The sequence below is a fragment of the Myroides sp. N17-2 genome (assembly GCF_002286775.1).
Classification (GTDB): Bacteria; Bacteroidota; Bacteroidia; order Flavobacteriales; family Flavobacteriaceae; genus Flavobacterium.
The window spans coordinates 1-57671 of record NZ_NSGJ01000018.1; the positions used below are offsets into that span (position 1 = coordinate 1).

At 34.2% G+C, this 57671-nt stretch carries 52 protein-coding genes and 1 tRNA gene (1 of these 53 running past the window's edge); 19 read left to right on the forward strand and 34 right to left on the reverse strand.

Annotated features, from left to right (window positions below; genetic code table 11):
• Nucleotides 1–371: 371 nt before the first annotated feature.
• Together CF599_RS19640 and CF599_RS08990 are read right to left on the reverse strand one after the other, a co-directional pair.
• Nucleotides 372–509: a hypothetical protein gene (locus CF599_RS19640; protein ID WP_173835528.1), complete on the reverse strand. Its 138-nt coding sequence runs from the start codon at nt 507–509 to the stop codon at nt 372–374.
• An 82-nt stretch (nt 510–591) separates the two neighbouring features.
• Complete coding sequence (locus tag CF599_RS08990) at nt 592–1410, reverse strand: GLPGLI family protein (protein ID WP_121965704.1); 819 nt, start codon at nt 1408–1410, stop codon at nt 592–594.
• 117 nt (nt 1411–1527) lie between these two features.
• Between CF599_RS08990 and CF599_RS08995 the strand changes: the two genes are divergently transcribed.
• Nucleotides 1528–2400, forward strand: coding sequence for an aspartyl protease family protein (locus CF599_RS08995; protein WP_121965705.1), 873 nt, complete (start codon nt 1528–1530; stop codon nt 2398–2400).
• A gap of 207 nt (nt 2401–2607) precedes the next feature.
• Here the strand turns inward: CF599_RS08995 and CF599_RS09005 are convergent, their stop codons facing one another.
• The 5 genes from CF599_RS09005 to CF599_RS09025 form a co-directional block, all read right to left on the reverse strand.
• Nucleotides 2608–3078 carry a lipocalin family protein gene (locus CF599_RS09005; RefSeq protein ID WP_121965706.1) on the reverse strand — a complete coding sequence of 157 codons (471 nt, stop codon included), beginning with the start codon at nt 3076–3078 and terminating at the stop codon, nt 2608–2610.
• A gap of 109 nt (nt 3079–3187) precedes the next feature.
• Nucleotides 3188–4237 (reverse strand): serine hydrolase, encoded by a 1050-nt coding sequence (locus CF599_RS09010; protein WP_121965707.1) that lies wholly within the window; start codon nt 4235–4237, stop codon nt 3188–3190.
• Nucleotides 4238–4391: 154 nt separating this feature from the next.
• Nucleotides 4392–5609, reverse strand: coding sequence for a TCR/Tet family MFS transporter (locus tag CF599_RS09015; protein WP_121965708.1), 1218 nt, complete (start codon nt 5607–5609; stop codon nt 4392–4394).
• Nucleotides 5610–5703: 94 nt separating this feature from the next.
• Complete coding sequence (locus CF599_RS09020; RefSeq protein ID WP_121965709.1) at nt 5704–6579, reverse strand: AraC family transcriptional regulator; 876 nt, start codon at nt 6577–6579, stop codon at nt 5704–5706.
• Between the two features lie 215 nt (nt 6580–6794).
• Nucleotides 6795–7334, reverse strand: coding sequence for a hypothetical protein (locus tag CF599_RS09025; protein WP_121965710.1), 540 nt, complete (start codon nt 7332–7334; stop codon nt 6795–6797).
• A gap of 462 nt (nt 7335–7796) precedes the next feature.
• Between CF599_RS09025 and CF599_RS09030 the strand changes: the two genes are divergently transcribed.
• Both CF599_RS09030 and CF599_RS09035 read left to right on the forward strand, forming a co-directional pair.
• Complete coding sequence (locus tag CF599_RS09030; RefSeq protein WP_121965711.1) at nt 7797–9068, forward strand: site-specific integrase; 1272 nt, start codon at nt 7797–7799, stop codon at nt 9066–9068.
• Nucleotides 9065–9946, forward strand: coding sequence for a hypothetical protein (locus tag CF599_RS09035; protein ID WP_121965712.1), 882 nt, complete (start codon nt 9065–9067; stop codon nt 9944–9946). The genes CF599_RS09030 and CF599_RS09035 overlap by 4 nt, the downstream gene beginning before the upstream one ends.
• Before the next feature lie 27 nt (nt 9947–9973).
• Here the strand turns inward: CF599_RS09035 and CF599_RS09040 are convergent, their stop codons facing one another.
• Both CF599_RS09040 and CF599_RS09045 read right to left on the reverse strand, forming a co-directional pair.
• Complete coding sequence (locus CF599_RS09040) at nt 9974–11497, reverse strand: RNA-directed DNA polymerase (protein ID WP_143824809.1); 1524 nt, start codon at nt 11495–11497, stop codon at nt 9974–9976.
• 16 nt (nt 11498–11513) lie between these two features.
• Nucleotides 11514–12023 carry a hypothetical protein gene (locus CF599_RS09045; RefSeq protein WP_121965714.1) on the reverse strand — a complete coding sequence of 170 codons (510 nt, stop codon included), beginning with the start codon at nt 12021–12023 and terminating at the stop codon, nt 11514–11516.
• Between the two features lie 345 nt (nt 12024–12368).
• Between CF599_RS09045 and CF599_RS09050 the strand changes: the two genes are divergently transcribed.
• From CF599_RS09050 to CF599_RS09085, 8 genes are all read left to right on the forward strand, one after another.
• A complete protein-coding gene (locus CF599_RS09050; RefSeq protein ID WP_121965715.1) occupies nt 12369–12665 on the forward strand; it encodes a DUF3853 family protein in 297 nt (98 codons plus the stop codon).
• 66 nt (nt 12666–12731) lie between these two features.
• Nucleotides 12732–13964 (forward strand): primase-helicase family protein, encoded by a 1233-nt coding sequence (locus CF599_RS09055; RefSeq protein WP_121965716.1) that lies wholly within the window; start codon nt 12732–12734, stop codon nt 13962–13964.
• Nucleotides 13965–14180: 216 nt separating this feature from the next.
• Nucleotides 14181–15047 (forward strand): CHC2 zinc finger domain-containing protein, encoded by an 867-nt coding sequence (locus CF599_RS09060; RefSeq protein WP_121965717.1) that lies wholly within the window; start codon nt 14181–14183, stop codon nt 15045–15047.
• A gap of 178 nt (nt 15048–15225) precedes the next feature.
• A complete protein-coding gene (locus CF599_RS09065) occupies nt 15226–15525 on the forward strand; it encodes a mobilization protein (protein WP_121965718.1) in 300 nt (99 codons plus the stop codon).
• A gap of 1 nt (nt 15526) precedes the next feature.
• A complete protein-coding gene (locus CF599_RS09070) occupies nt 15527–16453 on the forward strand; it encodes a relaxase/mobilization nuclease domain-containing protein (RefSeq protein WP_121965719.1) in 927 nt (308 codons plus the stop codon).
• A 2-nt stretch (nt 16454–16455) separates the two neighbouring features.
• On the forward strand, nt 16456–16803 hold the full coding sequence (locus tag CF599_RS09075; protein WP_121965720.1) for a hypothetical protein: 348 nt from the start codon (nt 16456–16458) through the stop codon (nt 16801–16803).
• 114 nt (nt 16804–16917) lie between these two features.
• Nucleotides 16918–17316 (forward strand): helix-turn-helix domain-containing protein, encoded by a 399-nt coding sequence (locus tag CF599_RS09080; protein ID WP_121965721.1) that lies wholly within the window; start codon nt 16918–16920, stop codon nt 17314–17316.
• 303 nt (nt 17317–17619) lie between these two features.
• Nucleotides 17620–18090 (forward strand): JAB domain-containing protein, encoded by a 471-nt coding sequence (locus tag CF599_RS09085; protein ID WP_121965722.1) that lies wholly within the window; start codon nt 17620–17622, stop codon nt 18088–18090.
• 195 nt (nt 18091–18285) lie between these two features.
• On the opposite strand, the gene CF599_RS09090 is transcribed toward CF599_RS09085, so the two are convergent.
• The 5 genes from CF599_RS09090 to CF599_RS09110 all read right to left on the reverse strand — a co-directional run bounded on the left by CF599_RS09090 (nt 18286) and on the right by CF599_RS09110 (nt 22370).
• Nucleotides 18286–18948, reverse strand: coding sequence for a hypothetical protein (locus tag CF599_RS09090; RefSeq protein ID WP_121965723.1), 663 nt, complete (start codon nt 18946–18948; stop codon nt 18286–18288).
• Complete coding sequence (locus tag CF599_RS09095) at nt 18948–19424, reverse strand: hypothetical protein (protein ID WP_121965724.1); 477 nt, start codon at nt 19422–19424, stop codon at nt 18948–18950. The genes CF599_RS09090 and CF599_RS09095 overlap by 1 nt, the downstream gene beginning before the upstream one ends.
• A gap of 210 nt (nt 19425–19634) precedes the next feature.
• Nucleotides 19635–20396 carry a hypothetical protein gene (locus CF599_RS09100; RefSeq protein WP_121965725.1) on the reverse strand — a complete coding sequence of 254 codons (762 nt, stop codon included), beginning with the start codon at nt 20394–20396 and terminating at the stop codon, nt 19635–19637.
• Nucleotides 20397–20729: 333 nt separating this feature from the next.
• Nucleotides 20730–20814: transfer RNA gene (locus CF599_RS09105), tRNA-Ser, on the reverse strand.
• A 161-nt stretch (nt 20815–20975) separates the two neighbouring features.
• Nucleotides 20976–22370 carry a serine hydrolase gene (locus CF599_RS09110; protein WP_121965726.1) on the reverse strand — a complete coding sequence of 465 codons (1395 nt, stop codon included), beginning with the start codon at nt 22368–22370 and terminating at the stop codon, nt 20976–20978.
• Between the two features lie 1021 nt (nt 22371–23391).
• Here CF599_RS09110 and nth point away from each other — a divergent pair.
• A complete protein-coding gene (gene nth / locus CF599_RS09115) occupies nt 23392–24054 on the forward strand; it encodes an endonuclease III (RefSeq protein ID WP_121965784.1) in 663 nt (220 codons plus the stop codon).
• A gap of 82 nt (nt 24055–24136) precedes the next feature.
• Here the strand turns inward: nth and CF599_RS19645 are convergent, their stop codons facing one another.
• From CF599_RS19645 to CF599_RS09125, 3 genes are all read right to left on the reverse strand, one after another.
• On the reverse strand, nt 24137–24286 hold the full coding sequence (locus CF599_RS19645) for a hypothetical protein (protein WP_173835530.1): 150 nt from the start codon (nt 24284–24286) through the stop codon (nt 24137–24139).
• Between the two features lie 53 nt (nt 24287–24339).
• Entirely contained in the window at nt 24340–24927 is a 588-nt protein-coding gene (locus CF599_RS09120) for a sigma-70 family RNA polymerase sigma factor (protein WP_121965727.1), read from the reverse strand.
• Between the two features lie 479 nt (nt 24928–25406).
• The gene (locus CF599_RS09125; protein ID WP_121965728.1) at nt 25407–25841 is read right to left on the reverse strand and encodes a MauE/DoxX family redox-associated membrane protein; all 435 of its coding nucleotides are present in this window, start codon (nt 25839–25841) and stop codon (nt 25407–25409) included.
• 853 nt (nt 25842–26694) lie between these two features.
• On the opposite strand from CF599_RS09125, the gene uvrA reads away from it, so the two are divergent.
• The gene (gene uvrA, locus CF599_RS09130; RefSeq protein ID WP_121965729.1) at nt 26695–29508 is read left to right on the forward strand and encodes an excinuclease ABC subunit UvrA; all 2814 of its coding nucleotides are present in this window, start codon (nt 26695–26697) and stop codon (nt 29506–29508) included.
• Between the two features lie 140 nt (nt 29509–29648).
• On the opposite strand, the gene CF599_RS09135 is transcribed toward uvrA, so the two are convergent.
• The 4 genes from CF599_RS09135 to CF599_RS09150 all read right to left on the reverse strand — a co-directional run bounded on the left by CF599_RS09135 (nt 29649) and on the right by CF599_RS09150 (nt 34816).
• Nucleotides 29649–30938 (reverse strand): glycosyltransferase family 4 protein, encoded by a 1290-nt coding sequence (locus CF599_RS09135; RefSeq protein ID WP_121965730.1) that lies wholly within the window; start codon nt 30936–30938, stop codon nt 29649–29651.
• Between the two features lie 473 nt (nt 30939–31411).
• Nucleotides 31412–33850: a YfhO family protein gene (locus CF599_RS09140; RefSeq protein WP_121965731.1), complete on the reverse strand. Its 2439-nt coding sequence runs from the start codon at nt 33848–33850 to the stop codon at nt 31412–31414.
• A 133-nt stretch (nt 33851–33983) separates the two neighbouring features.
• On the reverse strand, nt 33984–34259 hold the full coding sequence (locus tag CF599_RS09145; RefSeq protein WP_121965732.1) for a DUF4834 family protein: 276 nt from the start codon (nt 34257–34259) through the stop codon (nt 33984–33986).
• 182 nt (nt 34260–34441) lie between these two features.
• Nucleotides 34442–34816 carry a rhodanese-like domain-containing protein gene (locus tag CF599_RS09150; RefSeq protein ID WP_121965733.1) on the reverse strand — a complete coding sequence of 125 codons (375 nt, stop codon included), beginning with the start codon at nt 34814–34816 and terminating at the stop codon, nt 34442–34444.
• Nucleotides 34817–34907: 91 nt separating this feature from the next.
• Between CF599_RS09150 and hemN the strand changes: the two genes are divergently transcribed.
• Together hemN and CF599_RS09160 are read left to right on the forward strand one after the other, a co-directional pair.
• Entirely contained in the window at nt 34908–36269 is a 1362-nt protein-coding gene (gene hemN, locus CF599_RS09155; protein ID WP_121965734.1) for an oxygen-independent coproporphyrinogen III oxidase, read from the forward strand.
• 13 nt (nt 36270–36282) lie between these two features.
• A complete protein-coding gene (locus tag CF599_RS09160; protein WP_121965735.1) occupies nt 36283–36480 on the forward strand; it encodes a hypothetical protein in 198 nt (65 codons plus the stop codon).
• Between the two features lie 248 nt (nt 36481–36728).
• Here CF599_RS09160 and acs read toward each other — a convergent pair whose 3' ends face one another.
• From acs to mnmA, 3 genes are all read right to left on the reverse strand, one after another.
• Nucleotides 36729–38639 carry an acetate--CoA ligase gene (acs, locus tag CF599_RS09165; RefSeq protein WP_121965736.1) on the reverse strand — a complete coding sequence of 637 codons (1911 nt, stop codon included), beginning with the start codon at nt 38637–38639 and terminating at the stop codon, nt 36729–36731.
• A 134-nt stretch (nt 38640–38773) separates the two neighbouring features.
• Nucleotides 38774–39715 carry a nitronate monooxygenase family protein gene (locus CF599_RS09170; RefSeq protein ID WP_121965737.1) on the reverse strand — a complete coding sequence of 314 codons (942 nt, stop codon included), beginning with the start codon at nt 39713–39715 and terminating at the stop codon, nt 38774–38776.
• A 14-nt stretch (nt 39716–39729) separates the two neighbouring features.
• A complete protein-coding gene (gene mnmA / locus CF599_RS09175; RefSeq protein ID WP_121965738.1) occupies nt 39730–40941 on the reverse strand; it encodes a tRNA 2-thiouridine(34) synthase MnmA in 1212 nt (403 codons plus the stop codon).
• A gap of 332 nt (nt 40942–41273) precedes the next feature.
• Between mnmA and CF599_RS09180 the strand changes: the two genes are divergently transcribed.
• Nucleotides 41274–42026 (forward strand): SIMPL domain-containing protein, encoded by a 753-nt coding sequence (locus CF599_RS09180; protein WP_121965739.1) that lies wholly within the window; start codon nt 41274–41276, stop codon nt 42024–42026.
• A 92-nt stretch (nt 42027–42118) separates the two neighbouring features.
• On the opposite strand, the gene CF599_RS09185 is transcribed toward CF599_RS09180, so the two are convergent.
• The 6 genes from CF599_RS09185 to CF599_RS09210 all read right to left on the reverse strand — a co-directional run bounded on the left by CF599_RS09185 (nt 42119) and on the right by CF599_RS09210 (nt 48152).
• Nucleotides 42119–43045 carry a HipA domain-containing protein gene (locus CF599_RS09185; RefSeq protein ID WP_121965740.1) on the reverse strand — a complete coding sequence of 309 codons (927 nt, stop codon included), beginning with the start codon at nt 43043–43045 and terminating at the stop codon, nt 42119–42121.
• Nucleotides 43038–43373 carry a HipA N-terminal domain-containing protein gene (locus CF599_RS09190; protein WP_121965741.1) on the reverse strand — a complete coding sequence of 112 codons (336 nt, stop codon included), beginning with the start codon at nt 43371–43373 and terminating at the stop codon, nt 43038–43040. The genes CF599_RS09185 and CF599_RS09190 overlap by 8 nt, the downstream gene beginning before the upstream one ends.
• Nucleotides 43373–43576, reverse strand: coding sequence for a type II toxin-antitoxin system Y4mF family antitoxin (locus CF599_RS09195; protein ID WP_121965785.1), 204 nt, complete (start codon nt 43574–43576; stop codon nt 43373–43375). The genes CF599_RS09190 and CF599_RS09195 overlap by 1 nt, the downstream gene beginning before the upstream one ends.
• A gap of 128 nt (nt 43577–43704) precedes the next feature.
• Nucleotides 43705–44514 carry a pyrroline-5-carboxylate reductase gene (proC, locus tag CF599_RS09200; protein ID WP_121965742.1) on the reverse strand — a complete coding sequence of 270 codons (810 nt, stop codon included), beginning with the start codon at nt 44512–44514 and terminating at the stop codon, nt 43705–43707.
• Between the two features lie 57 nt (nt 44515–44571).
• Nucleotides 44572–46476 (reverse strand): membrane protein insertase YidC, encoded by a 1905-nt coding sequence (gene yidC / locus CF599_RS09205; protein ID WP_121965743.1) that lies wholly within the window; start codon nt 46474–46476, stop codon nt 44572–44574.
• A 62-nt stretch (nt 46477–46538) separates the two neighbouring features.
• The gene (locus tag CF599_RS09210) at nt 46539–48152 is read right to left on the reverse strand and encodes a CTP synthase (protein WP_121965744.1); all 1614 of its coding nucleotides are present in this window, start codon (nt 48150–48152) and stop codon (nt 46539–46541) included.
• A gap of 484 nt (nt 48153–48636) precedes the next feature.
• On the opposite strand from CF599_RS09210, the gene CF599_RS09215 reads away from it, so the two are divergent.
• The 3 genes from CF599_RS09215 (at nt 48637) to CF599_RS09225 (ending at nt 52800) form a co-directional block, all read left to right on the forward strand.
• Nucleotides 48637–49206 carry a Crp/Fnr family transcriptional regulator gene (locus CF599_RS09215; protein WP_121965745.1) on the forward strand — a complete coding sequence of 190 codons (570 nt, stop codon included), beginning with the start codon at nt 48637–48639 and terminating at the stop codon, nt 49204–49206.
• 796 nt (nt 49207–50002) lie between these two features.
• The gene (locus tag CF599_RS09220; RefSeq protein WP_121965746.1) at nt 50003–51466 is read left to right on the forward strand and encodes an amino acid permease; all 1464 of its coding nucleotides are present in this window, start codon (nt 50003–50005) and stop codon (nt 51464–51466) included.
• Nucleotides 51467–51591: 125 nt separating this feature from the next.
• A complete protein-coding gene (locus CF599_RS09225; RefSeq protein WP_121965747.1) occupies nt 51592–52800 on the forward strand; it encodes an erythromycin esterase family protein in 1209 nt (402 codons plus the stop codon).
• Between the two features lie 486 nt (nt 52801–53286).
• On the opposite strand, the gene CF599_RS09230 is transcribed toward CF599_RS09225, so the two are convergent.
• The 4 genes from CF599_RS09230 to CF599_RS09245 form a co-directional block, all read right to left on the reverse strand.
• A complete protein-coding gene (locus CF599_RS09230; RefSeq protein ID WP_121965748.1) occupies nt 53287–54243 on the reverse strand; it encodes a ketopantoate reductase family protein in 957 nt (318 codons plus the stop codon).
• Between the two features lie 484 nt (nt 54244–54727).
• Nucleotides 54728–56065: an NCS2 family permease gene (locus CF599_RS09235; protein ID WP_121965749.1), complete on the reverse strand. Its 1338-nt coding sequence runs from the start codon at nt 56063–56065 to the stop codon at nt 54728–54730.
• A 316-nt stretch (nt 56066–56381) separates the two neighbouring features.
• Entirely contained in the window at nt 56382–57230 is an 849-nt protein-coding gene (locus CF599_RS09240; RefSeq protein WP_121965750.1) for a hypothetical protein, read from the reverse strand.
• 4 nt (nt 57231–57234) lie between these two features.
• Nucleotides 57235–57671 carry the 3' portion of a hypothetical protein gene (locus CF599_RS09245; protein WP_121965751.1) on the reverse strand. It continues 358 nt past the right edge of the window, so only the last 437 of its 795 coding nucleotides appear in the window; its start codon lies off the right edge, out of view; it ends in the stop codon at nt 57235–57237.

Consider the following 57671-nt stretch of genomic DNA (forward strand, 5'->3'; position numbering starts at 1 on the left):
AATTATCAAAAACAAAAGACGCTTTAAAAAAGGTTTGTTATAACCTCCTTTAAAAGCGTCTTTTTTTTGCATTATAGTGACTTGAAACCAAAAAAAAACCTTACTTTTTCAGTGCCCTCACCCATAAAGGAGACTTTTTTACTTTTAAAACTATACAGTGATGTCTAAAATCTATTTGATCCATAAGTCTATAATAAATATTGAAATATAAAGCCCCACTTTACTTCAAGGCTTTCTGCTTCACTAAATTATAAAATATATTCCTAAATAAATTATACTAATCAAAGCAAAAGCTAAATCATTAAAACATAAAAAAAAGCCTATACCAAGCTTCTTTACCTGATATAGACTCTCTGTCTTTTAAAATCAAACTACTTCTTATTAGCAGCTTGATTAACTATTTCCTTAAGAAGAGCTTTGCGTTTGGCTGCAGCCTCCTGTTCCTTCTGCTTCTTTTTATCTATCTTATCCTTTACTGCCTTTCTATTAGCAGGAGTATTTCTTCCCATTTATAGCTGTATTAATGATATACTATTCCGTTTCTGACAGCAAAGTTAAGATAAATACAACGCTATTTCTTCTGATGACCTATTAAAAATCCTTTTCAATAGGGTTACTCGTTAGAAGAATCTTCGTTTTCATTTCTGGAGGATACTGATCTATGTACTCTTTATTTTTAGGATTTAGATCAAGTAACAAATCAACAGCTGTCTTATTATAATGCACCTTATCTGCTTTCTTTGCTTGTTTTTTAGTTATCTCGGCATACTCCATTGGACCAACTAAAAAGTCTTTAGCAACTACCATATTCTGACTCTTAGTAAATTCAAAAACATACTCTTGTGCTCCATCCCAAGCTTTGACTACGAATCCAGGCAAGTTATTAAACTTATATGGGCCATTTAACACAGGGATGTCACTGGTAAATAACGCATACCATACGCGCCCGCCATAACTTGCTGTTGCCTCTTGTACATTATATCCCTCCCATTGTGTCACTTCCGGATCTATCCTCCACTGTATAGTGTTTTTAGGATCGCTATAAAAGTACTTTTGCCTAGCTAGCTCTTGATAAAGCTTGTTTTCTGTAGCATTACTATATATAGTCCAAGTAAAGCCTGCTTTAATCCTTTGTATTTTCATCACCTTATCCATTGAAGATAAAGTCTTATCGTCTTTTAACTTCTCTTTTAATTCATTTCGCTGCTGATTACCATAATCTGTAAATCGAGCATCAGCTTGATGAATATCTAATACAGCTACACCTTCTGTGATTTGTGCTAACTGTTGTGGATTAGTCACGATCTTCGTGTTATAAAAGAATCTACTGATCGATATCGAGTCCGTAGACTGCTGTGCAAAACTTGAGCTCACTAAAAGCAAAGAAAAAATAGCATATAGCTTTTTCATAGTAAATAATAAAGGGTTGGTTTAGTAAACATAAGAAAAACTTTTAGAAGCAGAGCATCTCATTACCAATTTACTTCCTAATTTGACTATCTTCGATACAACCGATAAACCAAACCAATGAAATACTTATTCACCTTACTTGTGTCAAGCTTTTGCTCTATACACACTTTTGCTCAGACAGAGTCTATTAGTGACACGATCCCCTTTGTTCTCAACAAATACAATACGATGTATATCAAGGCTGTTTTTAATCAAACAGATACGTTAAATCTAAATTTTGATACAGGAAGTAGTGCTTTGACCTTAACCAACGATGTCCTGAATAATAAGCTACAATCTAAAGTTAGCCTTTACCACACGCTTTATGAGCTAAAAATCGGCAACCAAGTCTACAAAACTGAAGCTTATGACGCTCAGCTCTCAGGCCACGATACAGATGGGAGATTTGGATGGGACTTATTTAAGAACCAAATAGTAGAGATGAATTATGAGGATAATATTATGGTTATCCACTCTCACCTACCTGATAGTATCGCTAAGGATAATGCATATACTAAGCTAGCAATCAATTATTTTGACAATGTCTTCTCGGTACAAAGCACCATAGTTCAAGATAAAATCGAAAACACAGATCTGTTTCTGTTTGATACCGGTTATAATAGAACAGTGATGTTAGACAATGATTTGATGAAGAGCCACAACTTCCCTTTTGAGCAAATGAAAGTGATTAAAACAATCATTATGAAAGGTGCAAAAGGAAACGAAATACCTGTCATCACTGCTAACTTACAACTACTCAAAATAGGTGATTACACCCTTAAAGACGTTCCTGCTCAACAGCTAACGACACATAAACCTCTAAGAGGAAAGAATATCCATATCCTAGGAAATGAAGTCTTAAAGAGATTCAATGCGTTTCTTGACTTTAAAGAGAATATCGTCTATCTAAAGCCTAGTAAATTGTATGATATAGCATATACAGACAAGTAAGAATATTTAAAGGGGATAAAGACACTGTCTCTATCCCCTTTAACCCAGAATCAGCATTAGCCAAATACTACAAAGAAATTCTACTTCATACCTCTTTCACTTCTTCTAAAACCATACTATTGTATGCTTTTTTCATAAGTTTAGAGTTATCTTGTATAATTACTTTTCGTTTATATGTCTATCGCTGATTCTGGGTTTAAAGCATATCTATTTCACTCTCTTATAAGTAAGCTCAGTATATTTAATAGAGTTCTCCTTGTCATTTTCCGGATTAGGTAATGTTGCCATAACTACTAATTCATCATTCGTTAAACTCGTTATTAACATCTCTTCTTCTATCCCCAACTCATCTAAAGTATGTATAGTATTCTTACGAAGAGAATAGGTTAAACTCGTTATCTCTTCAAGACACTTACCACTTTCGTCTTTACCGACATAATTAAGGATGTCTATTTTATCTGTAGTATACGTCCAAGTCATGTATCCACACCCATATTGATTCTTAGGGTTAGTATCTGATAGAAACTTCGCTTCCCTATCATAAATCTTCGCTGATGATAGTTGCCATATTCCTACTAAATTCTCTGCTTTAAACTCTTTAGCTACTTCTTGTTCTTTACAACTACTCACCCCCAATGTCAATAGAGACAACAGTAGAATAGATAACATCTTTCTCATATCCTTTTTTATGTAAAGATAAAACTTTCAAGAAGCTTCGCTACTAATTCAATTAAAAACACATTGATTTACCTTAGGAGTTTTACGTAAAAAAAACTACGCTAAAAGCCTACTTACTAATATCTTCAAACAACTTATCAACTACTTCTTCTAGAATATAACCTGTCCCATCAAAGCTAGTATTGGTCAATATAGATATTCCCATATTCTGTTTAGGATAAATTACAAACCAATTCTGCATTCCATATATACCTCCGTGATGTCTATAAATTAATTGGTTATCATTTTCTAATATATACCAGTGATAGCCTTCCCAAAAATCATTGCCTTCTTTATACAACCTCTTATGAGATTCATTTACAACTAGATTCGACTCATCAAGCTGTAATTTCATATATTTTATTAAGTCTGTAGTTGTAGAGTGTAATCCTGAAATCCCTCCCCATAAAGTCCTGCTGAAGTTGGGCATTAACTCATTTTTATCATTGTACCCCTTTACTAAGTTTGCTTTATCACTATCATTTAATGTGAACTTCGTTTGGTTCATCTCATTTGGTTTCAAAACAAAATCACTCACTAGTTCCTCAAAGCTTTTTTGATACACTTTCTCTAGTATATAAGCTGTTAGCTCCGGAGCTGTGTTTGAATAAGAATATACTTCTCCCGGCTTCGTTTCAATTTTAATTAGTTTTAATCCTTCAAAAAAAGCCTCTTTATTATCGCTTTTAAGAGGGAAATTAGGAAACCCACTTGTATGTGTAAGCAGGTCTTTTATCTTAATAGGCTCTCCTTTATATTCTAAATTGGGGTACGGTTCGTTTAGATATTTTCTAATATCATCATTTAAATCTATTTTTTTATCAAGTACAGATTTAGCAGCTACATAACCTGTAAAAGTCTTAGTTACAGAAGCTAACTCATAAAGCGTAGAATCATTTGGTTTATCACCTTTTCCAATAGATAATTCACCGAAATGCCTTACTATAGACTCTCCATCTTTCAGTACTGCTATTGAAACAGAATGAAATCTCTTATCCTCTAGTAATAGAAGAGCATTTTTTGTAATTGCATTTTCAATATTCTGTTTATTGACTTGCGCATTACTTTTAAAGCTAACTAAGGCAAAAATCAAAAAGGCTGCTAAACATCTTACTGTCATAATTTATAATTTGAGTGTCATATTATGTGGTTAAATTTAACTAAATAATAAATAGAAAAAACACAGTAAAGCTTTTTTGAAGTTGATAAAGCACTATGCCTGTCATTTCTAATCAAAAGATGAGTTTAAATGCATTGATAACATCCCTAAATACCTATTTTTTAGACCTTTTAAAACTATAATAAATAAACACTGCACTGATAAACATCAATATCGAAGCTAGTAAAAATGGAGCACCTGAAAACTCAAAAGGTGCACTCTCGTGTGTAAAGTAATAGAATAAATTAGTCATAACAGGTGGCCCTATAATAGAAGTAACACTTACTAAGCTTGTTAATGCTCCCTGTAATTCTCCCTGCTGATCAGAGGGTATGCTTTTACTAATTAACGCCTGAAGAGATGGCCCGCAAATTCCTCCTAAAGAATAGGGTATTAAAAAAACTAACATCATCCAACCCTGATTCGCAAAGGCAAATAATAAAAGTCCTAATGCATAAAATAACAACCCTAAATAAATACTTTTTTGCTCTCCTAATTTAGGTGCACTCCATCGAATTAATACCCCTTGTACCAATCCTATTAATAATCCCAATATTCCTAAAGAAATCCCCACTAGCCTTTCTGTCCAATTAAACTTGTACATCGTAAAGAAATGCCAATTACTTTGAACAGCGTGAAGCCCAATATAAACGAATACTAAAGCGAAAACTAGATTGGAAATCTTAGGATGCTTAAATAGAAATTTAAACGAACCTATCGGATTAGCACGTTTCCACTCAAACGATCTTCTCTTGCTTTTATCTAAACTCTCAGGAAGCATAAAATACCCATAAAGGAAATTCAAAAGACATAATGCTGCTGCTACATAAAAAGGTACCCTCGCTCCATAATGTCCTAATAAACCACCCAAAACAGGGCCTATTATAAATCCTAAGCCAAATGCAGCTCCTATTACTCCGAAATTCTTTGTTCTGTTTTCATCAGTAGAGATATCAGCTATATATGCACTTGCCGTAGAAATACTAGCGCCTGTTAGCCCTGCTATAATACGGCCTACAAATAGCCATCCGATACTCGGTGCAAGCGCTAATAAGATATAATCTATAGAAAAACCAAAAAGAGAAATCAATAAGATAGGACGTCTACCATACTTATCGCTAAGATTACCCACTATGGGTGAAAACACAAATTGTGTCATGGCATAGGCAAAACCAAGCCACCCTCCATATTTTGCTGCTTCGCTAATATCACCATGAATAAGTTCCCCTATCAGTTTAGGGACAACAGGAAGTATGATTCCCCACCCTATTATGTCAAGCAATAGTGTAATAAATATAAACCCTACTGCTGCTTTTTTATCTGTTTTTTTCATGGGGTAAAACTAAACAGAGTTGCTAAATGGGCTATTGACGATTTAATAGGTTTTAAGTACTATTTCTAAACCATTCTGAGGTTAACCTTAACTATTACTCTTCCTCTCTATATAATTTGGGAGACATACCTGTATTGCGTTTAAAGTATCTACAAAACACACTAGTATCTGTAAATTCTAATTCATTGCTGATTTCTTTTATAGATAAGCTTGAGGATTTCAACAATGTTTTAGTATGTAATATAAGTACATGATCAATCCACTGCAACGTAGATTTGCCTGTATTTTGTTTCAAAAAAGAAGAAAGATACTGTGTACTTAAATGTAGTTTATCTGCATAGAACTGTACATTTCTTTGCTTATGAGCATATTGAGAAACCAACGAATAAAAGTTATCTATGATTTCGTGTGTTCGAGTATTTGCTTGACTTTTATTATTAGGCATATCTTGATACTTTTCAGTAATCAAATTAATCAATACCATCACAAGATGCTTGAGCATTTCTATTTTATTACTGCTCTGTTTCTTGTTGTATATTTTCTCAATAAGCCTAATTAAATCTTCTTGTAAAAGGAGTTCTTCCTCATCTAACCTAATAATCGGCTGCCAACGAATCTGATCATTCATTACAAACTCTCTTAATATGGGAAATGTTGAAATAAAATCTAAAGAAAGACCAATAGTCACTATTTCTGCATCTTCACTTAAAGACTTTGTTTCTATCATCACCTGTGGAGGCACGACAGCTATATCTCCTTCTTTAACCTCATATTCTGAAAAGTGTATTTGAGTTTTCATTGAACCCTTTAATACAAAACCTAACAATAAACCTTCAAATAGACGACTATGTTTCTTATAGTTTTGATTTGGAGTACTGTGTTGATGAAAAACAACGATACCGTCTATCTTCCCTGAAGAATCAAGATCATATAGACTATAAACATTATCAAGGGTTATAAATAAAGCCATATTTACAAATACTAATGAGAAGTGTTTTTCTTCTATAGGATGTTATCTCACAACAATAATACCCATTTCTGTTTAAAGATGATTGCGCTTGTTTGTGTTGAATGTCTTCTTACAACGAACAACCCTTTTTCAATGTATGTAGTAATTTAGCGAGCAAATTCGATTTCTCATAGATTGAAATCGAGAACAATAATATGCTAAAATGTTGATCAAAGTTATTGATTGATTGTTTTGAATAGATTTGCTCTCCAATTAGTTACATTTAATTCTATTTCAAATAAGTTCCAGGTTTCTGATAATATTGTCAATCCAATAAATATTGGAGACGATTCAACAATATCTGGATTCTTTGATACATCTAGATTAAAACTTCTTAGAATATCTGAAGTTCCTTTACGAAGTTCCCCATCATCATCTTTATGTTTTATATAATTTGCAAGTCCAATAATTAATTCAATATGTGATTTTTCATAAATATCAAAGTTTGGTTCAAGTCTATAATACTTCACCTTTTCTGATGTACTATTAACCAAATCCTTTATGCTACCATTTATATAATTTTGAAATGCAATAAAAGCTAGTCCATAAATTGGTTCAGAATCTTCTCTAAACCAAATTCCATCATACCAATCCTGTTCATTGACTCTATATTCAAGTGATTTTATGGCATTGTCTAATCCTTGAATAATTTGATTTAAACCATTAGCTCTATAATCAACTTTCAAATAATTAGTATATAAGTTTTTATTTTTCATGAGTTCTAAGTAAATATTGAAGTCGTCTTGATTTTTGGAAAACAAAGAAAGGCAGCAGGAATTTATATGGTTAAACAAAACCTACAACCCCTTATATCAAATACTCTACAAAGATAGCATAGTATTAAATATGTCACCCTATTTAACTATCCAAAAAACAAGGATAAAAATATGAGCTTTCACTTTTTTAGATGGTCAGTACTATTTTTTATAAATTAAGATACAATCACTATTTCAGGTGCAAATTAGGTGCACATACCCCAAAAAAAAGCCCGATAACTAGTGTTATCGGGCTTTTCAGCGGAGAAAGAGGGAATAACACGTATAGGTTTACTAAATCCTTTAATGTGTTATTTTACTACATATCAATAAGTTAAAGTTTTGGTCGTTCGTGTAAATGTAGTTAAATAGTATATGATGGTATAAAAATTGGGTGTATATTTGGGTGTAATACTTTTAGCCATGACTATAAAAAGAAAAATAACTTTCGCTATTGAAAAAAGAAAAAAGGACAATATTCTTGTAGTTGAGAATGTCCCTATCCGTGCTCGTGTTGTTTATAACGGTGGACGAGTTGAACTCTTTACAGGTTATCGCATCGATGCTTCTAAGTGGGATGAAGATAAGGAAAAAGTACGCAACGGTTCTACTAACAAACTTAAGCAAAGTTCCTCAGAAATAAACACCGCTCTTAGTGAACTTACTACCATTGTGGATAGAATATTTAAAGAGTTTGAACTAAAGAATGAAATGCCTTCTTTCGAACTCTTCAAAGATGAAGTAAAACGCTACTCTGACAAAGAGATAAAGTCAGCAACAGAAAAGAATCTCTTCACTGCTTTTGACGAGTTTGTAAAAAGTAGTGGTAAACGCAACGATTGGACGGATGCTACTTACACCAAGTTTAAAACAGTTCGCTCGCACCTTAGTACTTTTAAGAGTGATTTTCAATTTGCGGATCTTAATGAAAAGACACTCTTAGATTATGTTACTTTTCTTAGAGAAAAGAAACAAATGCGCAATAGTACCATTGAAAAGCAAATCAGCTTTGTAAAGTGGTTTCTTAAATGGTGTAGAAGTAATAACTATACTATCCCCTATAGCTTTGAGAGTTTTAAGCCCAAGCTTAAAGAAACCTCTAAGCGTATTATCTTTTTGACTCAGGAGGAATTAGATAAAATCAAAGCAAAAGATTTAAGCGATAAGCCTTACCTTGATAGAGTGCGTGATGTACTTCTGTTTTGTTGTTATACAGGGCTTAGATACTCTGATGCTTATAACCTGACTAAACAAGATATCAATAACGAGGTTATTGAGTTTGTAACCAAGAAAACAAATGATTACTTACGTGTAGAGCTAAACAAACACAGTAGAGCTATTTTAGAGAAGTATAAAGAAGTTCCTTTTGAAGATGATAAAGCACTACCTGTTATCTCTAATCAAAAGATGAATGAGTTTCTTAAGACTCTTGGAGAAGTAACAGAAATCAATGAGCCTATTAGAGAAACATACTATCAAGGAAATAAGCGAATTGAAGAGGTTAAACCCAAGTATGAACATCTTAGTACTCACGTAGGGCGAAGAACGTTTATCTGTACTGCTTTATCGTTGGGAATACCTGTACAAGTGGTTATGAAATGGACAGGGCATTCTGATTATAAATCTATGAAACCCTACATTGATATAGCGGATTCAATCAAGGCTAATGCAATGACTAAATTTGATACGATATGAGCGATACCATTTCAACTACTTTAAAGCTGAGTCAGTATTCTAAGACATTAGACAAACTCTTAGATGAGTTTAAATCTGATGAGTTTACCTATGATATTTGGCAATGTTACAAGCAAGAGTCTTATGCTACAGTTTCTAAAGAACTTGACGCAATAGACCTTGAAGCCTTGCTGATTGAAATAAGAAATAGCAACTTTTCTAAGGGAGCTTTAAACAATATCGCTTTACTTCTTGAACAGCTAAGTTTGTTATTTGACCAGCATAATACTAAGATGCAAAACCTTGATTTCTATAAGCTGTACCACAGAGTATATATTGTGCACCTATTTAACGATAAGATTGCGCTTGCTACAGAGGATCTAAAGCACGTTAAAGAAAGAGAGCTTCCCTTAGAAGCACCAAAGGATCTAAATGATGCTGATATTGAGTATTTCAGAAAAGAACTTTCTGACCTTTATACCGAAAAGGAAGTCTTTGAAAAAGAGAATACTTACCTACTAACCAATTATTACAACTCATTTAAAACACATATCACCAAAGCGAAAGATTGGATTACAACTTATTTCCCTGAGGAACGGTTAAACTTAGACGATGATCTTTTTACAAGTATGCAAGTTAATCTTCTATACGAAGAGTGTATCTTGATGCAGTGTTTTAGTACTGAGGATATAAGCTTTGAGGATTTCTACCTGATTTTAAACAGGAGAAAGCCCAAAGCTAAATTTACACAGCCTTTTAAGCAAGTGACCAAGTTTGCTAAAGAACTAAAGCCTTATACTGATAAAGTTGACAAACAAATTAAAGACCAGTGGCGAGAATTTGTTTGTACTGAGCTGAATTTGAACGTGAATACGATTAAGTCTTATGGGCATAATTAATATCGTAAAAATCTGTTTTTAAGTTTTTTAAAGGAATTTATTTTTTATAAAAGTAACTTTCTTCTTTTTTAATGCTTTAAAATTTTCTGATAATTCAGTATGTGGTAATGTCTCATAGATAAATAACCAATACCTATCAAAATCATCTGTTTTCAAGGACTTAGAAAGATCTTTATATTCTTTTAGATATGCATTCTTGTTATGCTTCTTATCATATAAGTAAGCTATCATTAAATAGATACAATCTAAAGAATCAATAGCGTCATTTTTAATCGTTGGAATTTCAAGTTTAAAATCATATTTAATAGCCCAATAAATAGCATAGGAACAAGCCTCATATATTTTCTTTTTACTTCCATACAGGTATAGGTCGTGAGCCATATTCTTAATAATATCCTTACTTATATCGTGAGGTTCAAATACCTTACTTTCTAATATATGTACTAAATAAGGATACAATAAAACCAAATGATGAATTTGCTTTATGTAATAATTTTTTGCGTTTTTATCTAAATGTTTATTAGAAATAATCTTGATTGCATAATTTAAAATTGAAACATCAGAATCTTCATCTAGCATTAATTCAATCGCAAAATCAATGAATCCTTTTAGCTCTTTAACTCTAATCGCTTCGACACTATTAACTTGATAGGTATTAGTAAAATTAAAATGATTTAATTTAGTAACCCATTTTTTAACACTTGCTTGAGGAAGAGGGATTATTTTTGATTTTTTACTATTTAAAGCTAGCTCATACTTCTTCAACTCTTCAGATAAACAAAGAAAAAACCTATCAGCTTCTTCATATGAATTTACATAACAAGTATAGTCATCAATATTTCTAATATAGTTGAATTTTTGTTTACTAAGCTCATTGTCAACTGAGACAAGTAATATTTCAGATATCAAATTAGAGGAATGCGGACCTATTAAAACACCATTAGTTTCTCCGTGCTTTAAGTTACGTGTATTAAAATCAATTGTATTAAACCATTCACTTTGGTCACTTGGTTTTGACTTAGACTTAGCAATACTTTTTCCCACTAACGCCCAAGATATTGAATGGCTATATATGCTTGGAAAGCAATTTGATATATCTGCTAATGCAACATACTTACTTTTTATAACAATATCTTGTTCTGGATCACCATCTTTTGAGAAATTCTTATAATTCATTTCAAACAATTCTGATCTATTTTCTAATTTACGTAGATGAATACGACTAATTTTAAATGCATTATCTTTAGTTTTTTCAAAGAAATAGTCCTGTAATTTATTCCAATTATTGGCTAAATATTTAGCTTGATTAGCGTAAGCAAAGGGTTCTGGAATTGCCATAGGTCTAAGTATATTGATATTTCTCATGCTTGAATATCTAATAAAATCCTTAGGTTTATTGTTAATTGGAAAAGTCATTGAATTAGTAAAATCTAAAAATTCAATGCTAGTCAAGAAATCAGGTATCTTTTCTGCAAAAAGACCATATCCTACCAAACCTTCATATAAATCAATGTCGGAAATTTCTTCTATATAACTACTATAATCTCTCATTTTGATAAGCCTTAAATTAATTATCTTCAATTGTTTCAATTATAGTTTGTAAAAAACTATTTGCTGTTATAAAATTTTTTTCTTGTTGATCAATATGTTGAATGTTTTTTATTCCGTGAAAAAGATTATTACGAAACCTATATACAATTATTGATATCGCTAAAACTACTTCATATTGAGTGTTAGTTTCTGTATAATTAGATATGTCTTCTCTATTTAATAGCACCCTTGCGACAAAATCTTTTCTATCATTTGGTCTAAGTTGTAAAAAATTGAACCGTTCGTTAATCGTGTTATCTTCTTGATTAACATAGCGGTTCTTGAAATAATCTAAATATGGTAGAAAGCAATCAATATCAATAACAAAATCTACATCTGTTAATATTCTTTCTAGTTTAATAATGCTAAAACTTGTTCCAAAAAACTTACCTTCAAATAGATTCCATATTAATGAAAAGTCTTTAATGCTTTGTATATTATTTTCTGTAAAAGAAGTGCCATATCTCTTATTTAACCAATTTATCATCTATAACTATTTAAAAAATTATAATTACTTGATTTTTATTATTTCAAAATCAGGTGAATTTAATCATTTCCTAACTATTAAGAGAATAAAGAATCTCTAAAACCAAAGTTTGCTAATATTTGTACTTATTTCAACATGAATTATGACTTTACAGTTTATTTTGGTGCAATAAATTTATAATACAACTTTAATCACACATTAAAACGCTTAATTAAACACAAATCATTAATTATTAGTGTTTTATGTTTTAATATATTTCCATTTATCACATACTATCACAGAGTTTGATAGGTAGTTTTACAATGTTCGAACGAAGCAATTGTACAACCTAAAAAACTTTATAGTATGTATTTAAACGAATTAAAAGAAAAGCCTGTTTGGCAAATGACAGGACAAGAGCTATTAGACTTACTAAAGGAAATAGCGATGAATGAATCTACTCATTCAAAAAAGCAATCCAATGAATTACCTACCAAACGCTACGTGTATGGTATTGCTGGTATAGCCAAATTATTTAGTTGCAGTATATCTACTGCTAACAAAATAAAGAAAGACGGTAAAATCAAACGTGCTATTTTGCAGTATGGTAGAAAGATCATTGTCGATGCTGATTTAGCATTAGAACTCTTTGCAAAGAAGTAAAAGGATAACCACTACAAATCATCCTTTGTAAGAATCACATTCAATTAATTAAAATCAAAAAGTATTATGTCCTTAGATATACCTTATATCCGAGTAGGGACTTCCTATTTTAAAATTATCGAAAAACCCTTAATATCAGGTGATAAAGTTAAAGTAAGAGTTCGTTGGAATCGTGAAACCATTGTATCGGATCACGGAAAGTCCTACTTGGAAAACGTTTTAAAACTCGATGGGTTCTGCTGTATTCCAGATCATCTAAACTATCAGCTCTTGGTAGATAACTTTTACAATACCTACCACGAGCTCACGATAAGACCAAGTGAAGATAATCTGAGTTTACAACAGTTAGAGAACAACATACCCAATTCTTTACACTTTGTAAAGCACATCTTCGGTGAGCAGTATCTCTATGGTTTAGACTACCTAAAGCTGTTATATGAACAGCCAACACAGCCCTTGCCTATACTTTGTTTGGTCAGCAAAGAAAGGGCAACAGGGAAGAGCTCCTTTATCAAGTGGCTTAAAACAATCTTTGGGCTTAATATGACCTACATCAAAGGAGATTCCTTTAGCTCTCAGTTCAATGCCGATTGGGCAAATATGCTACTTGTAGCTATAGACGAGGTCTTCTTTGATAGAAAGGAAATCACAGAACGCCTAAAGTATCTCTCCACCACCGATAAAGACAAAGTGGAGGCCAAGGGAAAAGACAGACAAGAGATTGAGTTCTTTGCCAAGTTTATCCTGTGCTCAAACAACGAGGACAACTTTATTCAAATAGATGAAGAAGAAATCAGGTTTTGGATCCGAAAGATTAAGCCCATTGAATCCGAAGATGTCTTTTTTGTAAATAAGCTCAAAAAGGAGATACCACACTTCATTGCGTTTTTGCTTCTAAGACCTTTAGAGTCGAAGCAAAAAACACGAATGTGGTTTACACCCAAACAGATACTCACCGAGTCATTGTTAAAGCTAATCAGTAAAAACAAAGTTGAAGTAGCGATGATAGAGCTAATACACCTTTGTTTTGAGAAGATAGACGAACAATTACTTTGTATTGCCCCAAATGATATACTGCTTTTGCTTCGAAAAATAAACCCAAAGCTTTTTATCTCTGCTAGTGAAATAAGAAAGACTTTAAAAAAGTGGGATTTCACTCCAGAGGATAACACCAAATCTTATCAAGGGATAGAACTTCTATCACACGGAGAGTTTGTAAAAGTAGAACGCAGAGGACGGTATTATACCATAGAAAAACCTTTTTTCTATAAAACATTTGATGCTTTGATGCAAGAATAGATTAAACAACTGATAAACAATACCTTGGCTTGCATCAAACTCTGCATCAAACTTAAAAAAGACCTTATTTGATGCAAGAGTGATGCAGAAAACAAAATCAGTTTGATGCAGTGATGCAAGATTGATGCAGATTACTTAATTGAATTTCAGATACATACACTCTTTCTGCATCATTGCATCAAATAAAACACACTTTTAACCCTTTAATCAAAAACTATGAATTGCGATACAGCCAAACAAATAAGAATAATTGACCTACTTGAAAAGTTAGGTTATAGCCCCAAGAGAATAGCTAGTGAAAGTTGGTGGTATATCAGTCCGTTTAGACAGGAAAAAACACCTTCGTTTAAAGTCAACTTAGCCAAAAACCTCTATTATGATTTTGGAGAAGGTACTGGCGGAACAACGCTCGATTTTGTGATGCGTTATAATAATTGTAATCTAAAATCTGCTTTGAGCATTTTAGACAACAATGTTTTTTCATTTGTTCAGCCGACTGTTTTAAATATCACCGCTCAAAGTGAAAAGAATTATGAAATAACAACCGTTACAGAGATAGTTAACCTTCATCTTATACAATATGCCAAAAGCAGAAAACTATGCCTTAAAGCGGTTAAGAAGTATTGCAAACAGATACACTATACGCTGAATGATAAATCGTATTACGCCATTGGTTTTAAAAATGATGTGGACGGATATGAACTTAGAAATAAGTATGTAAAAATGTGTTTAGGCTCTAAAGCAGTTTCTTATATCTGTAATAATTCTAAGAAGGTAATCCTCTTAGAATCTTGGAGTGATTTTATAAGCTTTCTGACTCTTTATCCAAATGTAGAATACCGATTTGATTATATCATACTGAATTCTGTTACTACGCTAAATAGTACATTACTGAATGAGTTTAATAAAATTAAATATAAATCAATCGTTTGTCTTTTTGACAATGATAAGGCAGGTGATTTAGCCACCGAAAAAGTGCTTGATACTTATGGAAATAATGCTGTTGATGGACGCTTATTGTATCAAGAGTACAAAGATTTAAACGATTATTTAAGAACTATTAATCCAAACAATTCGGTGTGAGAAGTACAGGATGTTATTTGACTTGTGGACTCTTGCAAAGGTGATTTGACCTGTGGATTTTACACTGTGATTTGACGTCCTAATTATCGAGATGTGTCTTTGTCCTTACAAATTGAAAATTTGAATCGGAACAAAGACCACTCGTTTTTCTCCCGAAGGTCGCAAAATTGGTAAGACGATGAATAGAGAACACAAAATAGAATTTAGAGTTACCCTAACGGAATCTCTGCTTATAAAAAACAAAGCAGAGAAAATTGGCTGTAGCGTTTCTGAGTATTTACGCAGTACAGCTTTAGGATATTCTTTGAGTTATAAACTAACACAAGATGAGATTGAGGTTTACAAACTACTGAACAAGTTTGCTGATAACTTTAGAAGAATTGGCAACCTATTTAAACTTGGTGATACTACTGGAGTGAAAGAAACTACCGTTGAAACAGCAAACTTAATTCGAGCTCATCTTCAAAAACTAAAGTAATATGATAGCTAAAGCAAAAACGTGTATTGGAGGGACAGCACTTTTTAATTATGTGATTAACCCAAACAAGGGCTATGAGCTTGTTAGAAACAATCTTTCGGGGGAAACTCCGAAAGATATGTTTCAAACCATGCAGATACTGCAAAATCAAAACTCACGCTGTAAGAACAATACAATCTCCGTTGTTATTTCTCCTACTATCGCAGATAGCAAGAAGATGACTGATAAAGATTTAAACAATCTTGTCAATGATTTCTTAGTTAGTTTAAATTTAGATCCCCAAAGTGCGCAGTACATAGCTTACATCCATACAGAAAAAGAGCACAAGCACGTTCACATACTGGCTAACCGCATTGATGAAAATGGAAAAGCGTTAAAGGATAATTACATTGGATTTCAAGCCCAACGCATCGCTCATGAGGTAGCTTTAAAGTATGGCTGGACTTCTATACGTCAAGAGAATGAAAACAAGAAAGAGCAAATGAAGACTAATCAGAAACAAGTAGCTGAGATGATTAAAGAAGCACATTGCATTGTTTTAAAAGAGCATCCTAAAAGTTTACAACAGTATATTGATATGATGCGGATGCATCAAATAGAAGTGAAGCCAAGCGTAAACAAGCAAGGCAATATTCAAGGGTATCGATTTATTCACTTACCCACAGGTACAAATCTCAAAGCAAGTGAAGTTGATCGAAATTTAAAACTAAATGAACTGTTTGAAAATAATACTCGTAAACGTAGTGATGATTTGTTTCACGCTGTTCTGTTCAAGGAACAAGACAAGCCAATTTCATTTGAGAATTGGAATACCAATACAGTAAGCCTGTTTAGTTTTCTAAACTCTTTTGGGAATCACTATGAAGAATATATTCCTGATATGACTAAAAAGAAAAAACGAAAGCAAACACAAATACTAAACCTTTAACTATGGCAAAGAAACAACCTACACTTATAGAACTCACTGAGCTACTCTTTAAGCAAGTAGTTTACTTACAAGAAACAATGAAGCAGAATATCGCTCAGCAAACGGAGCTATCTAAAAGGATAAAGAATATTGAAGTTAAAGTAAATGTATCTGAGCTTAGAAAAATAGAGGAAGAACAGACAGAACGACTACACTCTTATCTGAATCATTTTTGCGTTAGATTACAGGCAATTAATGAACAGCATTATAAAGTAAATAGGTCTCTTAACTCAAAGAAGATTCTGTACTTAGTACTGCTTAATATCTTCTTTTTCTTGGTTGCTTGTTTGTGCATATACAAACTGAAATAGCAACATTGTTAGGTGAAGTATTTCAAATATTAGTTTTTTGTGTAACTTTACGATTCAATCTTTTTTAAATCAATGGCTGTATCTTTTGAGCCTTCTTAAACTAAGCTATTAATTATGGAACATAAAATACACCAAGGTAGAAATGTAAAGCGTTTTAGAGAAATGCTTGGAATCAAACAAGAGGTTCTTGCTTTTGATTTAGGAGAGGATTGGAATCAAAAGAAGATATCTTTACTTGAACAGAAAGAAGTGATTGATAATTCATTACTACAACAGATTTCTAAGGTACTTAAAGTACCTGTTGAAGCTATTGAAAACTTTGATTCAGATCAAGTTCTAAATATTATCTCAAATACATTCCACGATCATTCAGTTCAAAATTATAATTGTAATATTAACCCTATTGAGACAATTGTACAATTACATAATGAAAAAATTGCTTTGTATGAGCGTATGCTAAAAGAGAAAGACGAAATGATGAATCGTTTAGAGAAGTTGATTCAAAGTAAGTAAACATTAGTTTATATCAATATAACAGGAAAAAAAGGTAGAATTACTATGGATGGTATTCTACCTTTTTCTTTTTGTAGATAGTAGTTTAAAAATAGTTAATGTGATTAAGTCTTATATATTACAATAGTTTATAGGTTTTATTTTTATTAATAGTTGCACAAAGTTAGGCAATGCCTAGCGGTTCGCTAACAAGAAATTCCCCCATAAATGCTTGACTAAAGTCTTCGCTTTATTGCGTTGCTTCTTGCGCTCGCTAAGCCATTACCAATTGTGGCTCCATAATTAATTTAAAAATTTAATATTATGGAAACTACAGTTTTAAACACAGAATGGCTTATCGCATCAGAAGTAGAATTAATTTACAAATCAAAAGTAAAGGCTTCTCAAAGACCACACATTACATCTTCTTATAGTGCATATCAAGTAGCACTAACAGCTTGGGATAGTAATAAGATTGAATTATTAGAACAGTTTAAAGTAATTATGCTTTCTAACAATAATAAAGTACTTGGAGTATTAGACGCTTCTACGGGAGGAATAACAGGTACAATAGTAGATTTAAGAATCATCTTCTCAGCTCTTTTAAAAGCGAATGCAGTGGGATTTTTGATAGTGCACAACCATCCGTCTGGGTCATTAGTTCCGAGTGAAGCTGATAGACAAGTTACAAGAAAGATTAAAGAAGCAAGTAAGATACTTGATATTAATCTCTTAGATCATTTAATTATAACCGAAGAGAGTTACTACTCTTTTGCAGACGAAGGCACCTTATAGGTGTCTTTGTTTTTTATATAAGTAGTTATTTAAGTACTAATATGCAATCCTATAGACATATCTATGTAAATATATATGTACACTAATTTCAATATTTTGAAAATGAAACTAATAACAATGAAAATACTATTAAAGTCTATAATATAAGACGAGGAAGTTATCTGTATTAGGAAAAATTAAAAACGGGGCTGTTTTCTATTTAATTTCTCTTAAAGTTAAAATATCAATTTTTTTTCCATTTTGTTCAATTGATAGAACCCTACAGTGCTTATTTGTGGGATTTTTAACCAGAGATACTTCTTCTAATTCTACCTCCGTTATATTCCTAATGCAAAGTTCTCCATTATACAGTTTCCCTTTTATATGATTGCATTTTCCAGACTTTTGCTTACAAATTGAACAATGACTTTCCTTAATAACACTTCCAATACTTTGAAAATATAATTCTGGAAAAAGTAGTTTCTCGTATTGTTCAAGCCTAAGTAAATAGCTATTATGTTCTTCACTTTGAAATGTAGAATTTGAAATTACAGTACCATAAACTACTTGTGCTCTTACTAAATTATCCCAAGCTTCAGCCATTCTATCTTCTTTTAAACAGACAAGCATTTGTAATTCGAAAGCTATTGCCAGTAATGAATTTTCAATACAGTATACTAAATTTGCTTCACTCTCAAAATTTTTATTTACAAACTCTCTTTTTAAGTCTTTAAGCTCTTTTAAATAGCTTTCAATAGTTTTAATTTCTTCTTTTTGAATTTCAATAGCAATAGTTAAAATAGCCTTCTTTTGCGCTATAAAAACCATTTTATTGAATTCATCAATTAGTAACTGTGGGTTTTGAATAAAAGTTAACATTATAGTGATTTTATAATTTTCTCTAATTGTTTCAAGCCTTCGGCATCACCTTTATAATCTATTTTTGAATATTTGCCTCTTTCTTTTTTTTCGATAATAAATTCAATTTGAGCTTTTTTCACCCCAATCTTTCCTTTTATATTATCATAAATGTAATTTGATATAATATTCAAAATAACAGAAAGAGTGTTTGCATTATCTAAAATTATTGACGAAGTCATAAAAATAGAAGGCAAATAGATATCTGCATTTTTCCGACTTCTTAACAACTGTGGTTCTCCACCTAAAGTTTGAATTTTTATATTTCTGTTTTCAAAATATTTATTTAGCTCAATCACTGTTTCTGTGTAAATAAATTCATTAACATCGTTAACTGAATCTAAATTCTCTGGAACGAAAGCTAATTCAGTCAAAGGTGTTATTGACAATTTACTTAAGCTATCATTTAATTCTACTTCTTCAATTTTATAATTCATCTTTTTATCAATAAGTTGATTTAGTATTAGATATAATGTTAGTAGGCTTTACAAAGTGTTGAAAACAAACAAGCAATTTTTTATTTCTCACCGACTTCAACATAAGCCCTTTCTTATTTACTAAAATAAGAAGTATAACTGATTATACATAAATAGAATTATTATGTTTAAATTTAACACTTCAATTTATTTATCGAGTTACCTTTACCTCTATTTTTCTCCTTTATATGATAATACAATAGTTTTTTTATCAAAAACATGGTATACTACATTTGCTTTATTTCTAGTTCGTTTATCATTAGATATAAAGTAATCACAGAATGATGCATAATAAGCATGATTAGAATCCCATAGTCTAGCGTAATTAGACTTTTCGTTGTATTTATCTTTCCAATATCCAATCATGTCCAACATTTCAAATAATCCTGCAAATTTATTATGTAAACCAAAATCTGCATTGTTAGGAAATGATGTTATAGCGTAATCAATAAGTTCAACTACAGAGAATCCGCCAAACAGATCTTTTTTTTCATTAATTTGATTAATAACATCTTTGGGAGAATAATTATTTAATTTTGTTATATCAAGGTTAAGCTCGCTTCTAAACAAATTTCTTTGATTTTCATCAAGATTATTAACCATTTTTTTCATTGCTTCCTGTGTAAATTTAACATCAGTAATAGTTTGATAAACATTGTCTGGTTTTTCTATCATTCTATGAACCTCTTTTGTTTTAATTTCATGAAACAAATAATTATTTTTAGTAACAGAACTGATTGTTTCAAATCTTCTCAATAATCTTTCTTTAATTTCTGAATTTGTTCCTTTTATTTCATGTGCTTCTTGTAAGTGTGCAGATGAGTAGAAAAACGTAGAGATATTTGAGTCAATACAATTAATAATTTCTTCAATTGAAACATTTTGTTGTTCTAATTCAATTAATATATTATTATCTAGATACGCTGTTTTCATAAATTATAAGCAATTTTTTAATTTTCAAAACTATCAATTATTCAAGTATTAATTATTGTTTCTACATAAACGAAGTGAAAATCATTCTATTTGCTAACTTAATAAAAAATAATTCTTTGTTGGCTTCTAAAATATTAGAATTGCTCTTTAACAACAATTGTTACTGTTCCGATTTTAGGGAAGCCTACATCACTTGCACCCCTAAAATTAAATTTTTTCTGTCAAACCTAACTCTATGTTACTAAATATAACCCATAAAAAAACCCAATCTTACATTTTTGGGTGTAAAATTGGGTGTTATAGATGTAATTACCTGATAATCAAGGTAAATTGCGGAGAAAGAGGGATTCGAACCCCCGGACCTGTTACAGTCAACAGTTTTCAAGACTGCCGCAATCGACCACTCTGCCATTTCTCCTTTGGTCTGCACTACTTCCGTATTGCGAGTGCAAATGTAGTATAATTATTTACAACTCCAAACTATTACTTTAAAATAATCACACTTTTTTTACCCTCGTTGTATCTCTATCCTAACACCCGCTATACAGCATACTGTTTATCAAAAAGATACCTATACTACTATTCGAATATCTTAATCACTAATTTATAACTAAGCGCATCTAATGCGTTTAAAGCACTCTCTGAAGAACTATTAGATAACAGAACCACCCCTTTCTTCGTAACGGGATTAAACGCTACATAATTAGAATATCCTGAGTCAATACCTCTCGTAAAATATAAAGGATCCCCATTCTCAAATGGATACCCGATCTTCCACCCTAGACTCACCCAATAGTTAGGAGAGACGATAAGTGTAGGCTTTTGAGTAAGCTGTAATACCTTATCCTCCTTGTTAAACTGAGCTTGGATAAACTTCGCCAAATCCTCTGCTGTAGAGATACCTCCACTTGATGGTAATAACGCTCCCACTTTCACAGGATATCCCTCTTTTAGATTTAAGCCAATACCCTTTACCACCTCTTTCTTCTTCCTTGGCATATACACCGTAGAGTTAGTCATATTATATTTATTATAAATATGCTCTTGCACAAGCTTGTCAAAAGGCTTATTGTAGATCTTACTCAGCGTATTTCCTAATATAGCATAGCCTAAGAAAGAAAAACTCTGTCTTCTCTCCGCACTTGCTGTATCTATCTCAACATAGTTCGCTAGATAATCCTCTAATTGTTCTGAAGTATATTTCGTTAGGAAGTCATCCTCTGATTTCACACGTGCTGTTGCCACATCCGGTAACATTGGTATAAAGCTAGAGTGATTAGCCAATGCTGTAAAAGGCAACTTTATATTCTTATTAAAATTAAAGTTGTAGTACTTATTGACATTAGATGTAAGATCCACTCCTTTCTCCACAGCTGCCTCAGCTAATAGCGTAGAAGTAAATATAGTCATAAAGTTAGCGATAGAGAACTGCTTACTCGCGTTGTCCTCTAACTTAATACTCTCCCCTACCTTCTTAAATCCAAGATACTCTACCTTATCATTGTCAATTAGCGCAACGGCATACTGCCCCTTATCAGGTAGATTACTAGTCTCGTTAGCGATAATCTCCTCGATACTCAACTTCTTAAACGAATCATCCTTAGGTTTAGGCATATCAAGGACTCTAAACCCGATTACCTCACCTGTATCATTCATTGCCAAGTTTAATAGAGCAACTTCATTATTCTCAAATTCCGTTTTGAACAGTGCCAATTTATTAGCATCTAGCCCATAAAACTCCATATTCGTAATATTACCAAGCTTTTCTTTCATCTCTACGAAGAAAAGCTTCGCTTTAGCACTAGGCAACTCTTCTTTTAAAGACGGTGAGAAATGATTATAAATATCATCGTAATCATTAGTATTATAATCTTTCACAAAGGTATCTATCAAGGGCTTATACCCCTGCTCCTGCCCGAAAGACACAATAGTAGCTAACAAAAACATAGCTATAGAAATACTTAATCTCTTCATTTCAAATTGTTTTACAAGGATAAATATATTGGTATTTCTTCGATAATCCCCATTCTTTAACAAGATTAAAAGAAAAATAACAAATTCACTCTATTTATTATAACATTCGGAATGCTGTGCTTAATTAGGAATTTAAAATTAGGAATTCTTTGCCTTCAGCATTAGGGGATATAGACTGTGGCTACTAGATAGGGCTTATAATAATAAGCCCCTACCGTGGTGTACCAACAGGATGTAATATATATCTGCAAAACACTTCCGCAATAGTACGGGCAGGACAGAGCGTTAAAAAAGTGTCCTGTGGACAGTTTTAGCGAATGAGACAGGCGGCGCAAAGGCAAATACGCCCCGCAAAATGGGCACACAATCCATTTCCACAATCGTAAGGATGATTACATACCGCAATTGTCTGAACCAAGATTTACAGGATTAGAACGATTAACAAGATCTTTGCGTCCCATATTATCGCTCGACAGATATCACGCCCCATCAGCACACAATCGTAACATTTATAAAGGCCTTTTGTATACATACATTGTGGTTACTAGATAGGGCTTATAGTAATAAGCCCCTACCGTGGTGTCCCAACAGGACGTAATATATAGGCTCTAACAATCAATTCATCTTACGAAGCGACAAAGTGAAGTAATCTTTTAAAACCAAATACCCTTGCGAAGCCCTCACGGCCTTAACGGATAAGCGAGTGTCAATAGGTGCAAATTACTAGATACAAAATTCTGTTTGACCAGGACCGAACGTTAAGAAAATGTCTAGTAGACATTTTTAGTGATGGAGCCAGGTGGCGCAAAGGCCTATTTTGTATCAGAAATTTGTGCCGTAATTGACCGCTTAGGAGTTAAAGCCTTGATTTTTTTTGTTACTTTTTTTCCTTGATGAAAAAAAGTAAAGAAAGAAACCGCGTAGCGAAAATAATTAATAAGTAACATAGACAATCTCTATTACAATCCCAACTTCCAACTACTTTTTTTAACTATATTCGCTTCTATAAAAATGAATGACTATGACCAAGAGTGAGAAAGTACAGTTCGCTATGGAGACCCTAGACGCTCTATACCCTGAAGTACCCGTGCCATTAGACCATAAAGATCCATATACCCTACTTATAGCTGTATTATTATCAGCACAGTGTACAGACGAACGAGTGAATAAAATAACTCCACTCCTATTCGCTAAGGCTGATAATCCATACGATATGATCAAACTAACCGTAGAGGAAATCCAAGATATCATCAGACCTTGTGGGTTGTCACCGATGAAGTCTAAAGGGATCTATGGGCTGTCTCATATTCTTATTGATAAGCATAATGGTCAAGTACCACAGGATATGGCAGCCTTAGAAGAGCTACCTGCTGTGGGGCATAAGACTGCAAGTGTAGTGATGTCTCAGGCTTTTGGTATTCCTGCATTTCCTGTAGATACGCATATCCACAGACTAATGTACAGATGGAACTTCTCTAATGGCAAGAGCGTAGAGCAAACCGAAAGGGATGCCAAACGCCTATTCCCTGAAGACAAATGGAACTTATTGCATTTACAATTAGTTTGGTATGGACGTCAGTACTCACCTGCTCGTGCATGGAATCTAGAGGTAGATATTATCACAAGTGTTATCGGTAGAAAGACCGTAATCAACGAATATTATAAGAAAAAAGGAATCAAATAGAGATTATCTCTACCACATAATACAAAAGAGAGGTTAACTTAATGGAAAAGTTAACCTCTCTTTTTTTTAACCTTGAATAGGTTTAGTTCTCTTTCGAGTAAAGCGATAGATTGTTTATTAAGCCGTCAAGTCCTACTAGACTTAACGCTCTTGAATAGCTCAATAGGAATTTAATGGTTTCTTCTTTTGGCAAAGTAAAACCTTGTTGTTTCGTTACGTAATTTTTCTTCATATAAAGATGTTTTGTTGTTTTGTACTATGATAACGACAAAACATCTCCAAATATTATATCTCTGTCAAAATAATATTTTTTTCATCAATTAATTTTCTTAAATTAAGCAATGCATATCGCATTCTACCTAAGGCAGTATTGATACTTACATCCGTTAATTCAGCTATCTCCTTGAAACTCAAATCTTGATACATACGCATCGTGATTACTTGTCTCTGATCTTCAGGAAGTTCTTTAAGTAGTAAATGCAGATCTGCTTCTATTTGTCCTTGAATCAAATCCCCCTCTACCGTATTAGAATCATCTTTTAAAAACGAGAATATAGGCATCTCTTCAGAATCGTATTGAAACTGAACGCGCTTTTCCTTTCTGTAGTGATCCATTACCAAGTTATGTGCAATGCGTATCACCCACGGAAGGAACTTGCCCTCTTCGTTATAACGCCCCGATTTAAGGGTATTTATTACTTTAATGAATGTATCTTGGAAAACATCATTTGCCAACTCGGCATCTGAAACTTTAGAAAAGATAAAACCATAAATCTTAGACTGATGTCTTTTGATCAAAACCTCTAACGCGCCTTCACCACCTGCAATATATAATGTTACAAGGGTTGCATCAGGCATATTTATATATACCATACCAAATTTCTTTTTAAAACTGTAAATAGATTTTTATAAAGTAATTTTGTAGAATAGGCTTTGATGATTTATTGTTTATCGGGACAAATATATAAAATTATATTTGTTAAAATAAATAAAAAATAAAAGTTTTTTTTAGAACATATAGTGACAAAGCATAAGATATCACGCCTTTTAAGCAGGATATATCAAAAATCACATATCTTAATATTATCTAAATGAAATAATCACAACATTAAGTGTTATTGACTGTGAAAAACACAATTCTTATTTCATTAAAATTAACACTTATTCCCTATCCATATCCTTAATTCATTCCTGTTCAGGTCTAATACCCTGATTAGCCCCCCTTGTCCTTATTTACTTCTTTGGTACGCATTAGCCAACAGGGAAAAGTGAAACAGAGAACATAATCTTTCATAGCTACTAGATAGATTATATCATATCGGCAAGACGTGATAACTAGAAAACAATACCTCCTAGTCTCTCCTATCTAATAGCACTTGATCTAAACTATATACGTATACTGGTACTGTGCTAAGCAAAAAACTTGCGCTAACCCCAATCCACACTGAATAATCAAAGGTCATTTTGATGCCAAATGCCAAGGTCATCATTAAAGCAAAAAAGGTCAAAAGCCCCCCTGAGAGTATAGCCGTGATTCTAGTTTGATATCCTACGATTAATAGGAATGCCAATACCACTTCTAAACAAGTAGCCAATACAGCTAATATCCTACCTATAAAATCAGGTACAAAGAAATTGAGTTGATTTGAATAATTGAGAAAGTTTTCCCAATTTCCCCAAGCAACATTAGTAGTTCCTGGAGTGCCCCATAATCCCATTCGATCAGCGACAGCTGATAAAAAACCAATCGCTATGGCAAAGCGCAAAAATAATTGTGTAATCTTCATTTGATGATTTGTTTAAACAGCAAATCTAGTCTCCTAGCTTTTAAATAAAATTAAACCTGTTTAAGAAATGACCTGCCATTATGCTCACCTAATAACATTAGTAAATCCCCCTTCTTAAACATTTGTTTATCAACCGATAAACTCTCTTTATTTTTTTGTATCTTTGCTAAGTAAGCAATTAATCATTGTTGCTTATAATCTCAATATTTGCATAAAACTAAGCAAATCCTTTCCTCAAATAATCCTGTTTTTGAGGTAAAAAAATCAATACTCTAGATTTTTACATAATATCTTTAACAATTATTTTAACGTTTGAAAAAAGGAGATTTCCCTGTGTTATAGCGGTGTTATCCCTAGTTTGTTCTCAAGTTGTTCCCAAAACAGCTCTCAATGACAGCGTCTTGGGAACAACACTGGAACAGGAGTAAAACAACATATCCTCAAGCCCCATAACACAAGGCTTAAAGAGGTTTTAAGTTCCATGAAGAATAACGTAGTTGTTAAAAAATTAACAATGAGTAAATAATCCTATTTAACAAATTAATTAACGATTATCTTTATCTATAAATATTCGCAAAACAACACTTTTATCTAATTCTATTTTTCTAATCAAGATAGCCCTATCCCTTCTTCTGTTCACTTAAACTCTTAGCTATCCCACCAACCAATACACTTTACCTCCTAAAGCAGAAAAAAGAGTAATAACTAGAATGGCTTCCTATAACGCTTACCTCCATGATTAGATTTGCGAAATATTATAGCACATTAAGGACTTTGGCGAGATTATAAGTTTCTAAACTTTAGATAAACTAAAGAAAGCATTATCTTTGTATGTTCAACCTTTATAGGCTTTATGAAAAAAATAGATTTCTCCAATATAGATCCAAAAAAGAATATAATAATCAAGGGTGCTCAGTTGCACAACCTTAAGAATATAGACGTCGTGATTCCGCGTAATAACCTTGTGGTTATCACTGGTCTATCTGGTTCAGGTAAGTCGAGCTTGGCTTTTGACACGTTATATGCTGAGGGACAACGCCGATATGTAGAGAGTTTATCTTCTTATGCACGTCAGTTCTTAGGTCGTATTAATAAACCTAAGGTGGAGTACATCAAGGGTATCGCTCCTGCTATCGCTATCGAACAAAAAGTAAATACGAGTAACGCTAGGTCTACTGTGGGTACCTCTACAGAGATATATGACTACATCAAACTGCTTTATGCGCGTATCGGGAAGACTATCTCTCCTATCTCTGGTGAGGAAGTGAAGAAAGATACCGTAAGTGATGTATTAGATTATATCAAGAGCCTACCGATCGGTGCAAAACTTCTATTACTAGCACCTATTGACTTAGGGGAAGACAGAGTCCTGTATGAACATCTTAATGTACTATTACAGCAGGGATATGCTAGAGTATTAGTCAATGGCGAGACACTTCGTCTAGACTCCTATATCAGTGAACATACGGAAGATGAAGTTAATAAAGTAGACGTGTCAAATGTATATCTAATCGTAGACCGTATCGTCGTGAGTGATGATGAGGACTTCTATAATCGATTAGGAGATTCTGTAGAAACTGCTTTCTTTGAAGGGAAAGGATACTGCTATATAGAAGATCTAAAAGACAAAACACGCAAGGAGTTTAGCAACAACTTCGCTTTAGACGGAGAGACATTCTTAGAGCCAAACGTTCACTTGTTTAGTTTTAATAATCCTTATGGAGCCTGTCCTACTTGTGATGGATATGGAAATATCATCGGTATAGATGAAGAATTAGTGATTCCAAATACAGGCTTATCTGTTTATGACAATGCTGTTTTTCCTTGGAGAGGAGAGTCGATGGGATGGTATAGAGATCAACTAGTAAACAATGCTTATAAGTTTGACTTCCCTATTCACAAACCGTATTTTGAATTGACAGATGAACAAAAAGCTTTAGTATGGGAAGGTAACGCTCTGTTTACAGGGTTAAACGACTTCTTTAAGGAACTAGAAGAAAAGAATTATAAGATACAAAATAGAGTACTTCTCTCTCGTTATAGAGGGAAGACTAAATGTCCTACTTGTAAAGGAAAGAGATTGCGTATAGAAGCTAGCTATGTAAAAGTAGGCAGCAAAACTGTTAGTGAATTAGTAGACTTACCGATCAAGCATTTGATCACTTTCTTTAAGGATCTTGTCTTAAACGAATATGAAGCTAAAGTAGCTAGTCGCCTTTTAATCGAAATCAACAACAGACTAGGATTTCTTAGTAATGTAGGACTTGACTACTTAACGCTAAACAGAAACTCCGCTTCTTTATCAGGTGGAGAATCTCAACGTATCAACTTGGCTACATCACTAGGAAGTAGTTTAGTTGGGTCGATGTATATCTTAGACGAACCAAGTATAGGACTACACCCAAAAGATACAGAGAAGCTTATCGATGTACTAAATAACCTAAAACAATTAGGGAATACCGTGATCGTAGTAGAGCACGATGAGGACATTATGAAGTCTGCAGATCAGATTATAGATATCGGTCCTGAGGCAGGTAGCTATGGAGGTGAATTAGTCGCTCAAGGGGACTATGCTACCATCCTTAAGTCTGACTCTCTTACAGGTAAATACCTTAGTGGAGCACTCGAAATAGCTGTCCCAAAGAAGCGCAGACCATATAAACACTTTATTGAGATAATAGGCACTAGAGAGAACAACCTCAAGAATATAGATGTTACTTTTCCATTAGATTGTTTGACTGTAATCACAGGAGTATCTGGTAGTGGTAAAAGTACACTAGTCAAAAAGATATTGTTCCCTGCGTTGCAAAAGAAACTAACAGGACTTAGTGATAAGCCTGGGCAGTTCACAGAAATGAAAGGAGAATTCGGAGGGATTAAATCTGTAGAATATGTGGATCAAAACCCTATCGGAAGAAGTTCTCGATCTAATCCTGTGACCTACATCAAAGCGTATGATGACATTAGAGATTTATACTCTAAACAACAACTATCTAAACTTAGAGGATACCAACCGAAACACTTCTCATTTAACGTAGATGGTGGTAGATGTGAGACGTGTAAAGGAGAAGGTACAGTGACTGTAGAGATGCAGTTTATGGCTGACGTTCACTTAGAATGTGAGACTTGCCACGGAAAGCGCTTTAAGAAAGAAGTATTAGAAGTAAACTTTGAAGGAAAGAACATAGACGACTTATTGACAATGACGATAGATGATGCGCTACAGTTCTTTGATCTACATAAACAAACCAAGATAGCGCAGAAGCTACAGCCTCTACACGATGTGGGATTAGGATATGTACAGCTAGGTCAGTCTTCTTCTACCCTATCAGGTGGAGAAGCACAACGTATCAAGCTGGCATCTTTCTTATTAGCGGGAACAACTAGAGATAAGGTGCTATTCGTATTCGATGAACCAACGACAGGACTGCACTTCCACGATATTCAGAAGTTGTTGAAGTCATTCGAAGCTTTAATCGAGAAAGGACATTCTATCATCGTTATCGAACACAACCTTGACTTGATCAAATGTGCAGATTACATCATCGACATTGGTCCTGGTGGTGGTGAGTATGGTGGTGAGTTAGTAGCCTTCGGTACTCCTGAAGAAGTAGCTAAAAACAAAGCTTCTCTAACAGGTCATTACTTAAAAGAAAAACTTAGATAATCACTTAGATAATTACGAATTACGACGATATATCTCGTAAATAGAAGATAAAATAAAGGCTGTGTCACAACAATGACACAGCCTTTTATATTTATATAACACTCTGAATATCCACAAACAAAGCTCGTAATTCGTAATTTCTAATTCGTAATTAATTTAGCTAGTTTTTCTGTTAGTCGCTTGCGACTATAGTACTGCAGCCCCATACCATACACCTTAAGTTGTTGTTTTTGGTATAGTTCGAAGTATTCTAATAAGATATCACTCAACTTATCTTTCTCACTATATAACACTACTTTACCTGTATTAGTCTCTTTGACAATATCAAAGAAGTCAGACTCCTCAGGGCCTATTCCTAAGATAGGACGTTCAGATGCCATATACTCAAACAATTTACCCGGTATAATGGCTTTAGTGTCTTCAGAGTCTATCTCTATCAACAACAATACTTGTGAAGCGCGCATTTGTCTCAAGGCTTCTACATTATCTACATAGCCTAAGTTTAACACACAGTCCTCTAGCTTAAACTCTTTGATGGTATCCAATACTTGGCTACTCACCTTCCCTACTAACTTCAGTTGAAACGCCTCTTTAAACGCTTTGTTCTCTTTTCTTAGTTCTGATATTGCCTTCCATAGTATTCTAGGATTGCGTTCAGATAAGAAAGAACCTATATGCGCTAAGGTAAACTTCTCATCTAGTGGTATCTTCCCAAGACTTGTGATATCATAACCATTGGTAATGACCGTTATAGGTTTGCTTGTTTTCTCTTGAAACTCTTTCTTCGTTGTTTTGCTTGTAACGATGATTTGATCTGCTTTGTTTAAAACCTCTTTCTCTAGTTCTAGATGTTTAGCCGCACTAGATTCGTTTAGTTTTAATTCCTTGTGATAGCCTATGGTTGTCCATGGATCTCTAAAGTCAGCTATCCATTGGACGTTTAACTGCTCTTTAAGCGCCATTCCTATCAAATGCATACTATGAGGCGGTCCGGTTGTAATAACTGTCTCTATATCCTTATTCTGCTTTAAATAGTCAGCCAAATAAGCAACAGACGGCTTGACCCAACTCACTCGAGCATCCGGAATATAGAAGTTTCCTCTTACCCAAAGCAATAACTTATCTGTAAAAGTCTGTTTCTTCTTATCTGGTATAATACCTGCACTTAATGTATCTGTATTTTTACCACTCACTAACTTCGCCTTGCGATAAGGCTCGTTAATAGGTTGCTTTAACACTGTAATCGAAGGGTCTACTTCGCTCGTGTTATTTGTATCTATTAACGGATAACTAGGATTCTCAGGAACATAAACAATTGGCTCTATATCAAAGCTTGGCAAATATTTGACAAACTTCAGCCAACGCTGTACACCTGGCCCTCCTGCTGGTGGCCAATAGTAACTTATGATTAAAACTTTTTTCTTAGACATACTCGTTCTGCATTTTGTTTTTTTTATTGTGTCGTCACGGATTGCAAATCCGCGACAGCGTGAGATGTTGTTGTTTTGTGATGTTGTGTCGTCACGGATTACAAATCCGCGACAGCAATGATATTGTTATTTGAAAGTTTAATTATCTTCTTAAGTGCAATATACTTCCTCAAAAAAACAAAAAAACAAAAAAACGAAATCACAAAAAAACTCTTTTATTTATTATTCTACTCACTAAAAACATCTAGATATTTTAGGTGGGCGTATAGTAATATGCCCCTACGATTGTGTGCCGATAGGGCGTTATAGACATTGTTGTTTTCTGATGTTGTGTTGTCACGGATTACAAATCCGCGACAGCCAATCCGCGACAGCAATGATGATGTTGTTATTTGAAAGTTTAATTATCTTCTTAAGTGCAATATACTTCCTCAAAAAAACAAAAAAACGAAATCACAAAAAAACAAAAACACTTACTTCTTCTTCGCCACTAGATAAATACCTCCCGCAGTAATTAATAAAATTAGAATACTTGAGATTAACGCTATAGTTCCTCCTTTAGAGATAACTTCAGGTTCGAATGTGAATTCCACTGTATGTTTTCCTTTAGGAAGTTCGATAGCTCTTAGTACGTAATCTACTGCTACGATAGGCACTTCTACATTATCTACCTTCGCTACCCATCCGTGAGGATAGTATATCTCAGAGAACACTGCTAATCCATCATTCGTATTCGTTGACTCATAAGTAATCTTATTAGGAGCATAGCTCTTAAGGTTGATTGTTGCTAATGAATCTACAGTATAACTATCTTTAATTGCGATACCCTTAAACATAGTCGTATTAAGAACAGCTTGTTGTTTTGTCTTTAATCCTGTTAAGGCTTTCATCTCCGCATCTGCATTCTCTACTTTCTTCACGCTAGACACAAACCAAGCGTTTCCGTTAGCATTATCATTTAATAAAGGTACATCTCTTCCCTCTTCATCTTTTTGGATAATGTACTTCACATTCATCATATTTAGCACCTCCATATTAGAGTTTTGCTTCAGCTGATAATCTGCTAATTCTTGCATTCTACGAGGCTTCGCTGCGTGGTATCCTCCTAGTGAATTATGGAAGAACGAGCTTCTCGCACTATTAAACCCACCGCTGAACTCATACACTCTAAAGTGCTCTGTATCATTTAGAATAACTTTATCAGCAGGTGTTGCTTGAAACGGAGTATTCATTTGTGATGCTAATACGAAGTGAGAATCATTCACGTAGTTTCTATCTACTAATACCAAGTCCCCTACCATCAGCACACCTACGATAACTGCTGCTATCTGAGCACTGATTTTTCCTTTAGTAGAGAAGTATAATGCTGCTGCTGCTAACGCAATAAGTACAAAACTTCTGATCAAATCAGCAGTGTACATATCCTTTCTATCTTGTATCAAAGCATTGATAAAACCTGGTCCTATCTCTCCATAAGCTCCTCTGTAGTACTCATCATTTAATCCTGTGAAACTCAATGTTCCCTTTACTAAGAATAATAAAACGATAATAGACCCAACTGCAATACCTGATTTCTTAAGTAATGCTAATTGTTCTTGTTTCTCTAATTTGCTATAGGCATAAAGTCCCATAATCGCTAAAGCAGGTACACACATCTCTAAGATTACTTGGATAGATGATACTGCTCTAAACTTATTATACATCGGGAAATAGTCTATAAAGAAGTCTGTCAGTACTGGGAAGTTCTTACCCCAAGAGAACATCAGTGAGAACACTGCTCCTGCGATAAAGATATACTTGATATTTCTCTTCTCTGCGAAGATTCCCAATACAAATAAGAAGAATACAACAGCTCCGATATAGGCTGGTGCTGCTACGATAGGCTGATCTCCCCAATACGTAGGAGAACTAGCTGCCATCTCTGCTGCCTGCTGATCATTCGCTCCTACAGATTTGAATAACTTATAGGTATTCGAATCAGTCCCTAACTTCTCTCCATTCGCTCCACCTGTAAGACGAGGTGCGATCAAGTTTAAACTTTCGAAGATTCCGTAGCTATATTCTGTGATGTAGTCATAACTCATCGCATTAGAAGATACCTTGGCAGAACCATCAGGTTGGTAAGTTAATTCACTGTTGCTTCGTGTACTAAACTTAGTGTATTCAGAAGTAGCCATAAGGTTAGTCGCATTCGCTCCTATACTCAATATCGCTGCACCTATAAGCACTGTTAAAGAGTACCCGATAGCTTTAAAGTCTTTTTGTTTGATATATATTACCATATAATATATACCTACTAAGATCAATAGTAATAAAAGGTAATATGTCATCTGGAAGTGATTAGCTCCGATCTCTAATGCTGCTGCAAATAGTGTAAGCAATCCTCCTTTTATATAATGCTTTCTAAAGACTAATAATACTCCTGCTAATACCATCGGCATATAAGCGATAGCGTGTGCTTTAGCGTTATGCCCTACTCCTAAGATAATAATCAAATAGGTAGAAAAACCAAAAGCTAATGCTCCAATAAAAGAACGCAATGGCTTCATCCCTAAAGAAGCTAGTAGTACATAGAAACCAAGGAAGTAGATAAATAGATAATCTGCTGGTCTAGGTAAAAAACGAATAGCACTGTCTAGTGTTTTCACGTAATTATGAGGAAACTTAGCTCCTAACTGATAAGTTGGCATTCCTCCGAAGGCACTGTTAGTCCAGTATGGCTCTTCTTTAGCTACTTCTCTAAAGTCGATTTGCTCTTTAGCCATTCCGGTATATTGTACGATATCGGATTGGTAAATCACTTTATTAGACAATACTGGCGAAAAATATAATAGTGCTACTATTATGAATCCTAAAACCACTAACAGATGTGGATAAATCTTTTTAAACGTATTGGTTGTTTCTGATGACATTTATACTACTATTTAAGATGCTAAAGTAAGTAATTTTAAGGATGCTTTAAAGATATCAATGTAGTTTTCTTTAAAGTCAAAAAAAAGCCCTCAAGAGCAACTGCTCCTGAGGGCTTTAAATGGTTATCTAATATTACTTCTTGTCGATTTCTTCAAAGTCTACATACTCACCTACTACTTTAGTAGAGCGCGGTACTCTGCCACCCTGACTAGATGTATCAGTATATGTCTGAGACTCTTGATTACTTTGACTTCCGTTATATTGGTTATACTCTTGTTGTCTTTGTTGAAAATTCTGTTCTGCTTTCTTCGCTACCTTGTATATTAATACAGGGAACAAATAACGCATCGCTATCTTAAATGCGTAATATATCAGAACAATAATAATAAGTGCTTTAATAAATCCCATGATTTCCTTCTTTTTATCAAAAATAGTAATTATAACAACTAAATGACAATCACAACTCTTAAATTATTGATAAATGTAGAAGAGGTGTTTACAGTTTGCGGTTTACAGTTAACAGTTTTTATTTCTTGTTGAGAAGACTAATAATCTTTAGAAAGGTTGTTTTTCCGTTCTCCACTAAGTACTTACTCCTTCCACTTCGTATATCCTCCTTCTAACTCATACACTTCTTTAAAGCCATTCTCTAATAACAGGTTTCTAGCTTTCTCACTGCGCTTACCTGATTTGCAAAAGATATATAATGGTTTGTCCTTTGACAAGTCCTTAGTCTGCTCTAGAAAATTATCTCCTAAGAAGTCTATATTCTTTGCATACTCTATAGTCCCTTCTGAGAACTCTTTAGGTGTGCGTACATCTATAAGTTGTACTTCTGTCTGCTCTATAACTTGTTTAAAAGAAGAGTTATTCAATAAATGATTTACTTTATCTTGACTATATCCTGTAAAAGAGACACTTAACATCACAATAAACAAAAGAATCAAAACGTTATGCTTTTTCATATAAGAATGTTTAATAGTTTAACAAAAATGACAAATATCATAGTATGCGAATTTACATCACTATATATTTGTTTTCAAATATAGAATAAATATGTCACTTTCTCTTATACAAAAGTATAATGTACCCGGTCCTAGATACACTAGCTACCCCACTGTTCCTTATTGGGAAGAGACCTCTTTTAGTAGAGATAAATGGATTGATTCTCTAAAGAGATCCTTCATTGAATCTAATAAAGAAGAAGGGATTAGTATCTACATACACCTGCCGTTTTGCGAGAGCTTATGTACTTTCTGTGGATGCCATAAGAGGATAACTAAAAGACATGAGGTAGAGAACCCTTATATAGATGCTCTTTTAAAAGAATGGGATTTATACTGTAACCTATTCGAAGAAAAGCCTGTCATTAAGGAGATTCACTTAGGTGGAGGTACCCCGACATTCTTCTCTCCTGCACATTTAAGCAAACTTATAGAAGGCATAAAAGCGAAATCAGTCATCGCAGATGAATATGAATTCAGCTTTGAAGGCCATCCAAATAATACAACCAAAGAACACTTATCTACTTTATACAACCTTGGTTTTAGAAGAGTAAGTTTCGGTGTTCAAGATTATAACCCTGAAGTTCAGAAAGCAATCCACAGAGAACAAAGCTTCCACAATGTAGCAAAAGTTACACTATGGGCTAAAGAACTTGGCTATACTTCTATCTCACATGATATTATCTATGGTCTACCTTTTCAGAAGTTAGAGCATGTTATCGATACAATTGAGAAGACTAAATCACTTTCTCCTGATCGATTAGCATTCTATAGTTATGCACACGTGCCATGGATCAAAGGAAATGGACAACGTGGTTTTAACGATGAAGATGTCCCTAAAGACGATGTGAAACGTCAATTATATGAGAAAGGAAAAGAACTACTTCTAAAGAATGACTATATCGAAATAGGTATGGATCACTTCTCATTAAAAAGTGATTCACTTTATAAGTCAATGAACACGGGGCATATCCATAGAAACTTTATGGGATATACTTCTTCAAAGACACAGGTAATGATCGGTTTAGGAGTATCATCTATCAGTGATAGCTGGTATGCCTTCGCTCAGAATGAAAAAGATATTGATACATATTACGCTCTTTTAGAACAAGGAACTATCCCTGTTACTAAAGGACATATTTTGAATGAAGAAGATTTGATTATTAGAAAACATATCTTAAATTTAATGTGTTCTTTATCTACTGATCTGGAAGCAGACTTAGATAAAGTAGACTTCAACCCTGTTCTAGCAGAACTAAAAGAATTAGAGCTAGATGAGTTGATCCAGATTAAGGATTATAATATTAAGATAACTAAGAAAGGTCGTGCGTTTGTTAGAAATGTGTGTATGGCTCTAGATATGAGACTACACAAGAACAAACCACAGAGACAGTTGTTCTCGATGACCATCTAATAAAAGAAGAAGAATGAATAAATATGTAGAGAAAGCAGTAACCATTATTGTGTTACTAGGATTAGTAGGAGGAATTTACAACTTAGACAGCGCACACTTGTGGTCAATATCCCACAACTGGATGTCTTATATAGGTTTTATAGTATTTATAGCCTACTTAGTCTATTCTCTAAAGAAAGCTGCTAGACAACAGGATAAAGAGGGTCTCTAAATCACACGAATTGTCATTTGTTTATTGTCTACTCTCAGGTAGACAGTAGTATAAAAAAAAGTCCTTAATCTCAGTTAAGGACTTTTGTTTTTATGTAAACTTTACTAATGAGTGATAAAAAGCTTTATCACACAAATCGTCATTTGTTTATTGTTTACTCTCAAATAGACAATAGTATAAAAAAGTCCTCAATCTCAGTTAAGGACTTTTGTTTTTACCTTAAAGGTTATAATATAGTCTTAGTCTTGCTATTCGCTTTTATTAGCAATAATAACATCTATTATCTCTGGATTGATTAATGTCGATACATCTCCGAACTCCTTAGTCTCACCATTAGATATAGAGCGAAGTATACGTCTCATAATCTTTCCTGATCTGGTCTTAGGTAAACTATCTACGAACTGAATCTTATCTAGCTTAGCTATCGGACCGATATGACTAGAGATCATATTATTAATCTCTTTCTTCAAGTTCTCTCTATCACGGTATTCACCCTCCATCTTAAGTGTGATAAACCCATGTAGCGCATTTCCTTTAATATCGTGCTTAAACCCTACCACAGCACTCTCTGCTACTGCTGGGTGCTCATTAATAGCATCTTCGATAGGTGCAGTTCCTAAGTTATGCCCTGATACGATAACCACATCATCAGCACGACCTGTGATTCTGTAATACCCTACTTCATCTCTTAAAGCCCCATCTCCAGTGAAATACTTCCCTGGGAATTGACTAAAGTAGGTCTCTTTATAGCGTTCGTGATCACCCCAGATAGTACGTGCCATAGATGGCCAAGGAAACTTAATACACAGTGCTCCATCTACTTGATTATCTTCTATCTCATTGCGCTTGTCATCCATTAAGACAGCTTGTATCCCTGGCAATGGCAATGTCGCATAAGTAGGTTTAGTAGGCGTAATAAACGGAAGTGGAGAAACTAAGATACTTCCTGTCTCCGTCTGCCACCACGTATCTACGATAGGACATCTTTTCTTTCCTACGTGGTCATTATACCAGTGCCATGCTTCCTCATTAATAGGCTCCCCTACCGAACCAATCACTCTAAGACTAGATAAGTCATGCGAATTCACATAGCTATAATCTTCTGTCATTAATGAACGGATAGCTGTAGGAGCTGTATAGAACTGTGTTACTTTATATTTATCGATGATATCCCAGAATCTACTCGGTGTAGGATATGATGGAACTCCTTCGAACATTACTGTCGTTGCCCCATTTAACAGTGGTCCGTAGATAATATACGAGTGTCCTGTAATCCATCCACAGTCAGCAGTACACCAGAAGATATCCTCTTCTTTATAATCAAATATATTCTTAAACGAATAAGCAGTCTGTACCATATACCCAGCAGTCGTATGCACCATCCCTTTAGGAGATCCAGTAGATCCTGAAGTATAAAGAATAAATAACGGATCCTCAGCATCCATTACTTGAGCTACATTATTAGTAGATGCTTCTTCTAATAAAGGAGCTAACCATAAGTCACGTCCTTCTTTAAAAACAACCTCTCCTCCTGTTCTCTTCACTACTAATACTCTCTCTACACCAGGACAAGACTCTAATGCCTCATCTATAATAGGCTTTAAAGGTATTGTCTTACTTCCTCTGTAACTTCCATCAGAAGTAATCACATACTTACACTCTGCATCATTGATACGCTTAGACACAGCTGACGAAGAGAATCCAGCGAAGATAACGCTGTGTATCGCTCCTAATCTAGCACATGCTAACATCGCTATCGATAGCTCTGGAATCATAGGAAGATAAATACATACTCTATCTCCTTTCTTTACTCCTTGTTCTTTAAGAACATTAGCCATCTTACACACTCTATTATATAAGTCATTATAGGTAATAGTCTCTGATGCTTCTTCTGGATTATTAGGTTCAAATATAATGGCTGCCTTTTCTCCCCTTTTTGCAAGGTGGCGATCAATACAGTTCTTTACGATATTCAACTTTGCATTGACAAACCATTGAAATTTTGATTCTTCCATATCAAACTCAAATACCTTGTCCCATACTTGGTACCAAACAAAATTCTCTTCAGCTATTTTACTCCAGAACTTACGAGGCTCTCTTACGGACTTTTTATAGTGTTTAAAATATTGTTCTAGATTTTCTATTTTATAATAACTCATATTTTAGTTGTGATTTTTTATGTAATGTTTTTTTTAAGTTCTTAAATATATGATTTTAGTAATAAATAGCAAAAAGTCATACAATATTTTTATTCCTAAAAACACTGTATGACTTTATATTGATTATAATTTCACTAAAAATAAGCGACTTCTTTCTTTGCTGATTCGAACTCAGCGATGACATGTTTTACGATATCTGCTACTGGTTCTATCTTGTGAATTAGCCCTGCTATCTGACCTACTTCTAATTCTCCTTCTACTAGATCTCCCAAGAACATTCCTTTTTTAGAACGCCCTCTACCTAGGTATTCTTTTAGTTCATCTACACTAGGGCATTTCGCATATAATTCTTGCAGTCCTGCGTAAAACTCATTCTTAATAAGACGCACAGGCGCAAGCTCTTTCAAACTTAGTGCTGTATCTCCTTCTTGAACATCTAATAGTAGATTCTTAAAATTAGCATGAGCAGAACTTTCTTCTGATGCGATAAATCGAGTACCCATTTGCACTCCATCAGCTCCCAATACCATAGCCGCTAGCATCCCTTTACCTGAAGCGATACCTCCTGCTGCTATTAATGGAATACTAATCTTCTCACGCACCATAGGAATTAAAGTAAGCGTCGTAGTCTCTTCTCTTCCATTGTGTCCTCCTGCTTCAAATCCTTCAGCTACGATAGCGTCCACGCCAGCCTCTTGTGCCTTTAGTGCGAACTTAGAAGAACTCACTACGTGTACTACTGTTATACCGTGCTCCTTTAAGAAAGAAGTCCATGTCTTAGGATTACCAGCAGAAGTAAAGACTATCTTCACACCTTCTTCTACGATAATATGCATGATCTCCTCTATATTAGGATATAACATCGGTACATTCACACCGAATGGCTTATCTGTTGCCTTCTTACACTTCTGGATATGCTCTCTCAATACTTCTGGATACATAGAACCTGCACCTATAAGCCCTAAACCACCTGCATTACTTACTGCACTAGCCAACTTATAACCACTGTTCCATATCATTCCTCCCTGTACGATAGGATACTGGATATTAAAAAGATCTACTAACTTATTTTTCATTGTATTTTGGTTGTTTATAGTTTCGAAATAACACCCGAACCGATTAGTTCGTCTTCGATATGCCAAGATACAAATTGTCCTTCTGTGATTCCTGATTGTGGTTCTTCAAAACGCACAAACATTCCCTCTTTCATTTTGTGTAATGTTGCTTTTTGCAACGGTTGGCGATATCTTATACGTGCTAATATAGACATTGTTTCGCCTTCTTGCAATGCTAAGTCTTCACGAATCCAGTGAATTTCATCTTCTTGAACAAATAATGCCTTGTGAAACAACCCAGGGTGATCACTTCCTTGTCCTGTATAGATGATATTTTCATTTACATCCGTACTGATAATAAACAATGGCTCTGCAGTTCCTCCTACGTTTAGTCCTTTACGTTGACCGATAGTAAAGAAGTGCGCTCCGAAGTGCTCCCCTACTTTCTTACCCATCTCAGGTGTATATACGATAGATGTAGCCTCCGCTTTTAAAGCTTCTTCTAATGTAGAGAATACCTCTTCTTCTTTTGTATATATAGGAGAATTCTTAGGTATCTCATAGATTAACCCATCTTTACGACTCAACTTTTGTTGTAAGAACTCAGGCAACCTTACTTTTCCAATAAAACACAATCCTTGAGAATCTTTCTTGTCTGCTGTGATTAAGTTCATCTTCGCCGCTATCTCACGCACCTCTGGCTTAAGCAATTCTCCTACTGGGAATAACGCCTTCGCTAACTGCTCTTGAGATAACTGACATAAGAAATAAGACTGATCCTTATTAGGGTCCTCACCTGCTAATAGCTTATACACAGTCTCCTGTGTACCATCTGCTTTAGTGATAACCTCTTCATCTTTGCGACAGTAATGTCCCGTAGCTACATAATCTGCTCCTAAGCTTAATGCTATTTTCATAAATACATCAAACTTGATCTCGCGATTACACAGCACATCAGGATTAGGGGTACGACCATTCTCATACTCCTTAAACATATAGTCTACAATCTTCTCTTTATATTGTTCACTTAAGTCTACTGTCTGGAATGGTATCCCAAGCTTCTCAGCGACCATTAAAGCATCGTTGCTATCCTCTAACCATGGACATTCATTAGAAATCGTCACAGTATCATCGTGCCAATTTTTCATGAATAATCCAATAACTTCATATCCTTGTTCTTTCAGTAAATAAGCTGCGACACTTGAGTCTACACCTCCCGAAAGACCTACTACTACTCTTTTCTTCATGATAAAAAAATATTGCTACAAATTTACAAGAAATGCCGCAATACAAAAAGCTTTTGAATTTATCTTATCTTTTAATTATGATATGTCCATAGAGAATATCTATCATTAGCGCATACAAGAGCTTAAACGCTATCTGTAGATTTAAGGCACTACAAATAAAAGGTAGATTATTTTTTATTCAATGATATTGGTATTATATTTATATCAAGACAGTTACAATTATTTATTAACCATTTAGAAGTAGTAGAAACACTTTTAATAAGGTCAATGCTTACAACTGTACATACTAATGGTTCAAATAATATCAACAAGTAATAGTAAATTTCATCATCATGCAAAACAAAACTTTAGCTAAATCACTTATCTTGGGTTTCTCACTATTAGTGAGTTTTTCTTTATTGGGATTCTTTATTTTCAAAGGACTAAAGACATTTAGTGATAAAGACCGTGTAGTAACCGTAAAGGGATTAGCCGAAATGAATATAATGGCAACCTCTGCTACTATTGTAATAGATTTTGCAAATTCCGGAGATGACTTACAGCAAATAATGAAGCAAACAGAACAAAAGAAAGAGGCGATTATTGCTTATTTAACTAGTATTGGATTTTCAAAAACGGACATCAAAATTTCTAATATAGGGGTAAATGACCAAGAAAAGTACCACGAGCTTCGTTGGGAAGATGGGCGACAAGTGTCAGTAAAAATAGACAGATACACTATTACACAGCAACTAACTATTGAAACAAAAGACATAAAAGATACAGGAAATAAAATTGCTCAAATCAATCTAGATTTAATTAGCAAAGACCTGACTTCGAATATACAACCTATATATTCTTTTCCTGAACTAAACTCTATTAAACCACAATTGATAGCAGAGAGCACAAAGAATGCGCGTATTGCCGGTGAGCAGTTCGCTAACGATTCTCAAGCTAAATTAGGTAAGATTAAGACAGCCTCACAAGGGCAAATCACTATTGTAGGAAAGTATTATTTTGATGAAGAAGAAACAAATAATACACTCAACGAACCTTATATGCAAAAAGCTAGAGTAGTAAGCACCATTGTTTTCTTTTTAGAGTAGTAGACACACCTAGAATACTTATTATTAGAAAGTAAAAACATCATCTATATCCGAACGGAGTATAGATGATGTTTTTTTATATTATACCTTTTTTAAATCCCCACCTGAACACACTTATTTTTAAATATCTTCATATACTCCTCCTTATATTCCTCAGTCAAAAAGCTGTTCTCAATCCACACATCAACTTTATCCATTTGTTTTGAGAAGTCTTTATATACATTATCACGTACAGTCTCAGTTATCCCTAAACTCGAGGCAAATTGGTCAAAGTCTGCTCTCCTTATTTTTCTCTTACGAGAGCATAAGGTTAAAGCGAGTTCTTCTTTATCTTCTGGAAAGAGCAAATTCACATTTAGAAGATCATAGGCTGGTGAAAACATAATACCATTCTCTGTATGCATTAAAGAGAAGTTCTTTAAATGCATATCATTATTACCAGTTATAAAACTAAACAAAACCAGTCTAAAGTATTTGATAATATCCAATCCAGAATTAGTAGTATACTTTTTAATAATCTTTCCTATACGTTCATAAGAGCTTTTATATTTCTGTTCAGTCAATAACTCTGACAGTTGACACAAATCCTCTATATGAATCTTCTTTCCTTTGTCACGATCAAAGCGTTTAGTAATATAAGCTAGTTCACATGTTAAAGTTTGTATTAAGGCGTGCTGTGCCGTTTCTATTTTAAATAACCTAGCTAAGTGCATCGTGAGATCTTCTACCTCTGGCATAAAAGCAAAATCAACTGATTGTGGTTTCAAGATATAATCCCCCCATAGACCAACTAAAGTCAATCGCTTATTACCTTGTTCTCCCTTTAGACTCAATGATATTTTGGGTTGTACTCCTGTTAGAGCCAATCGTTCATTTACAGTGATTTGTGCTAACTGATTTAATTTCTCTTGATCTAATTCTAAAGCAGGAACCACTGCTGTTCCAAAGAACTTCTTTGAACAAGTAGAATGATAATTACCTAGTTCTACAGGCTGATAACAAAACAGACAATTATTCATAACTTTCCGCCTCCATCGGATAAACAGAAACAGCACCTATCGTATCTCTGCACAAGTTGATTAATAATTCGAAACGATCGCGAGGATTGAGCTTCCAATGCTTCTCACCAATTTCCAATAGCCAACCTTCAGGAATTAATCCATCAAAAAACGGAAAGAGCACATTACTATGATAACTATCTTGTGAAATTGGCAATGTTAAACTGACTGGTTTGGGGTTAGGAGCATCCAAATAATTCTTATCATAATGAAATGAATATCCACTATCTCCCTCAAGCAAATAACCCGCCAACTTATCTTGAAAGTATATTTTTGCACCTCTAGCCATTACTCTCTGATTTTATCTATTACACCTACTTCCTTACCAAACAATGCTAATACATCATTTACTTTATCTAAACGAAGTGTCTGCTTGCCCTGTTCTAGATCACGAACAAAACGAAGTCCCACACCCGCATTTAATGCCAAATCTTCTTGTGTAAGCTTTAATTCTTTACGTTTCTGCTTTACGAACTGTTGTAATGATTCCATATCTATACCTTTTCGGGTATAAATATACATATAAAAACCAAAACAATACCCTTTCGGGTATAAAAACACACTTTTTCCAAATATTATACCTCTTCGGGTATAATAAGTAGTAACAAATTATCACTACACTACCCCAGCTTCTTCCCTAATAACTCTGACTGAGCCTTTGCCTTATTAATTCCTTCTTTTAACTTCTGCATCACTTCCGTTTCATTAAAGTAATTAATCGCTTGCTCTGTTGTACCTCCTTTAGAAGATACTTTAGCTATCCACTCGTGTGTTGATAATGAGTTAGACTCATATAATCCAAGAGCTCCTGAGATAGTCTGCTTTACTAATAACTCTGCTTGTGATGGTTCGAATCCATAAGCTATAGCGGACTGAATCATCGATTCCATAAAGTAGAACACATACGCAGGCCCACTACCTGATATAGCTGTTGCCGCATCTATCTTTCCTTCCTCAGACACATAGACAGACTTACCTGTGGTGTTAATCAAGTTCTGAATAATAAACAATTCCTTTCTATCTAACTCCTCTGATGCTGTAAACACAGTCATTCCCCTACCTATTTGCGTTGGGAGATTAGGCATAGAACGGACTATCTTCTCTACTCCGAGGTCATGTTTTAATCTATCTATAGAGATACCCGCCATCACAGATACGATGATTTGCTCTCTATTGACATACTTCTTTAGATCATCTACTAGCATAGTGAAGTCCTGGGGTTTTACAGCGATGATGACTATATCACAGGCACCTATATCGCTATCTAATTTATAGCGATAAGATAGCTTATGTACGTTTCGACTATCTTCAAACGACTTCTGTGAACGCGTATAAATCAACACATTACTTGGATCTATAAACCTAGAGTTAACAAATCCGTTGGCAAAAGTACTGCCCATATTCCCCATTCCTACTATTGCGATTCTCATAAAAAAAAACACCTCTGAATTAGATCAGAGGTGTTAAATATATAGAAAATAACTTAGTTATTTCTTCTTTTTGTTTTCGTTTTGCAATTTCTGTTGCTCTTGAGCTTGAGCCATCATCTCTTGCATTTTACGTTGGAATCTACCTTTTGGACGTTCTTTCGTTTTGTTCTCATCGATGATTGCTTTAATTTTTTCATCTTTCACAATGTGGTTTTTGATTACATACATAATACCAATTGTAATAGAGTTAGAAACAAAGTAATACAAACTCAATCCTGATGCATAGTTATTAAAGAAGAACAACATCATAATCGGAGAGATATAAATCATCACTTTCATAATCTTGCTCATATCTGGCATACCTTCTTGAGCTGGAGCAGACATTTGTTGATCTCCTGTAGTCATCTTCATATAGAAGAAGATAGCGATAGAAGCCAATAATGGGAATAAACTCACGTGATCTCCATAGAAAGGAATTCTGAATGGCAATTTCAAGATTTGGTCATAAGATGATAAGTCATCTGCCCATAAGAATGATTTTTGTCTCAAGTCAAACGCTGATGGGAAGAACTGGAACAACGAGTAGAAGATCGGAATCTGTAATAATGCTGGTATACATCCTGCCATAGGATTAACCCCTGCTTTATTATAAAGACTCATCGTCTCTTGTTGTTTCTTCATTGGGTCATTCTTGTATTTCTCATTTAACTCGTTCACTTCTGGACGAATTGCTTTCATCTTAGCTTGAGAAACATACGATTTATATGTCAATGGAGAAATCACTAATCTCACTAATACAGTTAATGCAATAATAGCAATACCGTAAGGTAAGAATGAACTTAAGAATCCGAATACTGGGATAAATAAGAAACGGTTAACCCATCCGAATAATCCCCATCCCAATGGAACTGTTTTATCTAATCCTTTGTCATATGATTTTAATAACTTGTAATCTGATGGTCCGAAGAACCATTGCATATCTTGGTTTAACTCACCATTAGTATATGCTAAAGGCATCTTAGCAGAGAACTGCTTAGTAAACATAGTGTCTTTTGCCTCATCGTGTACTAAGTTCTCTGATTTTAAACTAGCCGTAGCAAATCCTTTATCAGATAATAAGATAGATGAGAAGAAATGTTGTTTAAACGCGATATAGTTAGCATCCTTGATATCTTTAGTATCTTCTTTGCTACTAGCGCTTAAGTTATTATCTTTTCCATCTTCATACTCATAGTAAAGACGAGTATATTGGTTCTCGTATGAGATACTTTTCTCATTTGTAAACGCTTTAAGTTTCCAATCTAATGATGGAACTTCAGAAGTATTCACTACCTTACTTAACCCTTGCGTACGGATAGAAAAGTCTAACATATAATCATTAGGCTTTAATACGTATCTATACTCTAAAAACTCAGTAGCTGATACTTTTAAACGCATAGATAATACTTGGTTCTCCCCTTCTTTAGTTAATTCTGGTTCGAAGTATAAATCTCTTGTATTAAATCTTCTATTATCTTTCGTAGACAACTCTAAGTTAAACTCTGAGTTGTTATTTTTAATAAGTTCTACTATCTGTTTAGAATCTTTAGTAAAACGAGTATTATTATTAATAACAACATTAGATAAACTACCACCTTTATTCTCAACAACTAAAGTAAGAAGTTCACTTTTAAGTTCAGTTTGTCCTCCTTTTGCTGATGGTAAAGTTGCACTGTAAGCGAATGGACCTAAAGCAGCTTGTAGAGCAGGATTCGCTACCGAATCAGCTTCTACCTGAGCACTTATAGCAGTCGAAATCTTCTCAGCCTCTGCTTCTTTAACGATCTCTGTCTTTGCCACCTCTTTATCATTAGCGATAGCGTCTTTCTCTTTGTTGATATTATTCAACATCATCCAAATTAGCAACCCGGCAATAATAACAAAGCCGATAATACTGTTACGATCTAATTTTTTTCCTTCCATTCCTTAATTTGTAGTTTATCAAATTTTTCGTTGTAATAACATAGTGTTAATTACGATAAGAACTATTTTGTTCTATTGTCAATTGCTGCTTTAACAAGGCTTACAAAAAGTGGGTGTGGTTTTGCCACTGTACTTTTATATTCTGGGTGAAACTGTACACCTACGAAGAATGGGTGAGATTCTAACTCTACCACCTCTACTAGTCCAGTATCAGGATTCCATCCAGAAGCTATTAATCCAGCTTTCTCGAAATCTTCTAAATATTGGTTATTAAATTCATATCTGTGACGGTGACGCTCATTGATAAGACTTTCTCCATAAATTTCGAAAGCTTTAGAACCCTCTTTTAATTTACAGTCCCATCCACCTAGACGCATAGTACCTCCTTTATCCGTAATATTCTTTTGGTCTTCCATAAAAGTAATTACAGGATACTGAGTACTCTCATTCACCTCTGTAGTATTCGCAGTAGCATATCCTAGTACATTTCTAGCATACTCTATCACTGCCATTTGCATTCCTAAACAGATACCTAAGAAAGGAACATTATTCTCTCTTACATATTTTACTGTTTCTATTTTTCCTTCTATTCCACGTGATCCAAAACCTGGTGCTACTAATACAGCATCTAAGTTCTTTAATTTCTCAGCTACATTAGCAGCATTGATATTATCCGATTGGATAGAAACGATATTTACTTTGATTTGATTCTCAGCTCCACCGTGTACTAACGCTTCTAAGATAGACTTATAAGAATCTTGAAGTTCTACATACTTCCCTACTAAACCTACATTCACTACGTGTAATGGGTTTTTAAGCTTGTGGATAAACTCATTCCATTTTACTAAATCTGGCGTAGTTCTCTCTGGTAAATCTAATTTCTTAAGTGCAACTTTATCTAATCCTTCTGCTAACATTAAGTTAGGAACATCATAGATCGTATCTGCATCGATAGATTGGATAACCGAATCAGGTTTCACATTACAGAACTGTGCTAGTTTCTGACGAATCTCTGTACTTAAGTTATGCTCTGTACGACATACTAGGATATCAGCTTTAATACCGCTCTCCATTAATGTTTTCACAGAGTGTTGTGTTGGCTTAGTTTTAAGCTCACCTGCTGCTGCTAAATAAGGAACTAAAGTCAAGTGTATAACGATAGCGTTATTATCACCTAAATCCCATAATAACTGACGTACAGACTCGATGTAAGGTAATGATTCAATATCACCCACTGTACCACCGATCTCAGTAATAACGATATCATAATCACCTGATTTACCTAAAAGCTGCATACGCTCTTTGATCTCATTTGTGATATGAGGTACTACCTGTACTGTCTTTCCTAAAAATTCTCCTCTTCTCTCTTTCTCTATTACAGAAAGGTAAACACGTCCTGTCGTTACATTATTCGCTTGAGAAGTTGGTACATTTAAGAAACGCTCATAGTGACCTAAGTCAAGATCTGTCTCTGCCCCATCATTAGTCACGAAACATTCTCCGTGTTCATAAGGATTAAGCGTACCTGGATCCACATTAATATATGGGTCGAACTTCTGGATCGTTGCCGAATATCCACGTGCCTGCAATAGCTTTGCCAATGAGGCAGCTATAATTCCTTTACCTAATGAAGATGTAACTCCTCCTGTTACGAAAATATACTTAGTTTGTTTCATTTAGTGTGTGTATTAGTTGTGTAGTTAACAATAAAACTTGGCAAAAATACAACTTTCCACTCTATTCTTCTAATTTTAGATTGCCTAAAAAAGCAACACACACCAACTTATACTTTATTAACTATTTAGGTGACTCCTTATTTCTATCTTCATTATAAAACTCCTAAAAAAGGAGAACCTCTTCTCCCACCCCTATATACTTTTGTATATTAAATAATTATCTTTGATATTGCCCCCTTGTATTGACCTTTTTGACTACATAATTAGCTAGAGCAATAGCCTTAATCAATCTATTATACTAAGGTAACTTTAACATTTTTACCGTTTGTTATCACTTAATATCTAAAATATACCTACTAACCCTCCATTATTTAATAAATACCTTTCCCTTCTTGCGGTTCTTGTACAATTATAGCCTGTATATCACTTATTGTGGGATAATAACTCACTATAAACTATCTTTGTTTATCTTAAAGTTAATTAAATGAATTTAGAACAAATCATCGATAACATCTACCCTCTTTCTAAACCTGCTAAGGATAAGCTAATCGCTATTTTTACGGAAATTACTTTCCCTAAGAACTACTTGCTTTCTGAGTATGAGAAACACGAGAATTACTTCTACTTTATTAAGAGTGGACTAGTGCGTGCCTATGCATTACAAGAAGATAGAGAGTTAACCTTCTGGTTCGGTACCGATGGAGATCCTGCATTATCTATGTATAACTATATTCTAAATAGACCTAGCTACGAGACTATCGATCTAATCGAAGACAGCGCCCTATACTTCACTAAGAATAGTCAACTAGAGAAACTATATACTTCTGATATCGAGATAGCGAACTGGGGTAGAAAGTTTGCGGAAATAGAATTACTTAAAACTGAAGAACGCTCTATCACTAGACAAATCAAGTCTGCTAAAGAACGTTATAACGACCTCCTAGAGAATGAACCACACTTGCTCAATAGAGTACCTCTTAAATATATAGCGTCATTCTTGGGAATCACACAAGTAAGCCTAAGTAGAATACGCAGTGAATTCTCTAAAAAATAACATCTAAACACCTATATTTCATTTAATTGAATTAAAAAAAATCACAAGAGTGTAGTATAATTATTAAGTTTTAATTGATATCTTTGTAAAAGAATTAGTACAAAATTCTCTACCCTTTTCAGATCACTTTCTAGATCATTTTTAAAAAATCACCATAACATTCATCAATAGAATAAAATAGGCATTTCTATGTTATTTCGGTTCGAGTGAGTCCATAGTGAGTCCATAATGAGTCCATAGTGACTCCATTAAAACAGCCTTTTTAATGGAGTCACTATGGATTCACAATGCTGTCAATATACTTTCACACATAGCCACAAACTCTAAACAAGATATTAAGGAGAATAATAGACAAAGTCCGCATGAGATAGGACCGCTGATTTTCAATAGAATAAAAATCATTTTATAACTGCAATCTACAAATTTAAACTGAGAATTTGTAAAGTTATATCAACCAAGATAAGCAAACTACACTTGCTAAATAGAGTTCCCCTTAAATACATAGCGTCTCTCTTGGGAATTCACAAGTAAGCTTAAGTAACATACGCAGTGAATTCTCCAAAAAACAACTTTTTTTATCAATCTAATAATATTCGAAACCTTGTGTTTTTCGTAGAATATTATTTGGCACACTACATTTCAACCTATATTAAATTCTGATTATTACATTTTATTTAGCTTAAAATAATATTTAAGATGTAAAGTTTCACTTATTTTGTTATCTTTAATTTAAATTAATCGCCGATTAATTAGATATTACATACTGCGTTTAATACTTTTGCAACAAATAGTAACAATGGAAAATCAGAATAAGAATCAAGAAGTAGTACGAGGACTTAAAGCAAGACACCTATCTATGATCGCCATCGGAGGGTGTATCGGAACAGGGTTATTTATGGCAAGTGGAGAAGCCATACATCAGGCTGGTCCTGGTGGAGCACTTCTAGCTTATGCGATGATCGGTCTAATGGTATACTTCTTAATGACCTCTTTAGGTGAGATGGCGACATACCTACCTGTATCAGGATCATTCAGTACTTACGCTGCACGATTTGTTGATCCATCATTAGGTTTTGCCTTAGGATGGAACTATTGGTTTAACTGGGTTATTACCGTAGCAGTAGACGTATCTATCGCCGCAGTAGTTATCTCATATTGGGAACCACTAGGATTCTTACCACCGTGGGGATGGAGCTTACTCTTCTTTATTATCATATTTGGGCTAAATTGTCTATCAGTTAAAGCTTATGGAGAGTCAGAATATTGGTTCGCTATTATAAAAGTAGTAACTGTAGTCTTATTCTTAGGGATCGGACTTCTAACTATATTCGGAATATTAGGTGGTGAATACATCGGATTTAAGAACTTCACACTAGGAGATGCGCCTATATTAGGTGGTGGATTCTCAGGTAAGTTCCTAAGTGTACTAGGGGTATTTCTAATCGCAGGTTTCTCGTTTCAAGGAACTGAACTAATCGGTATCACTGCAGGTGAATCAGAAAACCCTGAGAAAAACATTCCTAAAGCAATCAAACAAGTATTCTGGAGAATCTTAGTATTCTATATTTTAGCAATCTTCGTGATCGGGTTAATCATCCCGTACACTAGCCCTTCTCTTTTAGGAGCAGATATCTCAGAAGTAGCTAAATCACCTTTTACCTTAGTATTTGAGAAAGCACACTTAGCCTTTGCTGCAGCTGTAATGAATGCCGTAATCCTTACTTCTATCCTATCAGCGGGTAACTCAGGATTATATGCCTCTACTCGTATGTTATACGCAATGGGAAAAGACGGAATGGCACATAAAGCATTCGGAGGAACAAATAAAAACGGAGTACCTCTAATCGCATTAGTCGCTACAGGAATAGTGGTATTACTAATATTTGCTGTACAGTCTACCCACCCTAATGCTGTTGACTTTATTCTAGCAGCCTCTGGACTAACAGGATTCATTGCTTGGCTAGGTATTGCGATTAGTCACTATAGATTTAGAAGAGCATTCCACGCTCAAAACAAGAGTTTAGATGCCTTGATATACAAAGCTAAGTGGTTTCCGTTTGGACCATTATTTGCCTTATTTCTGTGTATTCTAGTGATCATCGGACAAGATTCTAAACTTATTATGGAAGGAGTATTTGACTGGAGAGGAATGCTAATCACCTATATGGGGATACCTTTCTTCCTAGCATTCTACTTATACCACAAGCTTAAATTTAAAACAAAGTTAATCCCGCTTAAAGATGTGGATTTAAAAAGATAATACCTTTAATAGGTAACAGGTAACAGGAAACAGGAAACGAAAAAAGCGTAAGTTATGACTCACGCTTTTTTTGTTGATACTAATATCTCTTCTAAGAACGTTATCTACTTAAACCACCTTATACAATGACAACCAAACCAACTATTTATACTATTCTCTTCACTTTAGTATTCCAATTAACTTGTTTTGCTCAACTAGACAAAGATTTACATCCGCTTAATACAATAAATGAAGAGTTATTGACACCTCAAGTAAAAGAAATTATAGCTAAAAACGTAAATGGAAATAAAACAATTTTCTTAGGAGAAGCTGACCACCAATACGGTTCTGATCTAAAAACAAAGTTCGAAATACTCAAATATTTAGTGCTTGAACTAAGTTATAAAGATGTAGTTTTTGAAGCAGACTTCTTTGCTTTATCTTTTATTCACAGTGATAACTCACTTTATAAAATGTGGAGATATTCAGATCAAATATGGGAAATGGCAACGTTTATGAAAGATAATAATGTAACGATATACGGGATGGATAATAAGTTGCATACAAAAGATTCTTACACACACTTCATTCCTATGTTACAGGAATATTTGAGTACTTTAGACATAATACTTGAAGACAGATTTATTAGTCTATCAAAAGAAGTAGTCCTTAATAACGGGTTTAATAACGGCAACAAACTAACTTCTAATGATATCGAATATCTAAATCAATACATCTCCAAATTACTTACAAACGAAAGTATAATTGCTCAAAAAGAATGGAAACAAATATTAGAAAGTTACATCAGTGCCGCAAATATGTATTACAATAGAGCTCACGATAAAAAGTATAGTCTGAATATCGATAGAGATATACAAATGGCAAGTAATCTAGACTTTATAGTTAAGAATAACCCTGAAAAGAAGTTTGTAGTTTGGCTTGCCAATGCACATATGTCCAAAATAAACGAAGGTGCCTTAAAATGTGGAAACGAGTTTATAAAGAAAAATCCTAATACAACTTATCATATTGCAATATCTTCTTATCCTTTGTTTTACAAGAATGAAAAGTCAGTCCAAAAAGCACATAGTGATAAAGAACATCTAATCTCAATACTTCCTTCTACGGAATCAAACTATTTCTTAGACATTGTTAGCTTGTTTAAAAACACCACTAGCTACACATATAAGAATTACAAAAAAGATATGACTTTCACTCCTTTTCAAGTCTCTTGGGATTCAAAAAAACAAGGAATATTTCAGAACTTTGATGCTATGATTTTTATCAGTGAAGCAGAAAAAGTAAGCTATATAAAGTATGACCAACTAATCTTAGAGAAACAGCAATCAAAATAGAAAAGCGTGAGTTATGACAACTCACGCTTTTTTTGTTGATATATCTTGGTGCATTCAACGCATTTCCACACAGTAGCCACGATGGTAGGGGCGTATTACTATACGCCCACATAAAACATCTTTTAGATGTTTTTTGAACGTGCTGTTTTATACACCACATAGATTGTGGATATGGTTTGTGGGGTGTATAGTAATACACCCGTACCGCTATGGATATAGATTGTAAACAAACGATGTCATCATTTATCATTATTACTAATAAAACATCTAAAGATGTTTTATGTGGATGTATGTAATCATCCCTACGATTGTGGATATAGATTGCGAACAAACGATATCATCATTATTAATAAAACATCAAATGATGTTTTTTGTGGATATATAGTAATACACCCGTACCGCTATGGATATAGATTGCGAACAAACGATGATATCATTTATCATTCTCTACGTCCCCTAATGCCGTAGGCAAACAATTCCTAATTATTAATTCCTAATTAAAGCGTAGCCCTCCCCTGTATGTACTACTAGATGGTTACACATCTGTTTATACATCGGTGTTTCTACACCTAAGAGGATACCCTGTCTTACCATATACCCACCCATAATACCTAGTTCATTGTGCTCTTTAAGGGCTGTAAAGTCACTGTGCATCGAAGTAGTTGATTCATACGGAATCGCTTTTAATCGCTCTGTAATAACACTTACGATATCAGCTGATAATGCTACACCTTTCTTCTTGCCTATAGCCGAAGCCTCTTCTAACAGCTGTGTCATTTCCGCAGGATGATGTTCCATCACACCACCGAAAGTACTGTTATAATAAGCAGTTGCCATCGCTGATGTAGATACTAAGATATACTTCTCCCATACCTCTCTTGAGATTTCAGAAGTAGCTTCTGCATTTATACCAGCTTCTGTTAGGATAGCCTCAAAGTCTTTCATTTCTGCAGTAACCATTCCATCACGTCCAAAAAGGATGCGTTGTCTTCCACTAGGGTTGTCAATCACTCCTGCCTCTTTTAAGCGAGAAACCATATAAGTACAGCCTTGCCATACGCGAGCCTCTCCGAAAGTATCTCTTAATTGCTCAAACGCTTCTACCCCATTTAGCAAAGGGATAATCACTGTATGTTCTCCTACACATCCCTTCATTTCAGCTATGGTCTGAGATAAGTCATATCCTTTAGTGGCGATGATGATATAATCTGTATGCTTAATATCACTCCAACTAGAAGTAGCTAAAGCAGGATGCCCTACTACTTCACTGTCTTTTGAAAGTACCGTTAATCCCTTTTCTTTAACAGCATCAAGGTGCTTACCTCTTGCTACGAAACATACTTCTATATCCTGACTATCTTGATATTTATTTGCTAGTAATCCTCCATAGAATCCTCCTACACCTCCAAGTCCTACTATTGTTATTCTCTTCTTATTTTTCATTGTTTCTCTATTGTTTTTCTGTGATGTTGTGATGTCGTGATATTGTGATGTCGTGATTTTGTTGTTCTGTGATTGTATTCACTTTTAAAAAACAGTTATATAGAACGAAAAAACAAAATCACAAAAACCGAAATCACGCTTTCAATTTGAAAGGTAATTTAATTAAATGAGAAGACAAAAGAACTAAACAATAAAAGCCGCTCCCCTAAGGCAACGGCTTTTATTGTTATTTTGTAAAGTTGTAACGTTGTGATGTCGTGAGGTTGTGATGTCGTGATGTTGTGATGTTGTGATGTTGTGATGTTGTGAGGTTGTGAGGTTGTGATGTTGTAATGTTGTGATTTTGTTGTTCTGTGATTAAATTCACTTGTAAAAGATGATTATCTTAAACAAAAAACCGACATCACTCTTTCTTTGGTTAAATTCACTTGTAAAAGATAGTTCTCTTGAACAAAAAACCAACATCACAAAAAAACAAAAAAACTTATTTCACTACCACGTCTAATACTATCTTCAATAAGAATAATATAGACAATACATATACTGTAGGTGTGATATCTTTGTGTTCCTTTGCTCCTATTTTAAGGATTGTGTAGCTCAAGATACCGAATACGATTCCCTCCGCTATACTGTACGTAAACGGCATAAAAACAATAGTCAAGAATGCAGGTAGTCCATCAGACAGCTTGTCAAAGTTGATTCTAGTAACCGATGAAATCATAAATAACCCAACCACAATCAATGCTGGTGCTGTAGCTGCTGCTGGTATAATCAAAAAGACAGGCCCTAAGAATAACGCTAACCCAAACATCAAGGCTACACTTACAGCTGTTAATCCTGTGCGTCCACCTGAGGCTACTCCCGATGCGCTCTCTACATAAGAAGTCACAGAGCTAGTTCCTAAGATAGATCCTACAGTAGTTCCCATTGCATCTGTGAATAAGGCTTTTTTCATTTGTGGGAAGTTGCCATCTTTATCAGCTAAGTTTGTTTTAGAAATAACACCGATCAAAGTACCTACTGTATCAAATAAGTTGACAAACAAGAAAGTAAATACTACGACTATCATATCTATAGAAAGGATTTGATTCCATCCCTCTGCTGTAAACATCGGTTTAATCGCTTCTCCAAAGATAGGTTCTATTGAGGGGGGTAAAGCTACAATGCTCGTTGGCAAGGCTACATCACCTAAGATTAAACCAAATATCGTAGCGCTCAGAATACCAAATAGAATAGCTCCATTCACATTGCGGATTAACAAGATCCCTGTCACTACAAGTCCTATTAAAGTCATCCATACGGTATGCTGACCGAAATCTCCTAACCTCACTAGGGTATTAGGATCCGATACTACTACTCCCGCACTCTTCAGCCCGATAAGGGTAATGAATAGCCCTATCCCTGCAGGTATCGCTTCTTTAAGTACCTTAGGGATACTTCTGACAATCAACTCACGTACATTAAAGAATGTCAATAATAAAAAGATGATTCCCTCTATAAATACTGCAGTCAATGCGAACTGCCACGTATATCCTAAAGTCAATACTACCGAATAAGCAAAGAAACTATTTAACCCCATCCCTGGAGCTTGTGCGATAGGTAACTTAGCATAAAAGCCCATAAGTAAAGTGGCTACGATCGTAGCTAAGGCAGTTGTAGTAAATAACGCTTCTCTATCCATACCTGCATCTGCAAGTATATTAGGATTCACTACTAAGATATAAGACATAGTAAGAAACGTGATGATACCCGCTATAAACTCACGTTTAATAGTAGTACCATTGCTACTCAACTGGAAGTAGCATTCAAGAAAATTCTTCATTGTGTTGTTGTTGCTTTAAAGCACGCAAAAATAAGAAGATTTTAGTTAAGTATGCATAATAATAGACAAGAAACAAACAATAAGGAAATAGAACCTTAGCTCCCTTTTATATAATACTACCTCTTATACTTCACTTCTCCTAAAGGTATAGGCATTGGGTTCTTCAGTACCCATTTATTTGCTAGTTTAAATAGACAAATCTTTTATCAGCTAAAAACTAAAACCACAAAAAAACCGAGACTATACAGACTCGGTTTAGTTCGTTATAAATATTTCTATATCAAAACACTTCTATTAGTGAATAACAAACCAATACTTATAAAATTGGTTCAGTCATAAAGGTGACCTTCATAGAAGAGTGAGCCATAATCGGAGCCCAATCAAAATCTCCTACCCTAGGTTCAAAGTAGAGCCATTTACTTCCTCCATTTAAAGTTTCATGATATTGTTTACCAGGATAATTCGTCTCCGTAGCTTTCGTTCGAATCTTATATGTTTTGCCTTTTTTAACATCTATGCTAAAATTAGAAATACCTACACTAGAGTTATATCCCGAACCTGTAACTAATAATGGTGAGTGCACAGTATAACCCGTAAAAACAACAGTTCCAGTATTATCAGTAACTTCAGTTGTACATATTATATTAGCAGCTGCTCTCTCACTACTACCCATATCACCATAAATAACGAACTCTAAAAATAACAATCCATCTCTATCTGCTACATAGTCATAATCAAATTCTGTCATATTCACTACTGTAGGAGTGGTAGTTTTACTTTGTAAATCATATTGCTTATTAGTCAGTTTAAAAGTTACAAATTGCATATCTCTACTAGGTGAGGTTTTTACATACATACGCATCCATCTATTCTCACTGGTCCAATAGTGAAACCCCTCTCTTAAATCTCCTGTTTCAACTGTATTATAAACTATCATCCCAGCCTCCATATGTGCAGGATCTAATGGTGCAGCAGAGGTCATACTTACCAACTTCACTCTATTTATTAATAATCCTTTATTGTCAGACTCTAAGGTCAGATCCGCCTCTTTAATAGGTAGTACAGCATTACCCAACCCTACTTGTGCATTAGTCATACAAACATTGAATAATGTAATCATTACTGTTAGGACATGACAAATCCTTTTTACTATTTCCTTTTTCATAATTTTAATTCGTAAGTTCTGACAAAAACGTAACCTTTAAAGACGATTGATAATTACTATTTGGACCAACAAGGTTACCTACCATATTCTTAAATTTATTAGCATTTGGTCCAGCATAAACATTACTAGCAAAAGTATTAATCGTATATTTCTCCCCTCTCTTTACATTAACATAATATATACCTACGGCAGTCACAGCTTTGTTTCCATCACCAGGCACAACCATATAAGGAGAAACGGCACAATACTCTCTAGAAATCTCTTTTTTAGTAGAGTCAGTGATTATAGTCTCGAAGAGTGCATCTGTAGCCCCTTGTAAAGTAGCATTACCTGGTTGATAAGTAACATAGGCTACAATTAAATATTCTAAAAACAAAACTCCATCTTCTAAAGCAGTATATTCAAAATCTAGATCCTTCATTTGCACACTTTGCTGATATG

What these genes read in the sequence shown, in the direction of transcription:
- CF599_RS09085 (WP_121965722.1), top strand. Translation starts at nt 17,620, where the DNA reads ATGGAAACTACAGTTTTAAACACAGAATGGCTTATCGCATCAGAAGTA.
- mnmA (WP_121965738.1), bottom strand. Translation starts at nt 40,941, where the DNA reads ATGAAGAAAAGAGTAGTAGTAGGTCTTTCGGGAGGTGTAGACTCAAGT.
- CF599_RS09030 (WP_121965711.1), top strand. Translation starts at nt 7,797, where the DNA reads ATGACTATAAAAAGAAAAATAACTTTCGCTATTGAAAAAAGAAAAAAG.
- proC (WP_121965742.1), bottom strand. Translation starts at nt 44,514, where the DNA reads ATGAGAATCGCAATAGTAGGAATGGGGAATATGGGCAGTACTTTTGCC.
- CF599_RS09100 (WP_121965725.1), bottom strand. Translation starts at nt 20,396, where the DNA reads ATGAAAACAGCGTATCTAGATAATAATATATTAATTGAATTAGAACAA.
- CF599_RS09145 (WP_121965732.1), bottom strand. Translation starts at nt 34,259, where the DNA reads ATGGGATTTATTAAAGCACTTATTATTATTGTTCTGATATATTACGCA.
- CF599_RS09080 (WP_121965721.1), top strand. Translation starts at nt 16,918, where the DNA reads ATGGAACATAAAATACACCAAGGTAGAAATGTAAAGCGTTTTAGAGAA.
- yidC (WP_121965743.1), bottom strand. Translation starts at nt 46,476, where the DNA reads ATGGAAGGAAAAAAATTAGATCGTAACAGTATTATCGGCTTTGTTATT.
- CF599_RS19640 (WP_173835528.1), bottom strand. Translation starts at nt 509, where the DNA reads ATGGGAAGAAATACTCCTGCTAATAGAAAGGCAGTAAAGGATAAGATA.
- CF599_RS09210 (WP_121965744.1), bottom strand. Translation starts at nt 48,152, where the DNA reads ATGAAACAAACTAAGTATATTTTCGTAACAGGAGGAGTTACATCTTCA.
- CF599_RS09070 (WP_121965719.1), top strand. Translation starts at nt 15,527, where the DNA reads ATGATAGCTAAAGCAAAAACGTGTATTGGAGGGACAGCACTTTTTAAT.
- CF599_RS19645 (WP_173835530.1), bottom strand. Translation starts at nt 24,286, where the DNA reads ATGAAGAAAAATTACGTAACGAAACAACAAGGTTTTACTTTGCCAAAA.
- CF599_RS09095 (WP_121965724.1), bottom strand. Translation starts at nt 19,424, where the DNA reads ATGAATTATAAAATTGAAGAAGTAGAATTAAATGATAGCTTAAGTAAA.
- CF599_RS09035 (WP_121965712.1), top strand. Translation starts at nt 9,065, where the DNA reads ATGAGCGATACCATTTCAACTACTTTAAAGCTGAGTCAGTATTCTAAG.
- CF599_RS09075 (WP_121965720.1), top strand. Translation starts at nt 16,456, where the DNA reads ATGGCAAAGAAACAACCTACACTTATAGAACTCACTGAGCTACTCTTT.
- CF599_RS09060 (WP_121965717.1), top strand. Translation starts at nt 14,181, where the DNA reads ATGAATTGCGATACAGCCAAACAAATAAGAATAATTGACCTACTTGAA.
- CF599_RS09185 (WP_121965740.1), bottom strand. Translation starts at nt 43,045, where the DNA reads ATGAATAATTGTCTGTTTTGTTATCAGCCTGTAGAACTAGGTAATTAT.
- CF599_RS09230 (WP_121965748.1), bottom strand. Translation starts at nt 54,243, where the DNA reads ATGAAAAATAAGAAGAGAATAACAATAGTAGGACTTGGAGGTGTAGGA.
- hemN (WP_121965734.1), top strand. Translation starts at nt 34,908, where the DNA reads ATGTCACTTTCTCTTATACAAAAGTATAATGTACCCGGTCCTAGATAC.
- CF599_RS09120 (WP_121965727.1), bottom strand. Translation starts at nt 24,927, where the DNA reads ATGGTATATATAAATATGCCTGATGCAACCCTTGTAACATTATATATT.
- CF599_RS08990 (WP_121965704.1), bottom strand. Translation starts at nt 1,410, where the DNA reads ATGAAAAAGCTATATGCTATTTTTTCTTTGCTTTTAGTGAGCTCAAGT.
- CF599_RS09240 (WP_121965750.1), bottom strand. Translation starts at nt 57,230, where the DNA reads ATGAAAAAGGAAATAGTAAAAAGGATTTGTCATGTCCTAACAGTAATG.
- CF599_RS09010 (WP_121965707.1), bottom strand. Translation starts at nt 4,237, where the DNA reads ATGACAGTAAGATGTTTAGCAGCCTTTTTGATTTTTGCCTTAGTTAGC.
- CF599_RS09150 (WP_121965733.1), bottom strand. Translation starts at nt 34,816, where the DNA reads ATGAAAAAGCATAACGTTTTGATTCTTTTGTTTATTGTGATGTTAAGT.
- CF599_RS08995 (WP_121965705.1), top strand. Translation starts at nt 1,528, where the DNA reads ATGAAATACTTATTCACCTTACTTGTGTCAAGCTTTTGCTCTATACAC.
- CF599_RS09110 (WP_121965726.1), bottom strand. Translation starts at nt 22,370, where the DNA reads ATGAAGAGATTAAGTATTTCTATAGCTATGTTTTTGTTAGCTACTATT.
- CF599_RS09190 (WP_121965741.1), bottom strand. Translation starts at nt 43,373, where the DNA reads ATGGCTAGAGGTGCAAAAATATACTTTCAAGATAAGTTGGCGGGTTAT.
- CF599_RS09225 (WP_121965747.1), top strand. Translation starts at nt 51,592, where the DNA reads ATGACAACCAAACCAACTATTTATACTATTCTCTTCACTTTAGTATTC.
- acs (WP_121965736.1), bottom strand. Translation starts at nt 38,639, where the DNA reads ATGAGTTATTATAAAATAGAAAATCTAGAACAATATTTTAAACACTAT.
- CF599_RS09235 (WP_121965749.1), bottom strand. Translation starts at nt 56,065, where the DNA reads ATGAAGAATTTTCTTGAATGCTACTTCCAGTTGAGTAGCAATGGTACT.
- CF599_RS09140 (WP_121965731.1), bottom strand. Translation starts at nt 33,850, where the DNA reads ATGTCATCAGAAACAACCAATACGTTTAAAAAGATTTATCCACATCTG.
- CF599_RS09025 (WP_121965710.1), bottom strand. Translation starts at nt 7,334, where the DNA reads ATGAAAAATAAAAACTTATATACTAATTATTTGAAAGTTGATTATAGA.
- CF599_RS09180 (WP_121965739.1), top strand. Translation starts at nt 41,274, where the DNA reads ATGCAAAACAAAACTTTAGCTAAATCACTTATCTTGGGTTTCTCACTA.
- CF599_RS09125 (WP_121965728.1), bottom strand. Translation starts at nt 25,841, where the DNA reads ATGAAGATTACACAATTATTTTTGCGCTTTGCCATAGCGATTGGTTTT.
- CF599_RS09195 (WP_121965785.1), bottom strand. Translation starts at nt 43,576, where the DNA reads ATGGAATCATTACAACAGTTCGTAAAGCAGAAACGTAAAGAATTAAAG.
- CF599_RS09170 (WP_121965737.1), bottom strand. Translation starts at nt 39,715, where the DNA reads ATGAAAAATAAGTTAGTAGATCTTTTTAATATCCAGTATCCTATCGTA.
- CF599_RS09090 (WP_121965723.1), bottom strand. Translation starts at nt 18,948, where the DNA reads ATGTTAACTTTTATTCAAAACCCACAGTTACTAATTGATGAATTCAAT.
- CF599_RS09065 (WP_121965718.1), top strand. Translation starts at nt 15,226, where the DNA reads ATGAATAGAGAACACAAAATAGAATTTAGAGTTACCCTAACGGAATCT.
- CF599_RS09005 (WP_121965706.1), bottom strand. Translation starts at nt 3,078, where the DNA reads ATGAGAAAGATGTTATCTATTCTACTGTTGTCTCTATTGACATTGGGG.
- CF599_RS09135 (WP_121965730.1), bottom strand. Translation starts at nt 30,938, where the DNA reads ATGTCTAAGAAAAAAGTTTTAATCATAAGTTACTATTGGCCACCAGCA.
- CF599_RS09050 (WP_121965715.1), top strand. Translation starts at nt 12,369, where the DNA reads ATGTATTTAAACGAATTAAAAGAAAAGCCTGTTTGGCAAATGACAGGA.
- CF599_RS09055 (WP_121965716.1), top strand. Translation starts at nt 12,732, where the DNA reads ATGTCCTTAGATATACCTTATATCCGAGTAGGGACTTCCTATTTTAAA.
- CF599_RS09045 (WP_121965714.1), bottom strand. Translation starts at nt 12,023, where the DNA reads ATGATAAATTGGTTAAATAAGAGATATGGCACTTCTTTTACAGAAAAT.
- nth (WP_121965784.1), top strand. Translation starts at nt 23,392, where the DNA reads ATGACCAAGAGTGAGAAAGTACAGTTCGCTATGGAGACCCTAGACGCT.
- CF599_RS09220 (WP_121965746.1), top strand. Translation starts at nt 50,003, where the DNA reads ATGGAAAATCAGAATAAGAATCAAGAAGTAGTACGAGGACTTAAAGCA.
- CF599_RS09020 (WP_121965709.1), bottom strand. Translation starts at nt 6,579, where the DNA reads ATGGCTTTATTTATAACCCTTGATAATGTTTATAGTCTATATGATCTT.
- CF599_RS09215 (WP_121965745.1), top strand. Translation starts at nt 48,637, where the DNA reads ATGAATTTAGAACAAATCATCGATAACATCTACCCTCTTTCTAAACCT.
- uvrA (WP_121965729.1), top strand. Translation starts at nt 26,695, where the DNA reads ATGAAAAAAATAGATTTCTCCAATATAGATCCAAAAAAGAATATAATA.
- CF599_RS09040 (WP_143824809.1), bottom strand. Translation starts at nt 11,497, where the DNA reads ATGAGAGATTATAGTAGTTATATAGAAGAAATTTCCGACATTGATTTA.
- CF599_RS09015 (WP_121965708.1), bottom strand. Translation starts at nt 5,609, where the DNA reads ATGAAAAAAACAGATAAAAAAGCAGCAGTAGGGTTTATATTTATTACA.
- CF599_RS09160 (WP_121965735.1), top strand. Translation starts at nt 36,283, where the DNA reads ATGAATAAATATGTAGAGAAAGCAGTAACCATTATTGTGTTACTAGGA.